Annotated in this window: 44 protein-coding genes and 4 tRNA genes; 30 read left to right on the forward strand and 18 right to left on the reverse strand. The window is 69.9% G+C overall.

From position 1 onward, the window contains the following. The 5 genes from BDK63_RS00270 to BDK63_RS00290 all read right to left on the reverse strand — a co-directional run. Window positions 1-646: retention module-containing protein (locus tag BDK63_RS00270; RefSeq protein ID WP_183329310.1), on the reverse strand; the 646-nt coding region annotated here is incomplete at its 3' end. A gap of 115 nt (window positions 647-761) precedes the next feature. Further along, the gene (locus BDK63_RS00275) at window positions 762-1,385 is read right to left on the reverse strand and encodes a response regulator transcription factor (RefSeq protein WP_183329311.1); all 624 of its coding nucleotides are present in this window, start codon (window positions 1,383-1,385) and stop codon (window positions 762-764) included. Then, window positions 1,385-2,815 (reverse strand): HlyD family type I secretion periplasmic adaptor subunit, encoded by a 1,431-nt coding sequence (locus BDK63_RS00280; protein ID WP_183329312.1) that lies wholly within the window; start codon window positions 2,813-2,815, stop codon window positions 1,385-1,387. The genes BDK63_RS00275 and BDK63_RS00280 overlap by 1 nt, the downstream gene beginning before the upstream one ends. Further along, the gene (locus BDK63_RS00285) at window positions 2,815-4,986 is read right to left on the reverse strand and encodes a type I secretion system permease/ATPase (RefSeq protein ID WP_343065252.1); all 2,172 of its coding nucleotides are present in this window, start codon (window positions 4,984-4,986) and stop codon (window positions 2,815-2,817) included. Before BDK63_RS00285 ends, BDK63_RS00280 begins: the two co-directional genes overlap by 1 nt. An 80-nt stretch (window positions 4,987-5,066) precedes the next feature. Beyond that, window positions 5,067-7,061, reverse strand: coding sequence for a TolC family outer membrane protein (locus BDK63_RS00290; protein WP_246385626.1), 1,995 nt, complete (start codon window positions 7,059-7,061; stop codon window positions 5,067-5,069). Between the two features lie 406 nt (window positions 7,062-7,467). Between BDK63_RS00290 and BDK63_RS00295 the strand changes: the two genes are divergently transcribed. From BDK63_RS00295 to BDK63_RS00310, 4 genes are all read left to right on the forward strand, one after another. Beyond that, window positions 7,468-7,749 carry a hypothetical protein gene (locus BDK63_RS00295; RefSeq protein ID WP_183329313.1) on the forward strand — a complete coding sequence of 94 codons (282 nt, stop codon included), beginning with the start codon at window positions 7,468-7,470 and terminating at the stop codon, window positions 7,747-7,749. Window positions 7,750-7,881: 132 nt separating this feature from the next. Then, on the forward strand, window positions 7,882-9,378 hold the full coding sequence (thiI, locus tag BDK63_RS00300; protein WP_183329314.1) for a tRNA uracil 4-sulfurtransferase ThiI: 1,497 nt from the start codon (window positions 7,882-7,884) through the stop codon (window positions 9,376-9,378). 87 nt (window positions 9,379-9,465) lie between these two features. Continuing rightward, the gene (locus tag BDK63_RS00305) at window positions 9,466-12,636 is read left to right on the forward strand and encodes a transglycosylase domain-containing protein (protein ID WP_183329315.1); all 3,171 of its coding nucleotides are present in this window, start codon (window positions 9,466-9,468) and stop codon (window positions 12,634-12,636) included. A 54-nt stretch (window positions 12,637-12,690) separates the two neighbouring features. Further along, window positions 12,691-13,320 carry a glutathione S-transferase family protein gene (locus BDK63_RS00310; RefSeq protein ID WP_183329316.1) on the forward strand — a complete coding sequence of 210 codons (630 nt, stop codon included), beginning with the start codon at window positions 12,691-12,693 and terminating at the stop codon, window positions 13,318-13,320. A gap of 110 nt (window positions 13,321-13,430) precedes the next feature. Here the strand turns inward: BDK63_RS00310 and BDK63_RS00315 are convergent, their stop codons facing one another. Then, a complete protein-coding gene (locus BDK63_RS00315; protein WP_183329317.1) occupies window positions 13,431-13,700 on the reverse strand; it encodes a hypothetical protein in 270 nt (89 codons plus the stop codon). Window positions 13,701-13,919: 219 nt separating this feature from the next. Between BDK63_RS00315 and metG the strand changes: the two genes are divergently transcribed. The 6 genes from metG to BDK63_RS00345 all read left to right on the forward strand — a co-directional run bounded on the left by metG (window position 13,920) and on the right by BDK63_RS00345 (window position 20,313). Beyond that, window positions 13,920-15,962: a methionine--tRNA ligase gene (gene metG, locus BDK63_RS00320; RefSeq protein ID WP_183329318.1), complete on the forward strand. Its 2,043-nt coding sequence runs from the start codon at window positions 13,920-13,922 to the stop codon at window positions 15,960-15,962. Window positions 15,963-15,969: 7 nt separating this feature from the next. After that, a complete protein-coding gene (locus BDK63_RS00325) occupies window positions 15,970-16,743 on the forward strand; it encodes an RnfABCDGE type electron transport complex subunit B (RefSeq protein ID WP_183329319.1) in 774 nt (257 codons plus the stop codon). Between the two features lie 291 nt (window positions 16,744-17,034). Beyond that, window positions 17,035-17,670, forward strand: coding sequence for an endonuclease III (gene nth / locus BDK63_RS00330; protein WP_183329320.1), 636 nt, complete (start codon window positions 17,035-17,037; stop codon window positions 17,668-17,670). Window positions 17,671-17,724: 54 nt separating this feature from the next. Beyond that, window positions 17,725-18,372 carry an RnfABCDGE type electron transport complex subunit G gene (locus BDK63_RS00335; protein WP_246385628.1) on the forward strand — a complete coding sequence of 216 codons (648 nt, stop codon included), beginning with the start codon at window positions 17,725-17,727 and terminating at the stop codon, window positions 18,370-18,372. A gap of 88 nt (window positions 18,373-18,460) precedes the next feature. Next, window positions 18,461-19,537, forward strand: coding sequence for a carboxysome shell carbonic anhydrase domain-containg protein (locus tag BDK63_RS00340; protein WP_183329321.1), 1,077 nt, complete (start codon window positions 18,461-18,463; stop codon window positions 19,535-19,537). Beyond that, on the forward strand, window positions 19,537-20,313 hold the full coding sequence (locus tag BDK63_RS00345; protein WP_183329322.1) for a YdcF family protein: 777 nt from the start codon (window positions 19,537-19,539) through the stop codon (window positions 20,311-20,313). Before BDK63_RS00340 ends, BDK63_RS00345 begins: the two co-directional genes overlap by 1 nt. A gap of 37 nt (window positions 20,314-20,350) precedes the next feature. Here BDK63_RS00345 and BDK63_RS00350 read toward each other — a convergent pair whose 3' ends face one another. The 3 genes from BDK63_RS00350 to BDK63_RS00360 are packed head-to-tail and all read right to left on the reverse strand — an operon-like array spanning window position 20,351 to window position 23,362. Then, window positions 20,351-21,358, reverse strand: a complete 1,008-nt coding sequence (locus BDK63_RS00350; RefSeq protein WP_183329323.1) for an ArsA family ATPase — start codon at window positions 21,356-21,358, stop codon at window positions 20,351-20,353. A gap of 7 nt (window positions 21,359-21,365) precedes the next feature. Then, window positions 21,366-21,668, reverse strand: coding sequence for a cory-CC-star protein (locus BDK63_RS00355; protein ID WP_119023085.1), 303 nt, complete (start codon window positions 21,666-21,668; stop codon window positions 21,366-21,368). A gap of 17 nt (window positions 21,669-21,685) precedes the next feature. Continuing rightward, window positions 21,686-23,362: a carbon starvation CstA family protein gene (locus tag BDK63_RS00360; protein WP_183329324.1), complete on the reverse strand. Its 1,677-nt coding sequence runs from the start codon at window positions 23,360-23,362 to the stop codon at window positions 21,686-21,688. 217 nt (window positions 23,363-23,579) lie between these two features. Here BDK63_RS00360 and BDK63_RS00365 point away from each other — a divergent pair, with 217 nt between their 5' ends. Continuing rightward, window positions 23,580-23,864: a hypothetical protein gene (locus BDK63_RS00365; protein WP_183329325.1), complete on the forward strand. Its 285-nt coding sequence runs from the start codon at window positions 23,580-23,582 to the stop codon at window positions 23,862-23,864. 3 nt (window positions 23,865-23,867) lie between these two features. Here the strand turns inward: BDK63_RS00365 and BDK63_RS00370 are convergent, their stop codons facing one another. Then, the gene (locus BDK63_RS00370) at window positions 23,868-24,545 is read right to left on the reverse strand and encodes a glutathione S-transferase (RefSeq protein ID WP_183329326.1); all 678 of its coding nucleotides are present in this window, start codon (window positions 24,543-24,545) and stop codon (window positions 23,868-23,870) included. A 134-nt stretch (window positions 24,546-24,679) separates the two neighbouring features. On the opposite strand from BDK63_RS00370, the gene BDK63_RS00375 reads away from it, so the two are divergent. From BDK63_RS00375 to BDK63_RS00390, 4 genes are read left to right on the forward strand one after another with little or no spacing between them, the layout of a single operon-like run. After that, the gene (locus tag BDK63_RS00375; protein ID WP_183329327.1) at window positions 24,680-25,051 is read left to right on the forward strand and encodes a response regulator transcription factor; all 372 of its coding nucleotides are present in this window, start codon (window positions 24,680-24,682) and stop codon (window positions 25,049-25,051) included. Then, window positions 25,051-27,114, forward strand: coding sequence for a 3'-5' exonuclease (locus tag BDK63_RS00380; RefSeq protein ID WP_183329328.1), 2,064 nt, complete (start codon window positions 25,051-25,053; stop codon window positions 27,112-27,114). The genes BDK63_RS00375 and BDK63_RS00380 overlap by 1 nt, the downstream gene beginning before the upstream one ends. 34 nt (window positions 27,115-27,148) lie before the next feature. Then, window positions 27,149-27,346 (forward strand): hypothetical protein, encoded by a 198-nt coding sequence (locus BDK63_RS00385; protein ID WP_183329329.1) that lies wholly within the window; start codon window positions 27,149-27,151, stop codon window positions 27,344-27,346. A 19-nt stretch (window positions 27,347-27,365) separates the two neighbouring features. Continuing rightward, on the forward strand, window positions 27,366-30,104 hold the full coding sequence (locus BDK63_RS00390; RefSeq protein WP_183329330.1) for an ATP-binding protein: 2,739 nt from the start codon (window positions 27,366-27,368) through the stop codon (window positions 30,102-30,104). Window positions 30,105-30,149: 45 nt separating this feature from the next. Here BDK63_RS00390 and BDK63_RS00395 read toward each other — a convergent pair whose 3' ends face one another. The 3 genes from BDK63_RS00395 to BDK63_RS00405 all read right to left on the reverse strand — a co-directional run bounded on the left by BDK63_RS00395 (window position 30,150) and on the right by BDK63_RS00405 (window position 33,030). Then, window positions 30,150-31,277: a DUF294 nucleotidyltransferase-like domain-containing protein gene (locus BDK63_RS00395; protein WP_183329331.1), complete on the reverse strand. Its 1,128-nt coding sequence runs from the start codon at window positions 31,275-31,277 to the stop codon at window positions 30,150-30,152. Between the two features lie 151 nt (window positions 31,278-31,428). Beyond that, window positions 31,429-31,731: an HlyU family transcriptional regulator gene (locus BDK63_RS00400; protein ID WP_183329332.1), complete on the reverse strand. Its 303-nt coding sequence runs from the start codon at window positions 31,729-31,731 to the stop codon at window positions 31,429-31,431. A gap of 78 nt (window positions 31,732-31,809) precedes the next feature. Beyond that, window positions 31,810-33,030 carry an argininosuccinate synthase gene (locus BDK63_RS00405; RefSeq protein ID WP_183329333.1) on the reverse strand — a complete coding sequence of 407 codons (1,221 nt, stop codon included), beginning with the start codon at window positions 33,028-33,030 and terminating at the stop codon, window positions 31,810-31,812. A gap of 167 nt (window positions 33,031-33,197) precedes the next feature. Between BDK63_RS00405 and rnt the strand changes: the two genes are divergently transcribed. Continuing rightward, on the forward strand, window positions 33,198-33,866 hold the full coding sequence (gene rnt / locus BDK63_RS00410; protein ID WP_183329334.1) for a ribonuclease T: 669 nt from the start codon (window positions 33,198-33,200) through the stop codon (window positions 33,864-33,866). Window positions 33,867-34,115: 249 nt separating this feature from the next. On the opposite strand, the gene BDK63_RS00415 is transcribed toward rnt, so the two are convergent. After that, window positions 34,116-34,451, reverse strand: coding sequence for a Grx4 family monothiol glutaredoxin (locus BDK63_RS00415; RefSeq protein WP_183329335.1), 336 nt, complete (start codon window positions 34,449-34,451; stop codon window positions 34,116-34,118). A 152-nt stretch (window positions 34,452-34,603) separates the two neighbouring features. On the opposite strand from BDK63_RS00415, the gene argF reads away from it, so the two are divergent. Beyond that, window positions 34,604-35,524, forward strand: coding sequence for an ornithine carbamoyltransferase (argF, locus tag BDK63_RS00420; protein WP_183329336.1), 921 nt, complete (start codon window positions 34,604-34,606; stop codon window positions 35,522-35,524). Between the two features lie 115 nt (window positions 35,525-35,639). Continuing rightward, window positions 35,640-35,945 (forward strand): hypothetical protein, encoded by a 306-nt coding sequence (locus tag BDK63_RS00425; protein WP_183329337.1) that lies wholly within the window; start codon window positions 35,640-35,642, stop codon window positions 35,943-35,945. A 183-nt stretch (window positions 35,946-36,128) separates the two neighbouring features. On the opposite strand, the gene BDK63_RS00430 is transcribed toward BDK63_RS00425, so the two are convergent. Continuing rightward, window positions 36,129-36,204: transfer RNA gene (locus BDK63_RS00430), tRNA-Ala, on the reverse strand. Window positions 36,205-36,400: 196 nt separating this feature from the next. Here BDK63_RS00430 and BDK63_RS00435 point away from each other — a divergent pair. The 8 genes from BDK63_RS00435 to nadB all read left to right on the forward strand — a co-directional run bounded on the left by BDK63_RS00435 (window position 36,401) and on the right by nadB (window position 42,638). After that, window positions 36,401-37,048: a response regulator gene (locus BDK63_RS00435; protein ID WP_183329338.1), complete on the forward strand. Its 648-nt coding sequence runs from the start codon at window positions 36,401-36,403 to the stop codon at window positions 37,046-37,048. Window positions 37,049-37,058: 10 nt separating this feature from the next. Then, the gene (uvrC, locus tag BDK63_RS00440) at window positions 37,059-38,873 is read left to right on the forward strand and encodes an excinuclease ABC subunit UvrC (RefSeq protein WP_183329339.1); all 1,815 of its coding nucleotides are present in this window, start codon (window positions 37,059-37,061) and stop codon (window positions 38,871-38,873) included. A 73-nt stretch (window positions 38,874-38,946) separates the two neighbouring features. After that, window positions 38,947-39,495 (forward strand): CDP-diacylglycerol--glycerol-3-phosphate 3-phosphatidyltransferase, encoded by a 549-nt coding sequence (gene pgsA, locus BDK63_RS00445; protein ID WP_183329340.1) that lies wholly within the window; start codon window positions 38,947-38,949, stop codon window positions 39,493-39,495. Window positions 39,496-39,556: 61 nt separating this feature from the next. After that, window positions 39,557-39,631: transfer RNA gene (locus BDK63_RS00450), tRNA-Gly, on the forward strand. 36 nt (window positions 39,632-39,667) lie between these two features. Next, window positions 39,668-39,741 (forward strand) — tRNA-Cys (locus tag BDK63_RS00455). Between the two features lie 29 nt (window positions 39,742-39,770). Next, window positions 39,771-39,857: transfer RNA gene (locus BDK63_RS00460), tRNA-Leu, on the forward strand. A gap of 59 nt (window positions 39,858-39,916) precedes the next feature. Further along, window positions 39,917-41,077 carry an FUSC family protein gene (locus tag BDK63_RS00465; protein ID WP_183329341.1) on the forward strand — a complete coding sequence of 387 codons (1,161 nt, stop codon included), beginning with the start codon at window positions 39,917-39,919 and terminating at the stop codon, window positions 41,075-41,077. After that, window positions 41,058-42,638 carry an L-aspartate oxidase gene (gene nadB / locus BDK63_RS00470; protein WP_183329342.1) on the forward strand — a complete coding sequence of 527 codons (1,581 nt, stop codon included), beginning with the start codon at window positions 41,058-41,060 and terminating at the stop codon, window positions 42,636-42,638. Before BDK63_RS00465 ends, nadB begins: the two co-directional genes overlap by 20 nt. A gap of 62 nt (window positions 42,639-42,700) precedes the next feature. Here nadB and BDK63_RS00475 read toward each other — a convergent pair whose 3' ends face one another. Together BDK63_RS00475 and BDK63_RS00480 are read right to left on the reverse strand one after the other, a co-directional pair. Further along, window positions 42,701-43,093, reverse strand: coding sequence for a hypothetical protein (locus tag BDK63_RS00475; protein ID WP_343065253.1), 393 nt, complete (start codon window positions 43,091-43,093; stop codon window positions 42,701-42,703). After that, window positions 43,062-43,355, reverse strand: coding sequence for an FAD assembly factor SdhE (locus BDK63_RS00480; protein WP_183329343.1), 294 nt, complete (start codon window positions 43,353-43,355; stop codon window positions 43,062-43,064). Before BDK63_RS00480 ends, BDK63_RS00475 begins: the two co-directional genes overlap by 32 nt. Window positions 43,356-43,541: 186 nt before the next feature. Between BDK63_RS00480 and BDK63_RS00485 the strand changes: the two genes are divergently transcribed. From BDK63_RS00485 to lapB, 3 genes are read left to right on the forward strand one after another with little or no spacing between them, the layout of a single operon-like run. After that, a complete protein-coding gene (locus tag BDK63_RS00485) occupies window positions 43,542-43,853 on the forward strand; it encodes an integration host factor subunit beta (RefSeq protein ID WP_302055109.1) in 312 nt (103 codons plus the stop codon). 45 nt (window positions 43,854-43,898) lie between these two features. Further along, a complete protein-coding gene (locus tag BDK63_RS00490) occupies window positions 43,899-44,204 on the forward strand; it encodes a lipopolysaccharide assembly protein LapA domain-containing protein (protein WP_183329345.1) in 306 nt (101 codons plus the stop codon). Window position 44,205: 1 nt separating this feature from the next. Beyond that, window positions 44,206-45,387 carry a lipopolysaccharide assembly protein LapB gene (gene lapB / locus BDK63_RS00495; protein WP_183329346.1) on the forward strand — a complete coding sequence of 394 codons (1,182 nt, stop codon included), beginning with the start codon at window positions 44,206-44,208 and terminating at the stop codon, window positions 45,385-45,387. A gap of 7 nt (window positions 45,388-45,394) precedes the next feature. Here the strand turns inward: lapB and pyrF are convergent, their stop codons facing one another. Further along, window positions 45,395-46,090 (reverse strand): orotidine-5'-phosphate decarboxylase, encoded by a 696-nt coding sequence (gene pyrF, locus BDK63_RS00500; protein WP_183329347.1) that lies wholly within the window; start codon window positions 46,088-46,090, stop codon window positions 45,395-45,397. A gap of 254 nt (window positions 46,091-46,344) precedes the next feature. Here pyrF and BDK63_RS00505 point away from each other — a divergent pair, with 254 nt between their 5' ends. After that, window positions 46,345-46,626, forward strand: a complete 282-nt coding sequence (locus tag BDK63_RS00505) for a ComEA family DNA-binding protein (protein ID WP_183329348.1) — start codon at window positions 46,345-46,347, stop codon at window positions 46,624-46,626. Window positions 46,627-46,747 lie beyond the last annotated feature (121 nt).

The raw sequence follows: 46,747 nt of genomic DNA on the forward strand, positions 1-46,747 counted from the left end.
GTTCTTCCGGTTCTTCCGGTTCTTCCGGTTCTTCCGGTTCTTCCGGTTCTTCCGGTTCTTCCGGTTCTTCCGGTTCTTCCGGTTCTTCCGGTTCTTCGGGCTCTTCCGGCTCGACAGGTGCCTCGCCACCGGGGACGGCGGGGGGCTCCGCCGTGGGTGCCGCGGCCTCATCGCCCGGCAGGGCATCGCGCGTCTCGGGAAGCTCGCGCTCGCCGGCCTGGTCGAACGCGTAGTTCAGCGGCTCCACGTCCTCGACGATCCGCGGCAGGCGCACGAAGTCATGGCCGCCCTCCTCGCCGCCGGCACCCGGGCCGGCCGCGGCCGGGTCCAGCACCGCCATCAGGTCGACATCGGGCTGCTCCAGGGCGGCCAGCAGGGCGTCGAGTTCCTCGTCGCCCCGGGGGCTGTCGGCCTCGGCACCCGCCAGCGCGTCGAGCACCGCGGGCTCCATCTCGACGACACGCCCGGCGCCGATCGCCAGCGTCTCGGGAGCGTCAATCACCTCCAGCACGGCGCGGCTGTTGGTGCCGGTGACCAGGAACTCGCCCGGCTGCAGGGCATCACCGATGCGCAACTCGCGCAGCGCACCGTCGGCGGACCGGGCCCAGGCCTGGCCGTTCAGGGAAATCAGGGTCGCGATGCTCATGGTGGGGTCCTCCCGGCTGACGGCGATCGAGACGAAATATGAACGACCGCTTCATGCAAAAGCATGGGGTCTGTCGGTCACAAAGCCCACTGTCCTGATGGACATAACGCACCGATCATTGACCTGGATCAGCCAGGCTGATGCTCTGGTGGGAAAGCCGCAGGACCAGCTGCATCCGGTCGCGGATGCCGAGCTTGCGGAACACGGCACCGAGATGGGCCTTGACCGTCCGCTCGGTGATGTCGAGGCGCCGCGCGACCTCCTTGTTGCTCTCGCCGCGCGCCACGGCCAGCGCCACGGCACGCTCGCGCTCGGTCAGCTCGGCCAGGACGTCATCCTGCAGGCGCACCTCGCCACCCAGGGCCTGGAAGGTGCCACCCACCACCCGGGCCAGCAGCTCCGGCGGCACCCAGATCCCCTGATGCGTGGTCACCAGCTCCACCTGGCGAAACAGCTCCGGCGGCGAGAGGGCGTGGACATAGCCCCGCGCGCCGGCATCCAGGGCCTGGAAGGCCTCTCGCGAGGAGGGCAGGTAGCTCATCACCACCAGGGTGGCCCCCTGGCGCCGCAGCCCGGCGACCAGCTCGGACCAGCCCGGCAGGTTGCTCATCACCCAGGCCAGGTCGCCGGCCCCGACCCGCGCACGCGCCTGGTCGGGCCCGACCTGGACCGCCCCCGCGAAGGCCTCCTGCCACCTTGGTACCTCATCGCGTCCACTGCAGACGAAGACATTCGCCATCATCGTTCTCCCATGGAATCACTCCAGGCCCGCAGCACGGGCTTGAGCATGAACTGCATCACGGTGCGCTTGCCGGTCATGATGTCCACCTGGGCGGTCATGCCGGGGATCACCGACAGCTGCTGGTTGGCCTCCTCGCCATCCAGGGCCCGCACGCGCACCAGGTAGAAGGTGTTGCCGTTATCGTCGGTGATGGTATCGGCGCTGATATGGTCGAGCTCGGCCTCGAGGCCACCGTAGATGGCAAAGTCGTAGGCGGTGAGCTTGATCGTCGCCGGCTGGCCCGGCCTCAGGAAGGCGATGTCCTGGGGCGCGATCCGGGCCTCGACCAGCAGCTGGTCGTCGCTGGGCACGATCTCCACCACCTCCTGGCCCTGCTGGGCCACCCCGCCGATGGTGTTGATGTTGAGCCGCTGCACCACGCCGGTCACCGGCGAGCGCACCTCGGCGAGGCGCACCCGGTCCTGAAGCCCGGCGCTGGACTCGTCCAGGGCATTGAGGTCGCCCAGGGTCTGGGCCAGGTCGTTGCGCCAGTCGCTGCGGCGCTCGATGCCGAGCTCGCGCAGCTGGGTACGGGCCTCCTCGACGGCGGCCTCCAGCCGCGACACCGCGGCGGCCGCCTGGTCGCGTTCGCCGGTGGCCCGGGACACCTCGCGCTGCAGGCGCAGGATGTCCACCTCGGACACGGCGCCGGACTGCAGCAGCGGGCGCGTCAGGTTGAGTTCCTGGCCGGCCATGTTGGCCTCGCGCTGGGCGGTATCGCGACGGGCCTGGGCCTCGCGCAGCTCCTCCTCGCGCTGGCGGATACGGTCCTGCAGGATACTCTCCTGCTCGCGCAGCTCCTCACGGCGGCTCTCGTAGACCTCGCGCTCCTGGGCGACGATGCCCGGCGCCTCGGCGCGCAGCGCCTCTGAAGGGTCGAACGGAGTCTCGGTGATCAGGGCGCGCAGCCGCTCGGCACGCGCCTCCAGCGACAGAGCCTGGGCGCGGTTCTCGCGGAAGGTGGCGACGAAGCGGGTCGGGTCGATGCGCATCAGCACCTGCCCCGCCTCGACGAGTTGCCCCTCGCGCACCAGGATCTCCTGCACCACGCCGCCGTCGAAGGTCTGCACGCGCTGCAGCTGGCTGGAGGGGATCACCCGCCCGGCGCCCCGCGTCACCTCGTCGATGGCCGCGAAGTAGGACCAGACCAGCAGCGCCGTCACGGCCAGCAGCACCGTGTAGAGGAAGGCCCGGGCCCGCAGGGGGTCCTGCTGCATGCGTGCCCAGTCGGCGTCGCTGGCCCAGTCGCGGTTGAGGTGCGCGCTGGTCACCCGGCGCGAGAAGAGCCGATCCATGAAGGGGCGAAACGGCTTGCCGCCAGTCTCGGAGAAGCGCCCGATCGCCTCGAAGCCGCGCTGTTCGGCGCTCTTGCCCTGTTTCGTCGCCATCAGCCGGCCCTCCCGATCTGGCCCTTGCGCAGGGCCTCGACCACCTTGTCGCGGGGCCCGTCGGCCACCACCTTGCCGGCATCGATGACGATGATGCGATCCACCAGCGACAGCAGCGAGGTGCGGTGGGTCACGACGATCACAGTCTTGCCGCGGGCATAGTCCTTGAGGTTGGCCTTGAAGGCCTCCTCGCTGGCGTGGTCCATGGAGCTGGTGGGCTCGTCGAGGAGCAGGATCCTCGGGTCGTGAACCAGCGCCCGGGCGATGGCCACCGCCTGGCGCTGGCCGCCGGACAGCGCCTGGCCCCGCTCGCCCACCTGCAGATCGACGCCCTGGGGATGTGTATTCACCAGGCTATCCAGCCCGCTGAGCTGGATGGCCCGCAGCAGGGCCTCGTCCTCGACCCCCTCGCTGCCGCCCCCGGCGACGATGTTGTCGCGCAGCGAGCCGAAGAACAGGCTGACATCCTGGGGTACGTAGCCGATCTGGCGGCGCAGCTCGATGGGGTCGACCTGGCGGATATCCACCCCGTCGACCAGCACGGAACCGGCCGTGGGCTGGTAGAGCCCGAGGATCAGCTTGTTGAGCGTGGTCTTGCCGCAGCCGACCCGGCCCAGCAGGGCCACCTTCTCGCCCGGCTCGATGGACAGGGAGACGTCACGCAGTGCCTCGCGCTCCTCCTCCGGATAGCGCAGGGTGACCTTGTCGAAGCGGATCTCGCCACGCAGCGTCGGGCGGCTGACGAATGCCTTGCCCTCCGGACGCTCCACCGGGCGCTCCATCACGCCGTTGAGGGCCTGCAGCGCGGTGGAGGACTGGTGATACTGCGCCAGCAGGGCGGCGGCCTGGCTGACCGGGGCCATGGCCCGCGACGACAGCAGGTAGGCCGCAATCAGCCCGCCCTGGGTCAGGTCCCCCTCGATGATCAGATAGACCCCGATGATGATCACGCAGACCGCCACGCTGTGCTGGGCCCACAGTGCCACGCTGGAGACCGAGGAGCTGACCAGGCGCAGCTGGGCCGCGGTGCGCGACAGGAACGCCGAGGCCTTCTCCCAGGTGCCCTGGATGCGGCTCTCGGCACGCAGGGTCTTGACCGTCTCGAGCTGGGAGACCGACTCCACCAGGGTCGAGTTGCGCTGGGCGCTGACCCGCCAGGTGGTCTCGGAGAGCTCGTGCAGCTTGCCCTGGGCCGCCAGGGCATAGAGCAGCACGAAGAGGATGCCCACCAGCACCGGCAGCACCAGGGGCGGGCCGATCAGCGCGATGATGGCGGCGAACATCAGCACGAAGGGCAGGTCCACCAGCGCCACCACGGTAGCCGAGCCGATGAAGGCGCGCACCGACTCGTAGGACTGCAGCGTCGCGGCGAAGGAGCCGGTGGAGGCCGGTTTCGCCTCCATGCGCAGCCCCAGCACCCGGGCCATCAGGGTCGATGAGAGCTTGACGTCGGCGCGGCTCGCGGCCAGGTCGACGAAGGCGTTGCGCATCAGGCGCAGCGCCAGGTCGAAGCAGAGCACCACGAAGATGCCTGCCGCCAGCACCCAGAGGGTCTCGGTGGCATGGTTCGGCACCACCCGGTCGTAGACGTTGAGCACGAACAGCGGCATCGCCACGGCAAACAGGTTGATCATCACCGAGCCGGCGATGACGTCGCGATAGAGCTTGCGATTCTCGCGGATCACGCCCCAGAACCAGTGGCGCGAGCGCTGCTTCTTGACCTCGGGACCCCGGGCATCGAAGTGGAAACGCGGCCGGACGTAGATCGCCTGGCCGCTGTAGCTGGACTGCAGGCCGTCGAGGCTCACCTCGGTGGCGGCCTCGCCCAGTTCGGGAAAGATCACCCGGGCCCGGCGGGCCTTGAGGTCCAGCGCCACCAGCACGCAGGCGCGGCCCGGCTCCAGCAGCAGCACGGCGGGAAACAGCGCCGGGTTAAGCTGCACGAGGCGGCTCTTGACGATCCGCGCGGTGAGGCCCGCCCGAGCGGCCGCCCTTGGAAAGACGCCCGGCGTCAGGCGTCCTTCCTCCAGGGGCAGGCCGGCGGTCAGCGACTCGGCGGTCACCGCATGGTCATGCAGGGTGGCCAGGGTCTGCAGGCATTCGAGCAGTTCGTCGCGAACGACCGGACGTGCCGGGCCTTCGGACGGGTCCAGGGGTTCTCGCTGGCTCACGGACACCTCTATAAGTGGAGATGCCCCGCCGGCGATGGCCGACGGGGCTGATGGCAGACGCTCACGGATGAGGCGTCATCCTAGCGGAAGGCGAGCTGGCCCGTCTGCAGCGAGACGTAGGCATCCACCTCGGCATAGAGGTTGACCGCCGCGGGCTCGGCCCAGGCGCGGGACACCGGGTCACCGCCCGCGGCCAGGGCCTGGGGCTGGGCCTGGAGGGGCTTGAAGCCCAGATCGAGGTTCTCGCCCACCCGCTCCAGGGTCACCTCGACCCGGCGGTTCTGGCGACGCCCCTCGACGGTGCCGTTGGTGGCCACCGGCTGGCGGGACCCGAAGCCGCGGGTCTGGATCAGGCCCCGATCGACCCCCTGGCTCGCCAGGTAGTCGGCCACGCTGTCGGCGCGGCGCTGGGAGAGCGGGTCGTTGATGGCGTCGTTGCCGGTGCTGTCCGCGTGGCCGGCGATATAGACCCGCGAAAGGTCGGTGCGGTTGCGGATCTGGGCAGCCAGCTCGGAGAGTTCGCCGCGGGCCTGGGCGGAGAGCTCGGCGCTGTTGATGGCGAAGAGGGCATCGGCCGACAGGGTGATATCCGGCGCCCGGGTCGGGGCCTCGATGCCCCCGGTGAAGTCGGCCAGGGTGAAGCCCAGGGGACCGTCGGCCGGACAGATCACCTCGGGGTTGATCTCCACCCCGTCGCTGCCCATCTCGGCCAGGGTCGGCATGTCGTCACGCACCACGCCGAGGCTCTGCATCAGCTGCCCCATGGCGGCCAGGGTGCGGGCATCGGCCAGCGTCGCGTCGTACTGGGCGTTGACGAAGGCGCGGCTGGCCTCGAAGTACTCGTTCTCGCTGTCCAGCACGTCGAGCAGGGTGCGCTGGCCGATGTCGAACTGCTGCTGGTAGGCGCCGCGCACGCGGTCGATGGACTGGCGATGCTCGTTGAGGTAGCGGAGCTGCTCGCGCAGGCGGCGGGTATCGTTGTAGGCGATCTGGGTGGTCTGGCGGATGTTGTGGCAGACCACCTCACGCTGGTTGACCGACTGCTCGACGCGATCGCTGGCGGCCCGGAAAGAGGCCAGGTCGCTGCCGCCGCGGTAGAGGTTCATGCTGGCGACCAGCTCGATGCTGTGGCGATCGCGCTGGCCCAGCGGGTCGAAGTTGCCGTCGTTGCTGTCGTAGGTGCCGGTACGACCACGCAGGTCGAGCCGCGGCTGGAAGGCCGAGCGGGTGCCGGCCTGCTCGGCACGGCTCGCCTCGATGTTCTCGATGGCGGCGTGGAACTCGGGGTTGCCCTGGAAGGCCAGGTTGACGGCCTCCGCCACGGAGGGTGGCAGGCGGTTGTCCAGCTCGGGCGCCGGGGCCAGGTTCTCGGCCGGCAGGTTACCGACGATGCGCTGGTAGCGGGCGGTGACGTCGTGCAGGTTGGAGGCCTCGGTCATCAGGTTGGACTCGGCCAGGGCCAGGCGGCCGCTGATCTGCTCCAGGTCGACGCCGCGCCCGGCCCCGGACTGCACCCGCTCCTCGATCTGGTTGAAGACGCGCAGGTGGTCGGCATAGTTGTCCTGGGCCAGGCCCACCAGCTCGCGATAGCGGCGCACGTCCAGGTAGGCGCGGGCCGCCTCCAGGGCAACGTTCTCGCTGGCCCCGAGCAGCTCGTAGTAGCGTACCAGCTTGGCCCGATCCAGCCGCTCCACCTCGCTGCGGGTGGCGAAGCCGTCATAGATCATCTGGGTCAGGGTCAGCTCGGCGAAGGTGGTCTCGTAGCTGCCGCGGCCGTCCGACTCCCGATCCTCGCGACCGATGCCCGCCGCCACGTCGACGCTCGGCAGGTAGTTGCCGCGGGCCACGCCCACGTCGTTGCCGGCGGCACGGAGGCCGTTCCAGGCCGCATGCACCTCGGGATTGGTGGCCAGTGCCTGGCGGACCACCTCGGTCATGTCGGTGGCGCCCGGTCGAGCGAGCCCCGGGGGCAGGCTCTGAGCCACGGCGGCGGTCAGCGGCAGCAGGGCCAGGGCCCCGCCGACGACGGCGGCGCCGGCCAGGCGGGTGAGAGTGTGATCGGTTGCGCGTTTCATGGTAGTTCCCTTATGCATGATCCCGGGCCGATCCCCTTGGCTCGTCACCCGGCAGGATGTGAATGATGGTTGTTCGGGTCGCATCCCAGCGGACCGAAGCCGCATCGGATGGCGCATCCTTTCCCGTTACCCTTGCTCCGCCTGATGGCTTCTCGGTCGAAATGCCGGGATCGCGGGCGGAGACAGGTAGCCCTCAAAGGCTGAATTTTTTAATGTTTGTAAAATAGCGTAACTCAGCTTGGCATTTTGTCCAGCATCGTGACACTCGATCAAGCACAATCTCGTCTCTACTTGATGTAAGCCAGGGATTACGCGACAACGCCATCGCCCCGCCCCTCTCTCCTGCCCTGGCCAAACGTGCTATCGTCACGCGGCATTGACACGGCTGCATGACAAGGAGAACGCCATGTCCTCATCGGAAATCCAGAAGACCCGGGTCATCAACGAGCTGCGCGGTTTCATCAAGAAGCTCCTGCAGGACCCGAAGATCCTCGAGCAGTCGCTGGAGATCGCCCGCCAGCGGCTGCCCGAGGGCCGCAGCCGCGAGGTGATGGCGCGGATCGCCAACGAGATCTCGGAAACCACCAGCGTGCATATCCCGGAGGATCCGGCGGAGCACTCCGAAGCGGACCGCCTGTTCCTGGAGCTCCTCAAGGAGGTGGTCGACGAGGAGCAGGCCCTCTACTGAGTCCGGGTCGCCACGCCTCGCGGCATCCCCCTGCGCCCGGCCAACGCTGGGCGCGCTTCGTTCCGGCAGGCCCCGGCCCCTCTGGTACAATGGTAACCATCTGTTTCACAAGACCTTTACAGAAAAGCTGCCATGTACTACCTGCTCAAGCTCTTCCCGGAGATCACCATCAAGTCGCGCTCGGTGCGGCGCCACATGACCCGCTGCCTGGCGGCCAACGTGCGCAACACCCTGAAGCCCCTCGACAGGCGGGTAACGGTAAGGGATGGCTGGGACGCGCTGCATGTCTCCCTGCCCGACGGTGCCGACGAGACCCTCGCCAACGAGGTGGAGGCGCGGCTGACCCGCATCCCGGGGATTCATGAAATCCAGGCGGTCAGCGAAACGCGCTTCACCAGCCTCGATGAGATCGCCGAGGCCATGGTCACGCCATGGCAGGCGCTGATTGCCGGGCGCCGTTTCCGGGTCTCGGCCAAGCGCCGCGGCGAGCATGGCTTCACCTCGGCCGACATGGAGCGCCGGATCGGCGCCCGGCTGCTGGCCGCCGCCCCCGACGCCCGGGTCGACCTGACCGCCCCGGAGGTCGACGTTCCCGTCCAGGTGGTCGACGACCGGCTGCGGCTCATCCAGCGCCGCCTGACGGGCCCGGGCGGCTATCCCCTGGGGCTGCAGGGCCAGGCGCTGGCGCTGATCTCCGGCGGCTACGACTCCCCGGTAGCCGCCTGGCGCATGATGCGCCGCGGCATCAAGACCCACTTCCTGTTCTTCAATCTGGGCGGGGCGGCCCACGAGGCCGGCGTGCGCGAGGTGACCCACCACCTCTGGGAGCGCTACGGCCTCTCGCACCGGGTGAAATTCATCTCCGTGCCCTTCGAGCCGGTCGTCGGCGAGATCCTGCGCCGGGTCCCCGATGGCCTGATGGGGGTGGTCCTCAAGCGGATGATGGTGCGGGCCGCCTCGCGGCTCGCCCGACGGGCGAGGATTCCGGCCCTGGTGACCGGCGACGCCATCGCCCAGGTCTCGAGCCAGACGCTGACCAACCTGTCGCTGATCGACGAGGCCAGCGACCTGCCGGTGCTGCGCCCGCTGCTCACCGAGGACAAGCAGACGATCATCGACCAGGCCCGCACCCTCGACACCGCCCGCTTCGCCGAGGCGATGCCGGAATACTGCGGCGTCATCTCGCGACGCCCCCATACCCGGGCGCGTCGCCACCAGCTCGAGGCCGCCGAGGCCGACTTCGACTTCGCCATCCTCGATGCCGCCATCGCGGCCGCCGAGACCACCCTCTCCCACCGGCTCGCCGCTCCCGACATGGTGCAGCCCTCGCCGCGAGCGGCCACGGTCCCAACGGTGGATTCCCCCGGCGAGCTGGTGGCGGCCGAGGATGTCAGCGTGATCGACATCCGGGCGCCCCACGAGCGGGAGGCCTCGCCCCTGGCGCTGCCCGGCGTGCCGAGCCTGGCGATCCCCTTCTACGAGCTCCTGCAGCAGGCCGATGACCTGCCGGAGGACCGGCGCTACCTGCTCTACTGCGACCAGGGGGTCATGAGCCGGATGCAGGCCCTGCACCTGCATGACCGCGGGCTGACCCACTTCGGCATCTATCGGGACGCCTCCCCCCGATAGCGATTTCCTCCTTCGCTTCCGCCCGCCTCGGTCTACGCTTACAGGAAGATACCTTTTGTTACCGAAGGCGAGAGGGAGGAGACGCGCATGGAGCGGCGCGAACCATCATGGCATCGACCTCCGGCATCCGATGAGCCGCTGCTGTCGCACGGCTGGCCGCCCCCGCCGGGGAACGTCGCGCCGCAGGGGGCGACGCCTGCCCGACGCCGGCGTCGCTGGGGCCTCTGGCTGCTGGTCGTCACCCTGCCGGTGGCGGTGAGCCTGGCCACCCTGCTGGTGGCCGAGGCACGCACCTCGCGCTTCCAGGCCCAGGAGCTCTCGCGCTACGCCGGCACCCTCACCTGGACCCTGGCCCCCGGGCGCAGCGACCGCCTGCTGACACCGTCCCACGGCCCCTTCGACGAGCGGCTCGGCTACACTCGCCTGCCCGGCTTCGAGGAACGCCTGGTCTCTCGCGGGTACGCCATCGAGCGCCAGGCGCGCTTCTCCCCGGCGCTGATGGACTTCGCCCAGCGGGGGTTCTTCCCGCCCTACCGGGAGAAGACCCGGGCCGGCCTGAGCCTGGCGGAGTGCCGCGGCGACTCGCTCTACACCTTCCGCCACCCCCAGCGCCACTACCCGCACTTCGATGCGATACCGCCTCTGGTACTGGACATGCTGCTGTTCATCGAGAACCGTGAACTGCTGGATGCCAGCGCCCCCCATGCCAACCCGGCCGTGGACTGGCCGCGCTTCGCCCGTGCCGCTCTCTCCCAGGTGGGCCAGGCCCTTGACATGCCCGGCCAGTCCGCCGGCGGCAGCACCCTGGCCACCCAGATCGAGAAGTATCGCCACTCCCCGGGCGGCCTGACCGCCGCCCCCATGGAGAAGCTGCGCCAGATGGTCTCGGCCAGCGTGCGCGGCTACCGCCAGGGGCCCGAGACCCTCACCGCCCGCCAGGACGTGGCGCTGGACTACCTCAACACGGTGCCGCTGTCGGCCGCACCGGGCTACGGCGAGGTCCACGGCCTGGGCGATGGCCTGCATGTCTGGTTCGCGGCCGACTTCGATGAGGTGAACCGGCTGCTGGTCCCGGGGTTCAACGCGGCGGTCGAGCCCCAGCGCCACGGGCTGGCCCTGCGCCAGGTGCTCGCGCTGATGATCGCCCAGCGTCGCCCCTCCTGGTACCTGAACCGGGGCCGCGACAGCCTGGAACGCCTCACCGACAGCTACCTGCGCCTGCTCGGCGACGAGGGCCTCCTGCCGGTCGCCCTGCAGCAGGCCGCCCTCGACCAGCGCCTCGCCTTCCGGGACTTCGGCCAGTCACCCCTGCACACCCGCCTGGCCATGGACAAGGGGGTGCAGGTGCCGCGCAGCCGCCTCGCCGGCATGCTGGGCGTCTCCCTCCACGAGCTGGATCGCCTGGACCTGTCGGCCCGCACCACCCTGCAGGGCGACCTGCAGCGACAGGTCACCCACTACCTGCACCGCCTGGCCGACCCCGAGTTCGCCGGCGAGATCGGCCTGTTCGGCGACCGCCTGCTCTCCCCGGAGAAGACCGGCGAGGTGCGCTACAGCTTCACCCTCCTCGAGCGCGGCGAGGAGGGATTCCGGGTCCGCGTGCAGACCGACAACGGCGGCCAGCCCTTCGACCTCAACGAGGGCAGCAAGCTCGAGCTCGGCTCCACCGCCAAGCTGCGAGTGCTGGCCACCTACCTGGAGGTGATCGCCGAACTGCACGGCCGCCACGCCGGCCAGCCGCCGGAAACGCTGCGCTCGCTCGAGGTGGACCGCCAGGACGCCCTGACCCGCTGGGTCCTGGACCGGCTCGCCACCGCCCCCGACCTGCCCCTGCAGGACCTCCTCGAGGCCGCCATGCAGCGCCGCTACTCGGCCAGCCCCCACGAAGCCTTCTTCACCGGCGGCGGACGCCACACCTTCAGCAACTTCCGCCGCGAGGACAATGGCCGCCAGCCGACCCTCGAGGAGGCCATGCGCGAGTCGCTCAACCTGCCCTTCGTCCGGCTGCTGCGCGACCTGGTCCAGTACAGCATCCATCGCAGCGAGGACCGTCGGCAGCTGCTGGAGGACGACGGCGACCCCCGCCGGCTCGACTACCTGCAGAGCTTCGCCGACCGCGAGGGACGGGTCTTCCTGCAGCGCTTCTGGCGCAAGTACCGCCACCTGGAGAACGACGACCGCCTGGAGGCCTTCCTCGGCGGGCTGCGGGTCACCTCGACCCGCCTGGCCGCCGTTCACCGCTACCTCTTCCCCGAGGCCACCCCGGAGGCGTTCGCCGCCTTCCTGGCCGAGCGCCTGCCCGGCGAGTCGCTCTCTCCGGGGCGGCTGGAGGAGCTCTATCGGCGCTACGCCCCGGAGAATCACTCGCTCTCCGACCAGGGTTACATCGCCCGGGTCCATCCCCTGGAGCTGTGGCTGGTCGGCTACCTGCTCGACCGGCCGGAAGCCGGCTATGCCGACGCCGAGGCCGCCAGCCGCGACGAGCGCCAGGAGGTCTACGGGTGGCTGTTCAAGACCCGCCATCGCAGCGCACGGGACGTGCGGATTCGCACCATGCTCGAGGTGGAGGCCTTCCTCGACATCCACCAGCGCTGGCAGCGGCTGGGCTATCCCTTCGACCACCTGGTGCCGTCGCTGGCCACGGCGCTGGGCAGCTCCGGCGACCGTCCCGCCGCCCTGGCCGAGCTGGTGGGGATCATCCTCAACGACGGGGTCCGTCATCCCACCCTGCGCATCGACGAACTGCATTTCGCCGCGGGCACTCCCTACGAGACACGCTACGTCCCGGATGGCGGCCGGGCTCGCCAGGTGATGGCGCCCGAGGTGGCCGCCGTGCTGCGTGACACCCTGTCCCAGGTGGTGGAGGGCGGCACGGCACGGCGCCTGCAGGGCAGTTTCAACCTCGACGAGACGACCCCGCTGGTGCTGGGCGGCAAGACCGGCACCGGCAACAATCGCTTCGAGACGGTGACCCGCGGCGGCCAGGTGCTCCACTCCGAGGCACGCAACCGCACCGCCACCTTCGTGTTCTACCTGGGGGACGACCACTTCGGCACCCTGACCGCCTATGTGGCCGGCAGCGAGTCGGACCGCTTCCGCTTCACCTCCGCACTGCCCGTGCAGGTGCTCAAGGGCATGGAGCCGATCCTGCGCCCCTTCCTGGCCCCCGGCGCGCGCAGCGGCTGCCTACCCCCCGCCCAGGGTGACTGGCTGATGGCGGCCGGCGCCGTCGGCGGTGACAGCCCGGCGAGCCTGTGAGAGGCTCGATGGCAGGGATCCCCCATTGCCTCACCGGACACGCGAGGAGCTGACATGATCGACCTCTGGACGTGGAGCACGCCCAACGGCCGCAAGGTCTCCATCCTGCTCGAGGAGCTCGGCCTGCCCTATCGGGCCCATGCCGTGGATATCACCCGGGGCGAGCAGCGGGCGCCCGAGTTCGTCGCGGTCAGCCCCAACGGCAAGATCCCGGCCATCCGCGACCCGGATTCCGGCATGGCGCTGATGGAGTCCGGCGCGATCCTGATCTACCTGGCGGAGAAGGCCGGCCGGCTGCTGCCCACGGAGCCCGCAGCGCGTTACCGGACCCTGGAGTGGCTGATGTGGCAGATGGGCGGGCTCGGGCCGATGCTCGGCCAGGCCCACCACTTCCTGCACTTCCATCCCGGCAAGGCCCCCTATGCCGAGGAGCGCTACCACCAGGAGGCCCGGCGCCTGTACGGCGTCCTCGAGCAGCGGCTGGCCGACCGGGACTACCTCGCCGGGGACTACTCCATCGCCGACATCGCCTGCTGGCCCTGGGTGTCGCGCTTCGAATGGCAGAGGATCGACCTGGCGGACTATCCCGGCGTCAGGCGCTGGTACCTGACGATCGCGGCGCGACCCGCCGTTCAGCGCGGCTACCACTGTCCGACCCGGGTCAACGATATCCCGCTGCCGTGAACAAGGGGATCGTCCACAATGAAGCGCCCGGCAGCCTGGCTGCCGGGCGCTTCATTCGCGTAACATGACGGGAGGTGGCGGCCGGCGTTGCACCGGGCGCCAGGCCGACATCAGTTGCAGGGCACGACCTTGCGGGCAGTGTCCTTGGCCCACAGGCTCTGGCCATCGGGCGTGGTACCATGGGCGTTCCAGGTCTCGGTGACCTCGACGCAGTAGGAACCGAGGTCCTCGACCCGCTTCTCGGGATCGGCGGGACGGTCATCGCCGATGCGCATGATGTCGGGGTTGGAGCTGGAGTAGTTCGGCGAGATGGCGTTGCCGGCACAGCCGGCCAGCAGGGCAGCGGCCACCATAAGCGGCAGGGTGTGGCGAAGTCGCATGGGTCATCCTCCATGAAAGGTCAGTCGTTCTGATCGGTTCCATGGATGCGTGACAGGCAGGTGATGAGGCCCGGGGAGCCATCGATCCGTGTGGCCACCGGTCCTGACATTCTAACCGAGCCGGCGAGGGCTGGCCAATCGTTCGGCAACACGGGTGCAGCGGGGGCCCAAGACGGCTACAATCGAGGGTCTGATTTTCTTGGGAATTCCAGAGCCGACATGTCGAACACCGCACGCCACCCGCGCCAGATCCTGGTCACCAGCGCCCTGCCCTATGCCAACGGCTCGATCCACCTCGGCCACCTGCTGGAATACATCCAGACCGACATCTGGGTGCGCTTCCAGAAGAGCCGCGGCCACGAGTGCCACTACGTGTGCGCCGACGACGCCCACGGCACCGCCATCATGCTGCGCGCCGAGCAGGAGGGCATCAGCTCGGAGGCGCTGATCGACCGGGTCTCCCGGGAGCACCAGGCGGACTTCGCCACCTTCGGCGTGGCCTTCGACAACTACCACTCCACCCACTCGGAGGAGAACCGCTACTTCAGCGAGCTGATCTACACCCGCCTGCGCGACGCCGGCCATATCGCCACCCGGGACATCGAGCAGATGTACGACCCGGTGAAGGGCCTGTTCCTGGCCGACCGCTTCATCAAGGGCACCTGCCCCAAGTGCCGGGCGGACGACCAGTACGGCGACAACTGCGAGGCCTGCGGCGCCACCTATACGCCGGCGGAACTGATCGACCCGGTCTCGGCCATCTCCGGGGCGACCCCGGAAGTGCGCAGCTCCACCCACTACTTCTTCAAGCTGCCCGACTTCGCCGACTTCCTCCACGGCTGGATCAGCGACGGCCATGTCCAGCCGCAGATCCGCAACAAGCTGATGGAGTGGTTCGAGGCCGGCTTCAACGAGTGGGACATCTCCCGCGATGCGCCCTACTTCGGCTTCGAGATCCCCGACGCCCCGGGCAAGTACTTCTATGTCTGGCTCGACGCGCCGATCGGCTACCTGGCCAGCTTCAAGAACCTCTGCGAGCGCACGGGCATCGACTTCGACACCTACTGGAAGCGGGATTCCGAGGCCGAGGTCTACCACTTCATCGGCAAGGACATCGTCTACTTCCATGCCCTGTTCTGGCCGGCGATGCTCCATGGCGCCGACTTCCGCACCCCCACGGCGGTGAACTGCCACGGCTTCGTGACGGTGAACGGCGCCAAGATGTCCAAGTCCCGCGGCACCTTCATCAAGGCCGCCACCTACGCGGACCACCTCAACCCCGAGTACCTGCGCTACTATTTCGCCGCCAAGCTCACCTCGCGGGTGGATGACCTGGACCTCAACCTCGAGGACTTCGCCGCCCGGGTCAACAGCGACCTGGTCGGCAAGGTGGTCAACATCGCTAGCCGCTGCGCAGGCTTCGTCAAGAAGCTGGGCGGCGGCCGGCTCTCCGCCCACTGCGCGGAGCCCGAGCTCGTCGCCCGCTTCATCGGTGCGGGCGATGCCATCGCCGAGCAGTTCGAGGCCCGCGAGTTCGGCCGCGCCATGCGCCTGGTGATGGAACTGGCCGACGAGGCCAACACCTACATCGCCGAGGCCGAGCCCTGGGTGCTGGCCAAGCAGGCGGGCCGCGAGCAGGAGGTGCTCGACATCTGCTCGGTGGGCATCAACCTGTTCCGCCAGCTGATGGTCTACCTGGCACCGGTGGTGCCCGCCATGGCCGAGGGCGCCCGCGAGTTCCTGTCGCTCGACAGCCTCGACTGGCATAGCCGCCACGCGGTGCTGCTGGACCACAAGATCGCCAAGTTCAAGCCGCTGATGACCCGCGTGGAGCGGGAGAAGATCGACGCCATGATGGCGGCGTCCAAGGAGGACCTGGTGGAAGAACAGAAGCTCAAGGAGACCCCCAAGGGGCCCCTGGCCGAGACGCCCATCGCCCCCGAGATCGGCTTCGACGACTTCATCAAGGTGGACCTGCGCATCGCCCGGATCGCCAAGGCGGAGTACGTCGAGGGCGCCGACAAGCTGCTCAAGCTGACCCTGGACCTGGGCGGCGAGACCCGCACGGTGTTCTCGGGGATACGCGCCGCCTATGCCCCCGAGGCACTGGAGGGCCGGCTCACCGTGATGGTCGCCAACCTGGCCCCGCGCAAGATGCGCTTCGGCCTCTCCGAGGGCATGGTGCTCGCCTCGGCCAACGACGAGGGCATCTACCTGCTCTCGCCCGATGCCGGCGCCGAGCCGGGCCAGCGGGTGACCTGAGGTCGCCGTGAGCCGACACGAGCGGATCGAGGCCATCGACGCCCTGCTGCCCCAGACCCAGTGCGGCAAGTGCGGCTTCGATGGCTGCCTGCCCTATGCCGAGGCCATCGCCGACGGCGAGCCGATCAACCGCTGCCCGCCGGGCGGCGAGCCCACCCTCGAGCGCCTCGCCGCGCTGACCGGCCAGCCCCTCGTGCCCCTGGCGGAGCCCGCCCAGTCGCCGCTGGCCGCGGTGATCCGCGAGGCCGAGTGCATCGGCTGCACCAAGTGCATCCAGGCCTGCCCGGTAGACGCCATCCTCGGCGCGGCCAAGCGCATGCACACGGTGATCGCCGACGAGTGCACCGGCTGCGAGCTGTGCGTGGCGCCCTGCCCCGTGGACTGCATCGACCTGGTCCCCCACCCTGCCTGGCAGGCGGCGGAAAGCGAGACCGAGCGCGAGGCCTACCTGGCCCAGCGAGCTACGCTTGGCCGCATCCGTCATCGCGCCCGCCAGGCGCGCCTGGCCCGGGAGGCCCGCGAGAAGCGCCTGGAGCGCCAGAAACGGCTGCTGCAGCAGCGTGGACGCCAGGAAACCGCGGGACCGCCGGGCGTGCGGCAGCGGCAGATGGCCGCCAGGGCCGCCGAGCAGGCCGTGAAGCGGGTGCGCCAGCAGCTGGAGAGCGCCCGGCGCCGTGGCGACGCCGAGGCCGAGGCCACCGCCCGCGCCCAGCTCCCCGAAGCCGAGCGGCTGCTGGCCGAGGCCAGAAGCGCGCTGGAGCAGGCAGGCACGGCAGAATAAGGCGAATCACACCGCTGGGCGAAAGCGGAGTCTAAATCGCTTCAAGCTACTGGTGGGAGCTGGGCTCCGCCCGGCGAATGGCGCCGAAGGCGCCCCCCAGTGCCACTGGCTCATGCAGTAGTCTCCGCTCACTTCGCCCCGCAGAGCGTGGCTCCCACCAGAAGAAACCGGCCTCGGAGTAGCGTCTGAGTCACCGAGGCTGAAGACTGCTGGTAGGAGCTGAGCTTACTCGCGGTTTGACGCTGCGACGAATGGCGCCGAAGGCGCCCGACGAACCACGAAAAAGATGCCATGAACGCCCAGAAACGCTTTGAAATCTTCGCGCGGCTGCGCGACCACAACCCCGAACCCACCACCGAGCTGAACTGGACCACACCCTTCGAGCTGCTCGCGGCGGTGCTGCTCTCCGCCCAGGCCACCGACGTGGGCGTCAACAAGGCGACGGCCAGGCTCTTCCCGGTGGCCAACACCCCCCGGGCGATCATCGACCTGGGCATCGACGGCCTCAAGGAACACATCAGGACCATCGGCCTCTTCAACACCAAGGCCGAGAACCTGATGAAGACCTGCCACCTGCTGGTGGAGCAGCACGGCGGCGAGGTGCCGAAGACCCGCGCCGCCCTGGAGGCGCTCCCCGGCGTCGGCCGCAAGACCGCCAACGTCATCCTCAACACCGCCTTCGGCCAGCCCACCATCGCCGTGGATACCCATATCTTCCGGGTCGCCAATCGCACCGGGATCGCCAGGGGCAGGGACGTGGTCGAGGTCGAGAAGAAGCTGCTGCGCCACGTGCCGAAGGAGTTTCGCCAGGACGCCCACCACTGGCTGATCCTCCACGGCCGCTACACCTGCCTGGCGCGCAAGCCGCGCTGCGGCAGCTGCGTGATCGAGGACCTCTGCGAGTTCAAGGAGAAGGTCGAACTCTGAGCGCGGAGAGGCGATAGTGGGTGTGTCCCGCACGCCGCCGAGGAGACACCCCCGATGCCCATGTCAGCCAACCGCAGGAAACCGGCCCGTCGCCTCCCGGTCCGCCTCGCCATCCCGCTGCTGGTGCTCTGCGGTCTCGGCGCCTCCCCCGGGCAGGCCGAGCACGCCGCCACGCTCGACAGCCCCTACCGGGAGGTGACCGAGGTCGCCCCGCCCGGCTACGACAACGACCTCCTTGGGGACACGCTCTGCCTGCCCGCCGAACGCCGCATGGGCCACCAGACCCCCTTCGAGGCCTGGCGGGCGCGCACCGCCACCGGCAGCGACCAGGAGCGGGTCATCGGCGTGGTGCTGCCGGTGGTGACCGGCCGCGGCTATCACGGCGATATCTCACTGGTGGTCGGCATCGACGCCGAGGGGGCCATCACCGGCGCCCGGGTCACCGACCATCACGAGACCCAGGGGCTCGGGGATGCCATCGAGACGCGCCGCAGCGACTGGATCCGCCAGTTCGACGGCCGCTCCCTGGACGACCCCGCCGGCGGCTGGGCACTGCGGGGGGACGGCGGCGAGTTCGACGGGCTCAGCGGTGCCACGGTCACGGCCCGGGCGGTGGTCAGCGCGGTGCATCAGGCGCTCTGCTACTTCGACCTGCACCGGGAGCGGCTGCTCGCCCCTGACGCGGAGCGTGCCGCCCCCTGAGGCCGGGGCAGCCGCGGCTTTGCATCGGCGTCCCGCCTGGTGGACGATAGGGCCCACAACAACACCATAACGCCACCCGAGCCGGCCCATGCGAATTCACGACCGTCCCATCCAGGAGCGCATCGAGGCGCTGCTGGCCCTCTCGCGGGAGCATGCCGCGACCTACTGCAGCCCCTCGGCATCCCTCTCCCGGGAGCGCTACCTGGCCCGCCACCCCACCCGCATCCTGGCCATGAAGTGCATGGACGGGCGCCTCCACCTGCCCCATGCCACCCGCACGCCGCTGGGCATCATCACCCCCTTTCGCAACCTGGGCGGGATCTTCGACCTGGGCTGGCCCTACCTGGGGGAGATCCTCACCGACGCCGTGGGCGAGGCGATACGCGCCGGCAACGGGGTGCTGCTGGTGATCACCTACCACTTCTCGCGGGGCAGCAAGGCGCGAGGCTGCGCCGGCTTCGACTGTGACCACCGGGCCGCCCTGGCCCACGCCCGGCAGATCCAGGCCCAGGCGGAGCGGCTGTTCGGGCGCGACCGTCGCAACGTCTACCCGCTGGTCTGCGGGTTCGAGACCGACAGCGACGCCCTGATCGTCCACGGCGAAGGCGACGCCATCCTGGACCTCGGCACCCTGGCAGAGGATGCCGCCCCGGGCCTCGAGCGGCGCCTGGCCGCGCTCTGCCCGGACATGGCCGCGGACATCCGTCGCGACCTGCTGCCGCTGCTCGCCGGCAACCTGGCCCACGTCGCCGCGCTGCGGGGCGTGGCCCGCGACCTCGACATCGAGCACCGCGAGTGGGTGATCTGCGTCGGCCGCGGCTTCGACTTCCTCCACCTGCCCAACACCGCCCTGATCATCGGCCCCTACGGCCCCGACCTGGCCGAGCCCATCGGTACCGCCGCCGACATCATCGATGCCAACATGGCCGCCGGGCGCATTCCCGACGACGGCTTCATGCTGCTCGCCTCGACGCCCTACCAGGCGGTCGGGGTCGACCGCGCCCGCGCCGAGCTGAAGTCGCGCTTCCTGGCGGACTTCGCCGCCCGGGTGATCCAGCGCCAGCATCCGCGCCTGGCCGAACGCATGCGCAGCCACACCGCCGTGGTGCACTGGCCGACCCGCCGCCTGGAACGGCTCGACGGCAGCACGGGAGGTCCGACCTGATGGAATGGCTCAAGTACCTGCTGCTGCCGCCGCTGGTGAACGTGCTGCTGATCCTGGCGGGGCTGCTGCTGGGCGCACGCCGGCTGTTCGGGGGGCTGCTGCTGACCCTGGGGCTGGCCAGCCTGCTGCTGCTCGCCACCCCCTGGGCCAGCCACGCCCTGCGCCAGGGCCTGGAGCCGCCACCCCTGCCGGGCCCGACGGCGCTGCGCGGCGCCCAGGCCATCGTGATCCTGGGTGGTGGCCGCGACCATGTCGCCCCGGAGTTCGGCTGGGGCGACGCCCCCGCCAATGCCACCTGGCGGCGGCTGGCCTATGGCGCCCACCTGCATCGCGAGAGCGGCCTGCCCATCCTGGTCAGCGGCGGCCGCGTCCACGACGAGCACAGCGCCGAGGCCAGCCTGATGGCCGCGGCGCTGCGCGAGGTGTTCGACGTGCCGGTGCGCTGGATGGAGGGCGAGAGCCGCCGCACGGCGGAGAACGCCCGGTTCAGTGCCGCCATGCTGGGGGCCGCCGGCATCGAGCGGGTGGCCCTGGTCTCCCAGGCCTGGCACCTGCCCCGTGCCGGTGCGGAGTTCGAGCGGGCCGGGCTGACGGTGATCCTCGCCCCCACCGAGTTCGCCAGTGCCCCGCCCGCGGGGCTCCACGGCTGGATTCCCCGCGCCTATCACCTCAACGAGAGCACCCGGGCCCTGCACGAGTGGCTGGGGCGCGCCGTGCTGCAGGTCCGAACCCGCCTGCTGGAGCGCCATCGCGGCGGCGCCGACGAGGAGGCATAGCCGGCAGCGGCACGCGGTCTGGTATCGCGACGCCTCGCTAGAAGCCCTCGCCCTCGAGGCGATCGGCCAGCCCCTCGAGGATCTCGAGGCCCTGGACATCGGTGGGCAGCCAGGGGAGCCGCGGTCGCGGCAGGTGGCCAAGCTCCTCGTCGATGCGCGCCAGGTAGGTCGCCTCCTGCTCGCGGCGCGCGCGCAGGAAGTCGCCGTCGGCCTCCTCGGGGATCACCCGGTTCACCAGGGTGCCGGCCACCGGGATATGCACCTCCTCCAGGGCCCGCACGGCACGGACGGTCTCGAGGATCGGCAGGCGTTCGGGGGTCATCACGAACAGGAAGCCCGTCTCCTCGGCGTTCTCGATGCGCCGCCGTGCCCGGTGGAACAGGCGCCGCCGCTCGATGAGGGTGCGCGCCACGTCCCGGGTGCGCTCGTCGAGGTCGGCCAGCGGGTCCTCCTCCGGATCGTCGAGGGGCGAGGCCAGGTCGCGGCCACGCCGGGGCGTCAGGTGCGAGAGCACCTTGCCCAGCTCCTCCGACTTGCGGTTGTGGGCCAGCAGGCCGTCGGTCCAGGCGGCCATGGCCTCGGGCAGGGTCAACAGCCGCAGGGTGTGGCCGGTGGGCGCGGTATCGATGATGATCAGGTCCCAGGGCGCCGCGTCATCGGTGACCAGCCGCGACAGCCGCTCCAGCAGGGCCGCTTCCTGGGTGCCCGGGGACTGCCGGGTCAGCCGCATCTGCCGCTCGAGCTCCTTCATCATCTCCGGGGCCGCGTAGCGACGCATCTGCTCGGTGACCCGCGCAAGGTGGGCCTCCACCTCGGCGTCCGGGTCGATCTCCATGGCGTCCAGGTTGGGCAGCAGCCGACGCGGCACATCGCCCAGCTCCCGGTCGAAGACGTCGCCCAGGCTATGGGCCGGGTCGGTGGAGACCACCAGCACCCGCCGGCCCCGCCTCGCCGCCAGCACCGCCAGGGCCGCCGACACCGTGGTCTTGCCGACCCCGCCCTTGCCGCCCACCCACAGCAGGCGCTTGTTCAGCAGTTCTTTCATGAGGGCCTCAGCAGCACTTGAAATGATCCAGCGGCGAGCGCTCCATGCCCATGCGCCGGTGCCAGTCGTGGAAGCGCTCCAGCAGCAGGGGCTGCAGCTCCAGGGTGTAGTAGGCCGCCGGGTTGGGCACGCCCATCATCTCCGAGAACACCAGCAGCATGAAGAGGTCATCCTCGTCTCGCCGGGCGCGGGCGATGGCGCCCCGGTAACGGGAGGAGTAGACCTCCTCCGCGAAGAAACGGGCCTGGCTCAGCCAGGCCCGAATCCGTTCGAGACGAGGATCATGACCGCGGTCATGATCGTCGTTCATGGGTCACACTCCCGTTGTCACTTCTGCTCGGCGACCATCTCGGCGCGCGAGCGCTTGAGCGCCGAGGCACACTCCATGGCCACCATGATGGCCGCGACCAGCACCACGATGTCCAGTACCAGCAGGAAGTAGTTGCCCTGCTCGAAGAAGCTGCGCAGCTGGATCAGCAGCGCGGCGATGGTCATCACCAGCAGCAGGCAGAGCGGTACCAGGGTATAGATCATCGGGCGGCGCAGGCGCACCAGCATCACCGTGATGACCAGCAGGGTCAGGCCGGCCAGCAGCTGGTTGGTGGTGCCGAACAGCGGCCAGATGATCAGTCCGCCGGAGCCGTCGGCGCCGCCGGCACCGAAGGCCAGCAGCAGGCAGCTGCCCACGGCCAGCAGGGTGGCGATGACCGGCTTTTTCATCCAGGCCTGGTTATAGATCTCGCCCCACTCCTGGAAGATATAGCGCTGCAGACGCAGGCCGGTGTCCATGGTAGTGCCGGCGAACAGCGCTGCCATCACGGTGAGCAGGGTCGCCGCGGTGGCCTCGGGCAGGCCGATGCCGTTGTGGATGATGAAGGCGCCGCCCTCCACGAAGGCGTTGACGCCGCCCTGGCCGAAGGCGGTGTACATCGCCTCCCAGTCGGCCAGGGTGGCGAAGCCGGCGGTGGCCGCGAGGATGGCGGCCAGGGCCAGCATGCCCTCGCCGATGGCACCGAAGTAGCCGACGAAGCGCGCGTCGGTCTCCTTGTTGAGCTGCTTGGAGGTGGTGCCGGAGGAGACCAGGCCGTGGAAGCCGGAGATGGCGCCGCAGGCGATGGTCACGAACAGCAGCGGCAGCAGCGACGGCGTGCCGGCGGGCACGTTGTCGTTGAAGGCCGGGGCCACCATGGTCGGGTTCATCAGTACGATGGCACCGTAGAGCACGATCAGGCCGATGAACAGCTGCAGGCCGTTGATGTAGTCGCGCGGCTGCAGCAGCACCCACACCGGCAGCAGCGAGGCGATGGCGGCATAGGCGAAGAGGATCAGGATCCACACCGCGTTGCCGGAGAGGCCAGCCACCTCGGCGGGCATCTGCAGCGGCACGGAGGGCCCGATGCCGATCAGCGCATAGAGGCAGACCACGCCGATGATCGAGACCATGGGAAGGCTCAGCATGCGGCGGTAGATCAGCTGGCCGATGACCAGGGCCACCAGGATGGCGCCCCACACCGGCACCACGGCGCTCGAGAAGTTCATCATCAGCCCGGCGATCACCACGGCGAACACCGCGTTGACCATCAGCAGCACCAGGAAGATGACGATCATGAAGATGCTGCGGGCGCGCTTGCCGACCACGTCGCCGGTCAGGGCACCGACGGACTTGGCCTTGTTGCGCACGCTGGACCAGATGGCGCCGGAGTCATGCACCCCGGCGAAAAAGATGGTGCCGAACACCACCCACAGGAAGGCCGGCAGCCAGCCCCAGATCACCGCAATGGCCGGCCCCACGATGGGCGCGGCCCCGGCGACCGAGGTGAAGTGGTGGCCCCACAGCACGAAGCGGTTGGTGGGCACGAAATCGACGCCATCCTCGTACTCGTGGGCGGGCGTCTGGAAGTCGGGATCCAGTCGGTAGATCTTCTCGGCGATGAACTTCGAGTACAGGAAGTACCCGGCCGCCATCGCGGCAAGACCCAGGACCAGTAGGACGATGGCACTCATTGGGCTCTCCTTGGCGGGAGGGGATCGGCGGATGGGCAGGCGAAATTGCGTCGCCTGCTAAGCAAACAGGGGCCAATGGTCTTACCTTGTGACCGGCAAGTCCATCGGCATGCCCTGATATGAGCACCTGTTGCAACCAAAGTCGTAGAGTCATGGCCACCTGCCGGGCCCTAGGCTGGCGTGACCCTCACCTGACGACCCGGAGCGAACCGAAACGATGCAAGCGCTGATCCTTCCCCTGGCCATGGCGGCTGCCTTCGGCGCCTTCGTCGGCACCCTCTACCGCCTGTCGCGGCGCCCAGGCCATGAGCGCCCCCTGCTGTTCACCCTGGTGGGCCTGGTCGCCGGCATCACCGGCTTCCTGCTCCACCAGCTGCTGGTCTGGGTAACCGGCGCCCCCGCCTGGCTGCTGCCGCTACTGGTGGTGCTCCAGGTGTGGCTCTGGCTGGGCCCGCTGGGTCCCGCCTCGCGCCGCCCCCGCCAGGACCATCCGGGGCGCTGAGGCTCAGCCGAGGCTGAACTCCCCGACCCGGTCCACCGCCCGCCGATAGGCCTCGCGTTCGCGGCAGGCCCCGAGGAAGGCCGCCAGGCGGGGGTGCTCCACGAGGCGGCCACCGGCCTCCAGCGCCAGCACCGGGAAGCTCATCTGGATGTCCGCGGCGCTGAAGGACTCGCCGGCGAACCAGGGGCTCGCCTCGAGCGCCGCTTCCCAGTAGTCCATCAGCTGGCGGACCTCGGGTCCCAGGTACTGCTGCTCCACGCCGCGGGCGAACAGCCGCCCCAGCGGCCTGGCCAGCGCCGGCACCGGCGGCCGGCCGAGCCGGGAGAAGACCAGGCGCATCACCAGCGGTGGCATCGCCGACCCCTCCGCATGGTGCAGCCAGAAGCGGTAGCGCTCGTGGGCCTCGCTGCCCGCGGGCGGGGCCAGCCGGTCGTCCCGGTCATGGTGCGCCACCAGGTAGTCGATGATCGCGCCCGACTCGGCGATCGCCCGCCCCCCGCGCCCCTCGTCGGTGATCACCGGGGACTTGCCCAGGGGGTGGACCGCCCTCAGCGAGTCCGGGGCCAGCAGGGTCGCCGGATCCCGTCGGTAGGTGACGATCTCGTGGTCGACCCCGAGCTCCTCCAGCAGCCAGGCGATGCGCTGCGAGCGCGAGTTCTCCAGGTGGTGCAGCTTGATCATCTCGTGCTCCCGTCGATTCCATGAACCCCGCACCCTAGCATGCCCATCTCGCGCCGTGTCCTGCCAAGGTCGCCTTTGCCGGGGTCGTGGCGACCACTAGACTGACCCTCAACAACGAATAACAGGAGGTCACCATGGCCAAGGTGCTGGTGGTGGACGATGAGGCCAATATCGTCCTGTCGCTGGAGTTTCTGATGCAGCAGGCCGGCTTCGAGGTGGTCACCGCCGAGGATGGCGAGACGGCCCTGGCGAGGGTCGCCGAGGGCGCACCGGACCTGGTGCTGCTCGACATCAGCCTGCCGGGGATCAGCGGCTTCGACGTGCTCGAGCGGCTGCGGGCCGATCCCGCCCATGCCCGGCTGCCGATCATCATGCTCACGGCCCACGGCCGCGAAGTGGAGCGCGAGAAGGGCATGGCGCTGGGCGCCGACGACTACATCACCAAGCCCTTCTCCACCCAGGCCCTGGTCGACAAGGTCAAGACGCTGCTCTCCGAGGTCTCCTGATGGCAAGACGCCTGTCCGGCCTGCCGCGCCGTCAGCGGCTGATCGGCCTCTGGCTGCTGCTCAGCGGGGTCAGCATCTTCGGGGGAGCGACCTTCGCCCTCTGGCTCGACAGCCTGTTCCATCCCGAGGGGCTGGCCAGGGTCGTGCTCTGGCTGGGCTGCTTCTCCGGTGGCGGCACCATCTTCCTGGTGGGCCTGCTGCTAGAGCGCCAGCTCTTCACCCCGCTGCGCCACCTGCAGGTGCAGCTGGCCCGGCTGGTGGCCAATCCCGATGCCCGTGAGGACTACCCCCCCGAGGGCTGGCTGCGGGGCCTCGGCCCCGACCTGGTGCGCGTCCGCGAGGCCTGGCGCACCGACCGGGGCCGGCTGGCCACCGCCCACGCCGAGGGGGCCCGCAGCGCCGCGCGCATCCGCCAGGAGCTCGAGACCCTGCTGCAGGTGCTGGATACCCCCCTGCTGCTCTGCGATCACCACCGCCGGGTGCTGCTCTTCAACCAGGCCGCCGAGGCGCTCTTCGAGGGGCATCACGGCCTGGGCCTCGGCAAGCGGCTCGAGACCCTGCTGCCGGCGAGCAGCCTGCAGGATGCCCTGGCCCAGCTCCCCGCCGACGGTGCCCCCCGGGAGGTGCTGGTGCCCAGCGACGAGCGCTGGCTGCGCGCGGTGCTGCGGCGGGTGCCGAGCAGCAACGGCGAGACCCTGCTGACCCTGACCGACACCACCGCCGCCTGGACCAGCGAGATGGGCGCCCGCGCCGAGCTCCTCGACAGCCTGCCGCGCCTGCGCCGCCACACCGCCAGCCTGGCCAGCGCCGCCGACGCCCTCACCTCCCTGGGGGACGCCGCCGGCGACATGCGCCAGCGCCTCGAGGCGGTGATCGACGAGGAGAGCCAGTCGCTGGGGCAGGACATCGAGCAGCTGGGCCAGCTGGTGGAGCGCATGCAGCACGAGGGCGAGCGGCTGGTGCCGCTGTGGTCCAACGACCTCTGGGAGGCGCTCAACGAGCGCGGTGGCGATGCGGCCTGCCGCGTGGTGCCCATCGGCATGCCGGCCTGGGTCAAGGGCGATGCCACGGCGCTGCTGGTGCTGCTCGGCTCGCTGCTGGCGGAACTGCGCGGCCATGCCGGCCACCAGGAGCTGGAAGGCGAGATCTGCCTGGGCAACCGGCGGGTCTACCTCGACCTGGTATGGCGAGGCGCCCCCCTGGGCGAAGGCCAGCTCGCCGAGTGGCAGCAGGTTCGCCTCGAGGACCTGCCCCTGGCGCCGCGGGTCGCCGATGTGCTGCGCCAGCACGCCAGCGACGTCTGGAGCCTGGCCGATGCCGACGGCGAGCACGCCCGTCTGCGCCTGCCGCTGCCGGCCACCGAGCGGGTCGGGGCCCCGCGCCCGCGGACCCCGCCGCGGCCCGAGTTCCACGACTTCGGCATCGCCGACCTGCCGGCCCCCGATGCCGAGCTCGCCGCCCGCCCACTGCGCTCGCTGGAGGTGGTCGCCTTCGATACCGAGACCACCGGCCTGGAGCTGCGCCGCGGCGATACCGTGATCAGCGTCGGCGCCTGCCGGGTGGTCAATGCCCGACTGCTGGCCAGCGACATCTTCGACGTGCGCGTCGACCCCGGCCGCCCGATCCCGCCGGCCAGCACGGCGATCCACGGCATCACCGACGACGACGTGGCCGGCGCCCCGCCGCTGCCGGTGGTGCTGCCACGCTTCCGCGACTACGTGGGCGACGCCGTGATCCTGGCCCACAACGCCGCCTTCGACCTGCTCGCCCTGCAGCCGCCAGGCGCCGGGGTCGCCCTGGACATGCCGGTGCTCGACACCCTGCTGATCTCCCGGGCCCTGGATGCCAGCCTGGATGGCCACGACCTGGACAGCCTGGCCGACCGCTACGGGCTGAGCTTCCCGCCCGGCACGCGGCACACCGCCCTCGGCGACGCCCGGGTCACCGCCGAGCTGTGGCTGGCGCTGCTGCCCCGCCTGGAGGCCCGGGGGATCGAGACCCTGGAGCAGGCGCTGGCCCTGCAGACCAGCGCCCTGGACAAGGAGGATGCCTGCGCCTCATGACGCCCCCGAGCCGCCAACGGCCGGCCCCCCGGCCATGAACACGCCTCGTCTCAAGGAGCGGCTGATCGCCCTGACGGTGCTCGCCACGCTGCTCTTCGCGCCGCCGCTGATGCTGGTCTTCGACCGGCCGGCGGAAGCGGGCCTCTCCTGGCTGCCGCTCTACCTGTTCCTGGCCTGGGTGCTGGTGATCGCCCTGGCGGCCTGGCTGCTCGAACACCGGTCGGGAGACTAGCCATGCGCGAGACGAGCCGATGAGAACCGATGCCGTGGTCCTCTCGGTGGCCTTCGGCTACCTGGCGCTGCTGTTCGTGATCGCCGCCTGGGGCGACCGCCGCGCCGAGCAGGGGCGCTCGCTGATCGGCTCCCCCACGGTCTATGCCCTGTCCATCGCGGTCTACTGCACCGCCTGGACCTTCTACGGCAGCGTCGGCCGCGCCGCGCAGTTCGGGCCCAGCTTCCTGCTCATCTACCTGGGCCCGACCCTGGCGATGCTGATGGCGCCGCTGCTGATCCGCAAGATGGTGCGCATCGCCAGCGCCCAGCGCATCACCTCCATCGCCGACTTCATCAGCGCCCGCTACGGCAAGAGCTCGAGCCTGGGCGCCCTGGTGGCGGTGATCGCGCTGATCGGCATCACCCCCTATATCGCGCTGCAGCTCAAGGCGATCACCGTCAGCCATGCGGTGCTGGTCAACTACCCCGAGGCCGCGGAGATGAGCCTCGCCGAGGAGAGCTTCTGGGTCGACAAGTCGTTCTGGGTGGCGCTGGTGCTGGCGGTCTTCATCATCCTCTTCGGCACCCGCCACCTGGACGCCAGCGAGCGCCACGAGGGCATGGTCGCGGCCATCGCCTTCGAGTCGCTGGTGAAGCTGCTGGCCTTCCTCAGCGTCGGCGTGTTCACCGTCTTCGTGCTGTTCCACGGGCCCGGCGACCTCTTCGCCCGGGTCGCGGACAGCCCCGCGCTGGTCGGCGCGCTGGGCCTGGAGGCCGTGCCCGGCGGCGCCAGCGGCTGGGTCGGCATGCTGGTGCTGGCGTTCCTGGCCTTCATCACCCTGCCCCGCCAGTTCCAGGTGCTGGTGGTCGAGAACGTCGACGAGCGCCACCTGAAGCGGGCCAGCTGGCTCTTCCCGCTCTACCTGCTGGCCATCAACCTCTTCGTGATCCCCATCGCCATGGCCGGCATGCTGCTGCTGGGCGGCGACGCCGACCCGGACAGCTTCGTGCTGACGCTACCGCTCTCGGCCGGCCTGGAGGGACTGCCGCTGCTGGTGTTCATCGGCGGGCTCTCGGCGGCCACCAGCATGGTCATCGTCGAGACCATCGCGCTGTCCACCATGGTCAGCAACCAGCTGGTGATGCCACTGCTGCTGCGCTCCCGGCACCTGCACCTGAGCACCCGGGGCGAGCTGGCCGGCTGGCTGCTGGGCATCCGCCGGGTGGCCATCGTGCTGATCCTGCTGATGGGGTACCTCTACCATGCGCTGATCGGCGACTCCTACAGCCTGGTGACCATCGGCCTGGTCTCCTTCGCCGCCGCCTGCCAGTTCGCGCCGGCCATGCTGATCGGCATGTACTGGCGGGGCGCCCACCGTCGCGGTGCCGCCGTGGGGCTTATCGCCGGCACCCTGGTGTGGGCCTGGACGCTGCTGATACCGGGCTTCGCCCAGTCGGGCTGGCTGGACGCCGGCTTCCTGGAGCAAGGGCCCTGGGGCATCGGTTGGCTGCGCCCCTATGCGCTGTTCGGCCTGGAGGGCTGGGACATCTACACCCATGCCCTGCTGTGGAGCCTGGTGGCCAACGTCGGCCTGCTGGTGGGCATCTCGCTGTTCTCCCGCCAGACGCCCCTGGAGCAGACCCAGGCCGCGCTGTTCACCGAGGCCATGCACCCCGGCCTGATGGAGACCTCGCTGTGGCACGGCCAGACCACCCGCGGCGAGCTGCGCGCGCTGCTCGACCGCTACCTGGGGGCCAATGCCACGGCCCGGGCCTTCGCGGGCTTCGCCGACGACCCCGACAACGACGACCTGCCGGCGCCGCCGGCGCTGATCGCCCGCGCCGAACAGGCGCTCTCCGGGGCCCTGGGCAACGCCTCCGCGCGGGTGCTGATCAACTCGGTGGTGCGCGGCGAGGCCCTCGACCTGGAGGCGATCCTCAGCATCCTCGACACCACCTCCGAGACCCTGGAGGTCAACCGTCGGCTGGAGCAGAAGTCGCGGGAGCTGGCGCGCACCAGCGAGGAGCTGCGCGCCGCCAACGAGCGGCTGCGGGAGCTGGACCGCCTCAAGGACGAGTTCGTGGCGATGGTCAGCCACGAGCTGCGCACGCCGCTGACCTCGATCCGCGCCTTCGCCGAGATCCTGCGCGACAGCCAGGAGCTGCCCGACGAGAAGCGGGTGCACTTCCTCAACGTGGTGGTGCTCGAGAGCCAGCGGCTGTCGCGACTGATCGAGGAGATCCTCGACCTGGCCCGCCTGGAGAGCGGCCGCCTGACCCTCAACCCCCAGCGCCTCGACCTGGTGGCCCTGGCGCGCCACAGCGTGGACGCCGTGCACCGCCTGCAGGAGGACCGCGGGGTGGCCCTCGAGGTGCAGATCGACGTCGACGAGGCGCCGGTGGTGGGCGACCCGGACCGCCTCGAGCAGGTGATCATCAACCTGCTCGACAATGCCGGAAAGTTCGCCGACCACGACGCGCCGAAGGTGCTGCTGCGCCTGGCGCGCCACAAGAACCACTATCGCCTGGCGGTGGAGGACAACGGCCCCGGCATCGCCATGGAGGAGCGCGAGCGGGTGTTCGAGAAGTTCCACCAGATCCAGCGTCCCGGCGAGAGCCCGGAGAAGACCCGCGGCCGCCCGCGGGGCAGCGGCCTGGGACTGCCGATCAGCCGCGGCATCGTCGCCCATCTGGGCGGCCGGCTGTGGGTCGAGGATGCCTCCCGCCTGGGCGGCGCCTGCCTGACCATGGAGCTGCCGGAGGCGCCGCCGGCGTAGGTCGCATTCCGCCCACCACCCGATTTCCACGGAGTGCAGTGGCGACTACAGGCGGCGCGCTCGCTTCTGCAGGGCCCGGATCTGCTGCAGGTCGTGGCGCAGCAGCAGCCGCTGGTCCTCGCCCAGGCGGGACACATCCACCCAGCCATCCGCGCCGCGCCCCTCCCGGAGGCCGCTCAGTTGCTCGTCCAGCAGCAGGCCCTGCAGGCGCTCCAGCGCAGCGATCAGCGCCCGGGCGTGGGCCGCCGGCAGGGCCTCCTTGACCACCAGGTCGGTCAGGCGCGCCCGGGTATCGCTGGCGGCCACGCCATGACGCAGCGAGAGCAGCCGCACGACATTGACCAGCGGCAGCACGGCCTGGCGCTTGAGGTTGAGGGCACGATCATGGGGGGCCCCCTCGTCGTCACCCGCCAGCCGGCCGAAGCGATCCAGGGCCACCGGCAGGTCGTCGAGCAGCGCGGCCATCTCGTCGAGGAAGAGCCCGGCACCGGGCATCAGGCGCGCCACCCGGTCGGCCAGGGCCTCGGCCAGCGCGGGCTCACCATGGACCGGATGGAAATCGAGCAGGATATTGGCCTGCTGCACGCGCTTGACCCGTCGGTCGGCGGTCCAGATCGCCAGCTGTTCGCCCCACTCCGAGAGTCGCTTGCGCCACATCGGCCAGCGCGCCATCACGTGACCGCTGCACAGCGGGATCCCCGCCTCGTCCAGGCGCTCGGTAAAGCGCTCGCCCAGCGCCTGGAAGTAGCCGTCGATCTCGGTGTGGCGTGCGTCGGGGTAGTCGGCGATGACCATGGCATTGTCCTGGTCCGGCCCCAGCAGGCTCTCGTGGCGTCCGCCCGAGCCCAGCACCAGCACGCAGTAGGCCACCGGCGGCGTCCCCCAGCCCTGCCCCTGCATCTCGCTGAGCGAGAGCTGGATGGCGCGCCGGTAGAGCCACGCGTTGTGGTCGCTGATCAGCTGGCTGATCCGCCAGGCCGGCAGGTCGAGGCGGATCAGCGCCTCGGCCAGCCGCGGCTGCCAGGCATGGGCCCGGGCCAGTTCGGGCTCGGGACCCAGCTCGATCAGGGCGTCGCGCAGGGGGCCGAGCAGCGGCGGCAGGCGGCCGGGGTCTGGCAGGGCGTCATCGGCGAAGAGCCTTCGCCAGGACGAGGCACGGTGGAGCAGGCGCATGGCGGTTCCGTGTCGGCGGCTTGCGGGAGTCATGGGGTCCCAGTGTAACCAGCGACACGGGACGGGACACTTGGGCCAAGGGCGAAGGACCCGCCCTGCAACGACGACGGCGCCCCGTGGGGCGCCGTCGCGAACGGGCAAGGGCAGCGGCTCAGCGCGGTGCGAACATGTCGTCGCCCACCTCGTCGATGAAGCGCTGGGCCTTGCTGACCATCAGTTCGTCACAGGCCTCGCGACCGGGCACCATGTCGGAGCGCTCGAAGCGATGCGCCTGCTCCTCCCCGTCGGCCCCCGGCTTGCGGATCCAGCCGCTGACGCGGTACTGGCCGCCCTGGTCGGCGGGCTCCGAGACGATCAGGTAGCCCTTGTACTCGACCGGCTCGGCGGCCGCGGCGTTGCCGGGCCGGGCGTCGTCGCCGCCGCCGAACAGGCCGGATAACAGCTTCTTGAACATGGGTCTCTCCCTGGTCGTCGCGCTCCGTAAAGGACGCCGGCCTGGGCCGGCATCCGGGAGCGCGGTTCGAGGCGCTGCTCAGTCCTGCTTGCGGCCCTTGCCGGCGGCGATGCGCAGGCGCAGGGCGTTGAGCTTGATGAAGCCCTCGGCATCCTTCTGGTCGTAGGCGCCGGCATCGTCCTCGAAGGTGGCGATGGACTCGTCGAACAGCGACTGGTCGGACTTGCGGCCGGCCACGGTGGCGTTGCCCTTGTAGAGCTTCATGCGCACCACGCCGGAGACGTTCTTCTGGGTCTCGTCGATGGCCGCCTGCAGCATGCGGCGCTCCGGGCTCCACCAGTAGCCGTTGTAGATCACCTCGGCGTACTTGGGCATCAGCTCGTCCTTGAGGTGGGCCTCCTCGCGGTCCAGGGTGATCGACTCGATGGCACGGTGGGCGCGAAGCATGATGGTGCCGCCGGGGGTCTCGTAGCAGCCGCGGGACTTCATGCCGACGTAGCGATTCTCGACGATGTCGAGGCGGCCGATGCCGTTGTCGCCGCCCAGCTTGTTGAGGGTCTCGAGCACCTCGTGGGGCCGCATCGGCGTGCCGTCGATGGCCACGATGTCGCCCTTTTCATAGGTCAGCTCCACGTAAGTGGGCGTGTCCGGGGCGGCCTCAGGCGAGACGCTCCAGCGCCACATGTCCTCCTCGGCCTCGGCCCAGGGGTCCTCGAGGATGCCGCCCTCGTAGGAGATATGCAGCAGGTTGGCGTCCATGGAGTAGGGCGACTTCTTCTTGCTCTTGGAGAAGTCGACCGGGATCTCGTGCTTCTCGCAGTAGGCCATCAGCTTCTCGCGGGAGGTGAGGTCCCACTCGCGCCAGGGGGCAATCACCTTGACGCCCGGCTTGAGGGCATAGGCACCCAGCTCGAAGCGGACCTGGTCGTTGCCCTTGCCGGTGGCGCCGTGGGAGATGGCGTCGGCACCGGTCTGGTTGGCGATCTCGATCAGGCGACGGGCGATCAGCGGACGGGCGATGGAGGTGCCGAGCAGGTACTCGCCCTCGTAGATGGTATTGGCGCGGAACATCGGGTAGACATAGTCGCGCACGAACTCCTCGCGGAGATCCTCGATGTAGATCTCCTTGACGCCCAGGGCCTGGGCCTTGGCGCGGGCCGGCTCGACCTCCTCGCCCTGGCCGATGTCGGCGGTGAAGGTCACGACCTCGCAGTTGTAGGTCTCCTGCAACCACTTGACGATAACGGAGGTGTCCAGGCCGCCGGAATAGGCGAGCACGACCTTCTTGACATCGGACATTCGGGGGCTCCTTGTGATGAACGTCTTGAGGGGGCAAGTATAGCGCGGCAGACGCCGAGCGAATACCGGCCGCGGGACGTCCCGAAACCAAGCTGCTAGACTGGCGCGGATTCGAGGCCGCGCCTTCGGGAGGTGGTCGATACAGGAGTCCGATCGAGGAGAGGTGCATGAGCGAGGCGATCGCCCGCGAACTGATGGCGCAGCGATTCCGCAGCTTCCTGCCGGTGGTGGTAGACCTGGAAACCGGCGGCTTCGATGCCGCCCGCGACGCGATACTGGAGATCGCCGCGGTGACCCTGACCATGGACGCCGAGGGCAACCTGCTGCCTGAGGCCACCTATGCCTTCCATGTCAGGCCCTTCGAGGGGGCCAACGTCGAGCAGTCGGCGCTGGACTTCACCGGCATCCGGCTCGACGACCCGCTGCGCCAGCAGGTGGCCCTCGGCGAGTCGGAGGCGCTCAACGAGATCTTCCGCCCGGTGCGCAAGGCGATCAAGGCCCACGGCTGCACCCGCGCGGTGCTGGTCGGCCACAACTCGGCCTTCGACCACGGCTTCCTCAACGCGGCGGTCACCCGCTGCGGCATCAAGCGCAACCCCTTCCACCCCTTCTCCAGCTTCGACACCGCCTCCCTGGCGGGCCTGGTCTACGGCCAGACGGTGCTGGCCCGGGCGTGTCGCGCCGCCGGCATCGAGTTCGACAACAGCGAGGCCCACTCGGCCCGCTATGACACCGAGCGCACCGCCGAGCTGTTCTGCGCCATGGTCAATCGCTACAAGGAGCTGGGCGGCTGGGCCCAGGCCCAGCGCGAGCAGGGGATGGACGAGCAGCCGTAAGCGCCGAGCGCCGAGCGCCGAGCGCCGAGCGCCGAGCGCCGAGCGCCGAGCGCCGAGCGCCGAGCGCCGAGCGCCGAGCGCCGAGCGCCGAGCGCCGCAGGATGATGTCACGGACATGGCTGACATCAACGAAGAACCCCCGACGGATTCGACCCGGCGGGGGTTCTCGCTTTCATCTTGAGTATCGACTGCCCGATGCCTGCCTGCAGGGCGCTCGGCGCTTGCAGCTCGGCGCTACCCGAAGGGCGCTCAGGCGTCGTCCTTGTGCTTCGCCGCGGTCTCCTTGATCAGCTTCTCGAGCTCGCCGCTCTGGTGCATCTCGACCACGATGTCGCAGCCGCCGACCAGCTCGCCCTCGACCCACAGCTGGGGGAAGGTGGGCCAGTTGGCGACCTTGGGCAGCTCGGCGCGGATGTCCGGGTTGTCCAGCACGTTGACGAAGGCGAACCGCTCGCCGCAGGCCATCAGCGCCTGGACGGTCTGGGCGGAGAAGCCGCACTGGGGCAGCTGCGGCGTGCCCTTCATGTAGATCAGGATGGGATTCTCGCTGATCTGGCGCTGGATGTTCTCGACGGTGGTGCTCATGACGTCTCCCTTTCTCGTTGGACCGGGACCGACGGGCAATACCCGAGTACGCCGGTCGGCCTTGTGGATGGGTGCCATTCTACTGATGCCGAGCGCGTTGCGCATCCCCCGGCGGCTGGCTAGGATGGACGTTTTTCCCGTGGAGCGACCCCATGGCCACCCGCCATTTCCTGACCCTGCTCGATCTCAGTCCGGAAGAGCTGCGCTACCTCATCCAGCGCGCCATCACCATCAAGAACGGCCTGAAGACCCACGGGCCGACCTATACCCCCTTCGCCAACCGGACCCTGGCGATGATCTTCGAGAAATCCTCGACCCGCACCCGCGTCTCCTTCGAGACCGCCATGGCCCAGTTCGGTGGCCACGCGCTGTTCCTCTCCTCCCGCGACACCCAGCTGGGCCGCGGCGAGCCGATCGGCGATACCGCCCGGGTGCTCTCGGAGATGGTCGACGCGGTGATGATCCGCACCTTCTCCCACGAGGGGCTGGAAGCGTTCGCCGCCGCCAGCACGGTCCCGGTGATCAACGCCCTGACCGATGACTACCACCCCTGCCAGCTGCTCGCCGACGTGATGACCTGGACCGAGCTGCGCGGCAGCGTCAAGGACCGCACCGCGGTGTGGATCGGCGACGGCAACAACATGTGCCACTCCTGGATCAACGCCGCCCGCCAGTTCGACTTCCGGCTGCGCGTCTGCTGCCCCAAGGGCTACGAGCCGCGGCAGGACATCCTGGCGGCCGCCGGCGACCGGGTCACCCTGCTGCACGACCCGGCCGAGGCAGTGGTGGACGCCGACCTGGTCACCACCGACGTCTGGGCCTCCATGGGCCAGGAGGAGGAGCAGGCCAGGCGCGAGGCCGACTTCGACGGCTTCCAGGTCACCGAGGCCCTGCTCGACCGCGCCAGGCCCGACGCCCTCTTCCTCCATTGCCTGCCCGCCCACCGCGGCGAGGAGATCAGCGAGACCCTGCTCGACGACCCCCGCGCCGTGGTCTGGCAGGAGGCCGGCAACCGCCTGCACGCCCAGAAGGCACTGATCGAGTTCCTGCTGCTGGGCCGCGTCGAGGGCTGAGGCGTCCTCTCGAGGGGTGTCGACCCCGGCACCCCCTCTTAGACTTTCGTTGTGTTCGACCTTGGTGGTATACTGCGCCGCAATACACTCCAGCGTGTAAGAGGAATTGCGGCTCATGATGATCGACACCTCCCCTACCGCCGGCATGCAGCGCAGCCTGCGCCAGTGTCTCTCCAGCATGGCGGCCCTGCTCTACCATCACGGCCACGTGCTCGAGACCGTCTCGATCCCCCATCGCGGCCTCGACCGCAAGGACGTGGCGAACCTCTCCAGCGCCTCCAGCGAGTGGCAGACCTGCCAGAAGGTGCTGGTCAACAGCGATGCCGCCTCCTGGAACGAGCACAACCGGCTGGTGCTCACGCCCCTGGGCCGCGAGCTGCTCTTCGACATGTTCGGCGAAGGCGCCGCCGACTGCGCCTGACCCACACGGCTGACGCTGCCTTGCTCATCGGCCCCGCCGCGGCGGGGCCGATGCGTTGCGGGCCCGGGCTCGTCCGAGGATCAGCCATCACCCCGGCCACTGGCCGCCCGACCAGCCCCGGCGAGCACTCACGAAAAAGCCGCCTGGCGGGTTGCGCCAAGCGGCTGATTCGAGATGTCTTGTTGGTGGAGCCTAGCGGGATCGAACCGCTGACCTCAACACTGCCAGTGTTGCGCTCTCCCAGCTGAGCTAAGGCCCCCACGCTGTCTCGCCTTGCGAGAACGAGGCGAATGATACGCAGCCCTCCCGCTATCGTCAACCCCCTGCCGGGAAGATCGTCCCGATCCCCAAGTGGACTTTCCAGCCAATGCCGAGTTGTGCCACTCTTTGCCATGAGAGCCCAACCTCACCCCCAGTCTCAATCCGACCACCCCAGACGCTCAGGAGCCGCTGCCTTGATCCGGGTACTGATAGCCGATGACCATCACCTGGTAAGGACCAGCATCGCCCACCTGCTGAATGCCGAAGCGGATATCAGCGTGGTCGGCGAGGCCGCCAATGGCGAGGACGCCATCGCCGAGACCCGGCGCCTGGAGCCGGACGTGGTACTGATGGACATCCGCATGCCCGGCATCGGCGGCCTGGAAGCCACCCGCAAGATCCATCGCACCATGCCCGGCATCCGCGTGCTGGTGCTGACCGCCTGGCTCGAGGAGACCTTCGCCCAGCGCCTGCTGGATGCCGGGGCCTACGGCTTCCTCGGCAAGGGCTCCCAGCACGACGAGATGGTCACCGCCATCCGCGGCGTCTTCGCGGGACAGCGCTACGTCAGCCCGGAGATCGCCCAACGGCTGGTGCTGTCGCGCATCGATGCCCCGGACAACCCCTTCGACCAGCTCTCCCAGCGCGAGATGCAGGTCGCCATGATGATCGTCAACTGCCAGAAGGTCGCCGACATCTCCGACCGGCTGTTCCTGAGCCCCAAGACGGTCAACACCTATCGCTACCGGATCTTCGACAAGCTCGGCGTCCATACCGACGTGGAGCTGACCCACCTGGGGCTGCGGCACGGGCTGGTGGAAGGCTTTGCCAGCGTCGAATGACCCCCGCGCCATGAGTTTCGACCACCGCCGCTTCCTGGGCGCCGTCAGCGAGGCTCCCGGCGTCTACCGCATGCTGGACGACCGGGGCGACACCCTCTACGTCGGCAAGGCGCGCCGCCTGAAGGCACGCCTGGCCAGCTACTTCCGCGGCGCGCTCAACACCAAGACCCAGGCCCTGGTGGCCCGCATTGCCGATATCCAGGTCACGGTGACCAACAGCGAGACCGAGGCGCTGTTGCTGGAGCAGACCCTGATCAAGGAGCTGCGGCCGCCGTACAACATCCTGCTGCGTGACGACAAGTCCTACCCCTTCGTGTTCGTCACCGACCGCCATCCCTTCCCGGCGCTGGAGTACAAGCGCGCCCGGCAGCGCCGCGACGACGGCCGCTACCTGGGCCCCTACCCCAGCAGCCTGGCGGTCCGCGAGAGCCTGTCGCTGATGCAGAAGATCTTCCGCATCCGCAACTGCGAGGACAGCGTCTTCGCCCACCGCACCCGCCCCTGCCTGCAGTACCAGATCCAGCGCTGCAGTGCCCCCTGTGTCGGCCTGATCGGCGAGGCGGACTACCGCCGCGACCTCGAGCATGCCGTGCAGTGCCTGGAGGGCAGGAGCGAACAGGTGACCGGCGAGCTGACCGAGGCGATGGAGGCCGCCAGCCGCGAACTCGCCTTCGAGGAGGCGGCCCGGCTGCGCGACCAGATCCAGCAGCTGCGCCAGCTGCAGCAGCGCCAGTTCGTCGATACCGGCGACGGCGATGCCGACGTCTTCGCCCTGGCCAGCCGCCCGGGCGCGCTGTGCATCTCGGTGCTCAGCGTCCGCCAGGGGCGGCTGCTGGGCGCCCGCCACCATACGCCGGCCAACGGGCTCGACCTGGAGCCGGAAGCGCTGCTCGGCGAGTTCGTCAGCCAGTACTACCTGGGCCAGGCCCGGGAGATCCCCCGGGAGGTGATCACCAGCCACCCCCTGCCCGATGCGGCGCTGATCGGTCGCGCGCTCAGCGAGCGCGCCGGCCGGCGCGTGCGCCTCACCGACCAGGTGCGGGGCCACCGCGCCCAGTGGCGGGAACTGGCACGCACCAACGCCGAGCAGCAGCTGGCCGGCCAGCTGGCCAACCAGGCGCAGCTCACCCGGCGCTTCGAGGCGCTGCGCGACGCCCTGGGGCTCGAGGCCACGCCGCGCCGGCTGGAGTGCTTCGACATCAGCCACAGCCACGGCGAGGCCACCGTGGCCTCCTGCGTGGTCTTCGACGAGAACGGCCCCCGCAAGTCCGACTATCGACGCTTCAACATCGAGGGGGTGGCGGCCGGCGACGACTACGCCGCCATGCGCCAGGCGCTGGTCCGGCGCTTCCGGCGCCTGGCCGATGGCGAGGGCGAGCGCCCCGACGTGCTGATCGTCGACGGCGGCAAGGGGCAGCTCAACCTGGCCCGCGAGGTGTTCGAGGAGCTCGGAGTCATCGGCATCGGGCTGCTGGGGGTCGCCAAGGGCACCACGCGCAAGGCGGGGCTCGAGACGCTGTTCCTCGAGACCGTGGACCGCACCCTCGACCTGGACGGCACCTCCCCGGCCCTGCACCTGGTCCAGCATATCCGCGACGAATCCCACCGCTTCGCCATCACCGGCCACCGCACCCGGCGCGACAAGGCCAGGCGCACCTCCACCCTGGAGGGCATCCCCGGCGTCGGCCCCCGGCGGCGGCGCGAGCTGCTGCGCTTCTTCGGCGGCCTGCAGGGGGTGAAGCAGGCCAGCCGCGAGGAGCTGGCGCGCGTCCCCGGCATCAGCGCCACCCTCGCCGAGGCGATTCATCGCGCCCTGCATGGATGACGAGCGCCAAGGCGGATAGAATGTCCGGGCGCCACGGCACCACCCCACCGACCGGCAAGGACTGCGTCACGCGATGAACATCCCGAATCTCCTCACCCTGGCCCGTATTGCCTTCATTCCGCTGCTGGTGGTGCTCTTCTACCTGCCCTTCGCCTGGAGCATGCCCCTGGCCGCCGCGCTGTTCGCCCTGGCGTCGATCACCGACTGGCTGGATGGCTACCTGGCCCGCCGCTGGAACCAGGCGACCCCCTTCGGCGCCTTTCTCGACCCGGTGGCGGACAAGCTGATGGTCGCCGTGGCCCTGGCGCTGCTGATCGAGCGCTACGAGGCGATCTGGCTGACCCTGCCGGCGCTGGTGATCATCGGCCGCGAGATCGTCATCTCGGCGCTGCGCGAGTGGATGGCGGAGATGGGCAAGCGCGGCAAGGTGGCGGTCTCCTGGATCGGCAAGGTCAAGACCACTCTGCAGATGGTGGCGATCTTCCTGCTGCTGGCCTTCGCCCCCGGCACGCCGATCGCCGCGCTGGCCGTGGCCACCCTCTACGTGGCCGCCGTGCTGACACTCTGGTCGATGTTCCTCTACCTGCGTGCCGCCTGGCCGCACCTCAGCGACTCGATGTAGGCCGGGATGCAAAAGCGTTTGACAGTCACCGACTTATCCGTATAATTCGCTCTCGAGTCAGGCGGGAATAGCTCAGTGGTAGAGCACAACCTTGCCAAGGTTGGGGTCGCGAGTTCGAATCTCGTTTCCCGCTCCATCATCCCCCCCCGGGGATGAGATCACGACTCGATGAGGCTGGATGGCAGAGTGGTTATGCAGCGGACTGCAACTCCGTGTACGCCGGTTCGATTCCGACTCCAGCCTCCATTTCCCGCTTTCCTGCTCGAGCCCGTGCCGCCCGGATGGCGAAATTGGTAGACGCAAGGGACTTAAAATCCCTCGGTGGCGACACCGTGCCGGTTCGAGCCCGGCTCCGGGCACCAGTCTCCCCACGCTTCGCCTGGACCGACCGCCTCACGGCGCATCGACGGGGCACCCGATCATGAAGCTGCCGCCCCTGCGCGACCCCTTCTTCACCTACCGTTTCCGGCGCAGGCTGCATGTCGTTCGCGTGCTGCTGGCACTGACGATCACCTTCGTCATCATCCGCATCTTCGAGATTCCCCACTCCAGCTGGGCGCTGGTCAGCACCGTCATGGTGATGGGCAACCTGCCGCATATCGGCGGCGTGCTCGACAAGGGGCGCCAGCGCCTGCTCGGCACCCTGCTCGGCGCGGGGTCGGGCCTCGTGCTGATCCTGCTGCCCCCGGGCCTGCCCCTGCTGGTGCCGGCCGGCAGCCTCGTCGCCATCGGCATCGCCACCTGGTTGACCTTCGGCAGCCGCCACGGCTACAGCGGCCTGATGTTCGCCATCAGCCTGCTGCTGGTGGTCGGCGACGGCAGCCATGACCTGGGCATCGGCCTGTGGCGGGCCTTCGACGTGCTGCTGGGCACCCTGGTGGGCATCGCCGTGACCGTGCTGGTGCTGCCCCAGAAGGCCACCGACATGATGCGCTTCATGCTGGCCGAGAACCTCGACCGCATGGCGCGCCTCTTCCACGCCCATACCACCGCCTCGGCCTCGCTGGACGTCGACACCCGCGCCCTGCTCAAGGCCACCAGCGCCTCGCTGGTCAAGCAGCGCGGCCTGGTCGATGCGATCCATCGCGAACGACGGCTGCGCCGGGACGAGCTGGATGACATCATCTCCCTGCAGCGCCGCATGCTCTCGACCATCGAGCTGCTGCTCGAGACCCACTGGACGACCCGGGCGGGCCATGACCGCATCGAGGCCATGACCGGCCTGCGCGAGGAGCAGCATCGGCTCGCCCGGGAGCTCGGCACCCTGGCCTTCCAGGTCCGGACCGGACAGCCCATCGAGGTCGAGATCAGCCCCTTCGACCTCCAGCGCCATGCCGAGCTGGCCTCCAGCGCACGCAGCGTCGAGGGTCGCGTGCTGTTCAGCCCCAGCGGCTACCTGTGGCTGAACCGCGAACTGGCCCGCCTGACCGATGACCTCGTGACCCGCCTCGGCGGCCTGAACCGCCTCCCCAGCCGCCGCCTGCGCCGCGCCTCGGGGCGCCGCTGGGCACGGCGGGAGTCCGCCCTGAACGACTCCGCCCTGAACGACAGAGGAGCGCAAGATGACCCACGGCAACCATGATGTGCTGATCATCGGCGGCGGCGTCGCCGGGCTGGTGCTGGCCCTGGAGATCGCCGACCGGCGCCGGGTCACCCTGCTGCGGCCGGCCAGCGACGATTCTGGCGCCAGCCGCTGGGCCCAGGGCGGCATCGCCGCCGTGCTCTCCCCCCAGGACGACGTCGAGGCCCACGTGGCCGATACCCTGGTGGCCGGCGACGGCCTGTGCGACGAGCGTGCGGTGCGCTTCACCGTGGAGCAGGGTCCCGCCGCCATCGAGTGGCTGCTCTCCCTGGGAGTGCCCTTCACCCCGGACACCAGCCCCGGGGCCGGCTATCCCTACCACCTGACCCGCGAGGGAGGCCACGGCGCACGGCGCATCATCCATGCCGCCGACGCCACGGGGCGGGTGGTAATGGAGACCCTCAAGCAGCATGTGGCCGACCACCCGTCGATCACCCTTCACACCGAACTGACCGCCATCGGCCTGATCGGCGATGCCGACGGAGCCTGCCGCGGGGCGCGCTGCCTGGACGAGCAGGGCCGCCTCCACGAGCTGCTCGCCGCCGATACCGTGCTCGCCACCGGCGGTGCCAGCGGGCTCTATCGCCATACCACCAGCCCCCAGCCGGCCAGCGGCGAAGGCATGATGATGGCGGCCGAGCTGGGTGCCGAGCTGATGAACCTGGAGTTCCAGCAGTTCCACCCCACCTGCCTCTTTGATCCCGAGGGCCCTCCCTTCCTGATCAGCGAGGCGGTGCGCGGCGAGGGCGGGCAGCTGCTCAACATCCATGGCCACCGCTTCATGCCGGCCCTGGACCCCCGTGCCGAGCTGGCGCCGCGGGACATCGTCGCCCGCGCCATCGACGCCGAGATGCAGCTTACCGGCAGCGACCACGTGCTGCTCGACATCCGCCACCTGGGCGAGGCCGCGATCCGCCACCACTTCCCCACCATCCACGCCCACTGCGCCGGACGCGGACTGGATATCACCCGGGTGCCGATCCCAGTGGTCCCGGCGGCACACTACAGCTGCGGCGGGGTGGCCACCGGCCTGGACGGCGCCACTCGCGTTCCGGGGTTGTATGCCGTCGGCGAGGTCGCCTGCACGGGCCTGCACGGTGCCAACCGCATGGCCAGCAACTCGCTGCTGGAGTGCCTGGTCTTCGCCCGCAGCTGCGCCCGGGCGCTGGCCCGGCCGGCGGTCCCGGCCACGGCTGACCTGCGCCCCCTGGCGGCCGGCAGCCAGCCGCTGCCGCCCGGCCTGGTCGGCGAACAGCGCGAGGCGATGCGCCAGTGGATGAGCGCCCGGGTGGCCATCGTCCGCCACGATGCCGGCCTGGCCGAGGCCGCCGAGGCGCTCGCCGACCAGCAGCGCCGGCTGGCGCCCCTGGTCGCCGCGAGCCCCCCCGACGCCGAGCTCGCCAGCCTGTGGCATGCCCTGCGCCTGGCGCGGCTCACCGTGGCCAGCGCACAGGCGCGCCGGGAGTCCCGCGGCCTGCACTACAACCCCGACTGCCCCGTCCATGGCGATCCCGCACCGCAGCCGTCACGGATTCACCTGGCGGACCTGGCAACGCCATAGCCCCGGCCAGCGAGCAACGCCTTCGCGAAAGGCACCGCCGACGCGCGGCCCGGTCGGGCCGCTCAGGCCAGGCCGACCAGCACCCGTCGCAGGGACCGCAGGGAGGCGGCATCGCCGCTGTCGGGCCATAGCCAGAGCCGGCGGCCGTCGAGGCGCAGGCCGATCAGCCAGGGCCCCAGGTAGTCGCAGCGCAGGGTCACCTCCTGCCAACCGCCGCCCGGCGCGGCACTCCGCCAGCTCCAGCGCAGCCCGCCGCCCGGCCGGGGCACGCCCCGGAGCTCGCCCCGCGGCCGCCCGCGGGCGACCCACACGACAACGCCGGTGAGCACCAGGGTCACGGGGACCGCGATGCCCGCCGGCGCATGGAAGGCGACCGGGGCGGCCACCGCCGCCGCCAGCAGCCCATGGACCCACAGCGCGAGGCTAGACGGGACGATGCCCAACGCTATCGGCACTTTCGGCATGCTCGATGATCAGCTGGACGATGCGGCGGCGGGCCGGCGCTTCCGGCCACTCCCGACGCATCAGCCATACGAAGAGGTCCTGGTCCTCCTCGTCGATCAGCTCCCGGAAGGCCGCCTGGTCCGCCTCGTCCAGCGTGTCGTAGCGCTGCTCGAGGAAGGGCACCAGCAGCAGGTCCAGCTCCCACATCCCGCGCCGGGAGTGCCAGTAGAGACGCTTGCGCTGGGCGGCTTCGGTGGTGGATGGCTCGTTCAACGTCGACCTCGACAGTGCGGATGGATGTGCCGCCAGTATACCCGAGCCCCCCTGCCGCGACAGCCTGCGGCGCCCGGAATCGGCCGTCTCTCTGCCTATGGTCGTAGCTCGTTGTTTTATCACGACTTGCACAGTATGCTTTGAGAAAACAACAACGCGGGGTGGTACTTCCCGGTTGCGAGCCGCATACGGAGAACGTCGATGACCAAGTCCGAGTTGATCGAGCAGATCGCAATGCGACAGCCGGAGCTGTCGATCAAGGAAGTCGAAGCGGCCGTCAGGCTGATCCTCGATGACATCACCGACACCCTCTCGGAAGGGGGACGGGTCGAGATCCGCGGCTTCGGCAGCTTCTCGCTGCATTACCGGGAACCCCGCGTGGGCCGCAACCCCAAGACCGGCGAACCTGTCGCCCTCGAGGGCAAGTTCGTGCCACACTTCAAGCCCGGCAAGGAGCTGCGCGAACAGGTGGACGCCAGCCGCGCCCTCGGTTACTGAGCACCTCTCAATGCCACCACGACATTCACCACAGGGGACAAGCGCATGCGTTGGCTCAAAGGCCTGATCCTGGCCATCATCCTGCTGGCGGTCCTGCTGGTCGGCATCCTGTTTGCCGTCAATAACCAGCAGGCCCTGCCGCTCAACCTGATCTGGATCGAGCTGCCTGCCGCCTCGCTCTCGGTCTGGCTGCTGGCCTCGCTGGCCGTCGGCGTGCTGATGGGCATGCTGGCCATGAGCGGCGTCTACCTGCGCCTGCGCACCCTGCTGACTCGCGCCCAGCGCCACAACCAGCAGCAGCGCAAGGAGCTCGACCGCCTGCGTGTCCAGGAGCTGAAGGAACTCCCCTAGAATGCCCGACGTCCTGCTGCTGACCCTGTTGTTGGCAGCGGTCGCCATCGGCTGGTGGCTCGGCCGCCGCGAACGCAGGAAGGCCGAGGATCCCGCCCCCTCCTCCGGGCTGGCGCGGGACTACTTCGTTGGCCTCAACTACCTGCTCAACGACCAGCAGGACCGCGCCATCGAGACCTTCGTGGCCGCCCTCGAGGTCAATAGCGAGACCATCGACACCCACATCACCCTAGGCAACCTGTTCCGCGCGCGGGGCGAGGCCGACCGGGCGGTGAAGATCCACCAGAACCTGCTGGCGCGCCCCACCCTCAGCGGGACCCAGGGCGATCGGGTCCAGCTCGAGCTCTCCCGCGACTTCCTCAAGCTCGGCCTGCTCGACCGCGCCGAACGCCTGCTGCAGACCCTGGTACGCGACACCCAGGACGACGAACTCCGCCTGGAGGCCAAGCGCCTGCTGGTCGACCTGCTGGAGCGCGAGGGGGAGTGGCAGCAGGCCCTGAGCGTCGCCCAGCCCCAGCTGGTGCGCCACAGCGAGGAGATGCGGCGTGCCGCTGCCCACTGGCTCTGCCAGCTGGCGGAGCAGGAGCGCTTCGAGGCGAGCCCGGGCCTGGCGCGCAAGCACCTGCGCCAGGCCCTGAACACCGACCCGCGCTGCGTGCGCGCCAACCTGCTGCTGGCCGGGCTGGAGCACGATACCGGCCACTACCGCCAGGAGATCCGCCTGCTGTCACGCATCCCGGACCAGGACCCGGCCTTCACCCCGACCCTGCTCGACCCCCTGGCCCATGCCTACCGGCTGCTCGACGACGAGGAGGGGTTGATTCACCACCTGCGGCAGCTGCTCGAACGTACCCCCTACACCAGCGTGATCATCCTGCTGGCCGAGACCCTTCGACAGCGCGAGGGCCCCGCCGCCGCCATCGCGCTGGTCAGGGAGCAGCTCGCCCGCGAATCGAGCCTGGGGGCGCTGGACTACCTGATGGACCTCTACCGGCAGGATGACCAGGGCGAATCACTCGAGCGACTCGAGCTGCTCCAGCAGCACACCCGTACCCTGCTGAAAGCCCTGCCGAGGCACCGCTGCCGGCGCTGCGGCTTTGCCGGCGAACAGCTCCACTGGCAGTGCCCGCGCTGCCGCAGCTGGGGCACCACCAAGCCGATCACCGGCATCGAGGGGGAGTAGCCCCGCCTCAGGCCAGCTCCGCCTCGATGGCCGCCAGCGCCGCCATGGGGTCCTCGGCCTGGGTCACCGGGCGCCCCACCACCAGGTGGGTGCTGCCCGCCGCCATGGCATCCCGAGGCGTCATGATGCGCCGCTGGTCGCCGGCCGCCGCGAAGCTCGGGCGGATGCCCGGAGTCACCTTGAGGAAGTCGGTCCCGCACAGCGCTCGCAGGCGTGTTGCCTCCCGGGCCGAGCAGACCACCCCGTCCATGCCGCTGTCCCGCGCCAGGCTGGCCAGGCGCTCCACCTGCTCGGCCGGTGTCGCCGAGACCCCCACCTCGGCAAGGTCCTCTGCCTCCAGGCTGGTCAACACGGTCACCGCGATCAGCCGGGTCGACAGCCCGTGCTTGGCGAGGCGCTCACGCGCCGCCTCCATCATTCGGCGCCCGCCGCCGGCATGCACGTTGACCATCCACACGCCCTGCTCGGCGGCCGCCTGCACCGCCCCCGCCACGGTGTTGGGAATGTCGTGGAACTTGAGGTCGAGGAACACCTCGAAGCCACGCCCGTGCAGCGCCTCGAGCACGTCGGGCCCGCTGCGGGTGAACAGCTCCTTGCCCACCTTGAGTCGGCAGCGGGCCGGGTCGAGCTGGTCGGCCATGCACAGCGCGGCATCCAGCGAGGCGTAGTCGAGGGCAATGATCAGGGGGGAAGCGGTAGGCACGGGCCGGTCTCCTGGCAAGTCACGAAGATGGCGGCAGTATATCAGCGTTACACCACGGACGATGTCGGCCTGAGCCGACGCCAGCCGCAGGGTTTCGACGCGGAGTGCCGGCGTGAATCGCCAGGGGCTGAAGTAGGCTCGGGATGACGCGCAATGACCGCAGGGGCCGACACTGCCGGGGAGCGAGGCACACTAGCTTGAAAGGGGCACCACGCCGGTGCATCAGGAGTGAGTCGTCACAGGAGAACTGCCCCATGAAAACAACCCTGCAGGGAACCCTCGCCGCAACGCTGTTCGCGCTGATGCTGATGCTCTCGCCACTGGCCGCCACGGCCCAGGAGGTCGCGCCGATCGACGTCAATACCGCGGACGCGGAACTGCTCGCCGAACTGCCGGGCATCGGGCCCGCCAAGGCCACGGCGATCATCGAGGAGCGCGAAGCCAACGGCCCCTTCGAGAATGCCGACGACCTCACGCGGGTCAGCGGCATCGGCGAAGGGACGGTGGCCAACCTTCAGGATCAGGTGACCTTCTGATCAACCCCCCGGCGGGGGGGGGGGGGGGGCGCCCCCCCCCCCCCCCCCGCCCCCCCCCCCCCCCCCCCCCCCCCCAAAACCCCCCCCCGGGAAAAAGCGGTGTGGGAGGTGGAGGCGGCCC

Source organism: Halomonas campaniensis (assembly GCF_014193375.1).
GTDB classification, from domain to species: domain Bacteria; phylum Pseudomonadota; class Gammaproteobacteria; order Pseudomonadales; family Halomonadaceae; genus Halomonas; species Halomonas campaniensis.

What these genes read in the sequence shown, in the direction of transcription:
- BDK63_RS00370 (WP_183329326.1), bottom strand. Translation starts at nt 24,545, where the DNA reads ATGATCAAGCTGCACCACCTGGAGAACTCGCGCTCGCAGCGCATCGCC.
- BDK63_RS00405 (WP_183329333.1), bottom strand. Translation starts at nt 33,030, where the DNA reads ATGTCCGATGTCAAGAAGGTCGTGCTCGCCTATTCCGGCGGCCTGGAC.
- pgsA (WP_183329340.1), top strand. Translation starts at nt 38,947, where the DNA reads ATGAACATCCCGAATCTCCTCACCCTGGCCCGTATTGCCTTCATTCCG.
- BDK63_RS00360 (WP_183329324.1), bottom strand. Translation starts at nt 23,362, where the DNA reads ATGAGTGCCATCGTCCTACTGGTCCTGGGTCTTGCCGCGATGGCGGCC.
- BDK63_RS00355 (WP_119023085.1), bottom strand. Translation starts at nt 21,668, where the DNA reads ATGAACGACGATCATGACCGCGGTCATGATCCTCGTCTCGAACGGATT.
- BDK63_RS00490 (WP_183329345.1), top strand. Translation starts at nt 43,899, where the DNA reads ATGCGTTGGCTCAAAGGCCTGATCCTGGCCATCATCCTGCTGGCGGTC.
- BDK63_RS00425 (WP_183329337.1), top strand. Translation starts at nt 35,640, where the DNA reads ATGATGATCGACACCTCCCCTACCGCCGGCATGCAGCGCAGCCTGCGC.
- BDK63_RS00315 (WP_183329317.1), bottom strand. Translation starts at nt 13,700, where the DNA reads ATGCGACTTCGCCACACCCTGCCGCTTATGGTGGCCGCTGCCCTGCTG.
- BDK63_RS00305 (WP_183329315.1), top strand. Translation starts at nt 9,466, where the DNA reads ATGGAGCGGCGCGAACCATCATGGCATCGACCTCCGGCATCCGATGAG.
- lapB (WP_183329346.1), top strand. Translation starts at nt 44,206, where the DNA reads ATGCCCGACGTCCTGCTGCTGACCCTGTTGTTGGCAGCGGTCGCCATC.
- BDK63_RS00400 (WP_183329332.1), bottom strand. Translation starts at nt 31,731, where the DNA reads ATGTTCAAGAAGCTGTTATCCGGCCTGTTCGGCGGCGGCGACGACGCC.
- nadB (WP_183329342.1), top strand. Translation starts at nt 41,058, where the DNA reads ATGACCCACGGCAACCATGATGTGCTGATCATCGGCGGCGGCGTCGCC.
- BDK63_RS00350 (WP_183329323.1), bottom strand. Translation starts at nt 21,358, where the DNA reads ATGAAAGAACTGCTGAACAAGCGCCTGCTGTGGGTGGGCGGCAAGGGC.
- BDK63_RS00465 (WP_183329341.1), top strand. Translation starts at nt 39,917, where the DNA reads ATGAAGCTGCCGCCCCTGCGCGACCCCTTCTTCACCTACCGTTTCCGG.
- BDK63_RS00335 (WP_246385628.1), top strand. Translation starts at nt 17,725, where the DNA reads ATGCCCATGTCAGCCAACCGCAGGAAACCGGCCCGTCGCCTCCCGGTC.
- BDK63_RS00385 (WP_183329329.1), top strand. Translation starts at nt 27,149, where the DNA reads ATGAACACGCCTCGTCTCAAGGAGCGGCTGATCGCCCTGACGGTGCTC.
- BDK63_RS00415 (WP_183329335.1), bottom strand. Translation starts at nt 34,451, where the DNA reads ATGAGCACCACCGTCGAGAACATCCAGCGCCAGATCAGCGAGAATCCC.
- rnt (WP_183329334.1), top strand. Translation starts at nt 33,198, where the DNA reads ATGAGCGAGGCGATCGCCCGCGAACTGATGGCGCAGCGATTCCGCAGC.
- BDK63_RS00375 (WP_183329327.1), top strand. Translation starts at nt 24,680, where the DNA reads ATGGCCAAGGTGCTGGTGGTGGACGATGAGGCCAATATCGTCCTGTCG.
- BDK63_RS00395 (WP_183329331.1), bottom strand. Translation starts at nt 31,277, where the DNA reads ATGCGCCTGCTCCACCGTGCCTCGTCCTGGCGAAGGCTCTTCGCCGAT.
- BDK63_RS00345 (WP_183329322.1), top strand. Translation starts at nt 19,537, where the DNA reads ATGGAATGGCTCAAGTACCTGCTGCTGCCGCCGCTGGTGAACGTGCTG.
- BDK63_RS00380 (WP_183329328.1), top strand. Translation starts at nt 25,051, where the DNA reads ATGGCAAGACGCCTGTCCGGCCTGCCGCGCCGTCAGCGGCTGATCGGC.
- metG (WP_183329318.1), top strand. Translation starts at nt 13,920, where the DNA reads ATGTCGAACACCGCACGCCACCCGCGCCAGATCCTGGTCACCAGCGCC.
- BDK63_RS00390 (WP_183329330.1), top strand. Translation starts at nt 27,366, where the DNA reads ATGAGAACCGATGCCGTGGTCCTCTCGGTGGCCTTCGGCTACCTGGCG.
- nth (WP_183329320.1), top strand. Translation starts at nt 17,035, where the DNA reads ATGAACGCCCAGAAACGCTTTGAAATCTTCGCGCGGCTGCGCGACCAC.
- argF (WP_183329336.1), top strand. Translation starts at nt 34,604, where the DNA reads ATGGCCACCCGCCATTTCCTGACCCTGCTCGATCTCAGTCCGGAAGAG.
- BDK63_RS00290 (WP_246385626.1), bottom strand. Translation starts at nt 7,061, where the DNA reads ATGAAACGCGCAACCGATCACACTCTCACCCGCCTGGCCGGCGCCGCC.
- uvrC (WP_183329339.1), top strand. Translation starts at nt 37,059, where the DNA reads ATGAGTTTCGACCACCGCCGCTTCCTGGGCGCCGTCAGCGAGGCTCCC.
- BDK63_RS00365 (WP_183329325.1), top strand. Translation starts at nt 23,580, where the DNA reads ATGCAAGCGCTGATCCTTCCCCTGGCCATGGCGGCTGCCTTCGGCGCC.
- BDK63_RS00340 (WP_183329321.1), top strand. Translation starts at nt 18,461, where the DNA reads ATGCGAATTCACGACCGTCCCATCCAGGAGCGCATCGAGGCGCTGCTG.
- BDK63_RS00295 (WP_183329313.1), top strand. Translation starts at nt 7,468, where the DNA reads ATGTCCTCATCGGAAATCCAGAAGACCCGGGTCATCAACGAGCTGCGC.
- BDK63_RS00275 (WP_183329311.1), bottom strand. Translation starts at nt 1,385, where the DNA reads ATGGCGAATGTCTTCGTCTGCAGTGGACGCGATGAGGTACCAAGGTGG.
- BDK63_RS00310 (WP_183329316.1), top strand. Translation starts at nt 12,691, where the DNA reads ATGATCGACCTCTGGACGTGGAGCACGCCCAACGGCCGCAAGGTCTCC.
- thiI (WP_183329314.1), top strand. Translation starts at nt 7,882, where the DNA reads ATGTACTACCTGCTCAAGCTCTTCCCGGAGATCACCATCAAGTCGCGC.
- BDK63_RS00505 (WP_183329348.1), top strand. Translation starts at nt 46,345, where the DNA reads ATGAAAACAACCCTGCAGGGAACCCTCGCCGCAACGCTGTTCGCGCTG.
- BDK63_RS00280 (WP_183329312.1), bottom strand. Translation starts at nt 2,815, where the DNA reads ATGGCGACGAAACAGGGCAAGAGCGCCGAACAGCGCGGCTTCGAGGCG.